The 57,671-nt window shown below is 59.5% G+C and carries 52 protein-coding genes and 1 tRNA gene (2 of these 53 cut by a window edge); 11 read left to right on the forward strand and 42 right to left on the reverse strand.

Annotated features, from left to right (window positions below):
* The 17 genes from C934_RS0110505 to C934_RS0110580 all read right to left on the reverse strand — a co-directional run.
* On the reverse strand, positions 1-161 hold the 5' portion of the coding sequence (locus tag C934_RS0110505) for a carbohydrate ABC transporter permease (RefSeq protein WP_018856678.1). The gene continues 667 nt to the left of window position 1, outside the view; the window shows 161 of its 828 coding nt (coding positions 1-161); the start codon lies at positions 159-161; the stop codon falls past the left edge of the window.
* On the reverse strand, positions 158-1,060 hold the full coding sequence (locus C934_RS0110510) for a carbohydrate ABC transporter permease (RefSeq protein WP_018856679.1): 903 nt from the start codon (positions 1,058-1,060) through the stop codon (positions 158-160). The genes C934_RS0110505 and C934_RS0110510 overlap by 4 nt, the downstream gene beginning before the upstream one ends.
* A gap of 111 nt (positions 1,061-1,171) precedes the next feature.
* Positions 1,172-2,404 (reverse strand): ABC transporter substrate-binding protein, encoded by a 1,233-nt coding sequence (locus C934_RS0110515; RefSeq protein WP_018856680.1) that lies wholly within the window; start codon positions 2,402-2,404, stop codon positions 1,172-1,174.
* Between the two features lie 65 nt (positions 2,405-2,469).
* Positions 2,470-3,372, reverse strand: a complete 903-nt coding sequence (locus C934_RS0110520; RefSeq protein ID WP_018856681.1) for a sugar phosphate isomerase/epimerase family protein — start codon at positions 3,370-3,372, stop codon at positions 2,470-2,472.
* 12 nt (positions 3,373-3,384) lie between these two features.
* Complete coding sequence (locus C934_RS0110525; RefSeq protein WP_083929848.1) at positions 3,385-4,464, reverse strand: Gfo/Idh/MocA family protein; 1,080 nt, start codon at positions 4,462-4,464, stop codon at positions 3,385-3,387.
* A gap of 53 nt (positions 4,465-4,517) precedes the next feature.
* A complete protein-coding gene (locus tag C934_RS36310; RefSeq protein WP_335326998.1) occupies positions 4,518-4,988 on the reverse strand; it encodes a DUF6538 domain-containing protein in 471 nt (156 codons plus the stop codon).
* Positions 4,956-5,031 (reverse strand) — tRNA-Val (locus C934_RS0110530). Before C934_RS0110530 ends, C934_RS36310 begins: the two co-directional genes overlap by 33 nt.
* Before the next feature lie 212 nt (positions 5,032-5,243).
* A complete protein-coding gene (locus C934_RS0110535) occupies positions 5,244-6,281 on the reverse strand; it encodes a LacI family DNA-binding transcriptional regulator (RefSeq protein WP_018856683.1) in 1,038 nt (345 codons plus the stop codon).
* 107 nt (positions 6,282-6,388) lie between these two features.
* On the reverse strand, positions 6,389-6,760 hold the full coding sequence (locus C934_RS0110540; protein ID WP_018856684.1) for a hypothetical protein: 372 nt from the start codon (positions 6,758-6,760) through the stop codon (positions 6,389-6,391).
* 322 nt (positions 6,761-7,082) lie between these two features.
* Positions 7,083-8,522, reverse strand: coding sequence for an exopolysaccharide biosynthesis polyprenyl glycosylphosphotransferase (locus tag C934_RS0110545; protein WP_018856685.1), 1,440 nt, complete (start codon positions 8,520-8,522; stop codon positions 7,083-7,085).
* 380 nt (positions 8,523-8,902) lie between these two features.
* The gene (locus tag C934_RS0110550) at positions 8,903-9,274 is read right to left on the reverse strand and encodes a hypothetical protein (protein ID WP_018856686.1); all 372 of its coding nucleotides are present in this window, start codon (positions 9,272-9,274) and stop codon (positions 8,903-8,905) included.
* A 104-nt stretch (positions 9,275-9,378) separates the two neighbouring features.
* Positions 9,379-10,200, reverse strand: coding sequence for a carbohydrate ABC transporter permease (locus C934_RS0110555; protein ID WP_018856687.1), 822 nt, complete (start codon positions 10,198-10,200; stop codon positions 9,379-9,381).
* Between the two features lie 2 nt (positions 10,201-10,202).
* Positions 10,203-11,069 carry a carbohydrate ABC transporter permease gene (locus C934_RS0110560; RefSeq protein ID WP_018856688.1) on the reverse strand — a complete coding sequence of 289 codons (867 nt, stop codon included), beginning with the start codon at positions 11,067-11,069 and terminating at the stop codon, positions 10,203-10,205.
* Positions 11,070-11,121: 52 nt separating this feature from the next.
* Complete coding sequence (locus tag C934_RS0110565) at positions 11,122-12,453, reverse strand: extracellular solute-binding protein (protein WP_018856689.1); 1,332 nt, start codon at positions 12,451-12,453, stop codon at positions 11,122-11,124.
* Positions 12,454-12,498: 45 nt separating this feature from the next.
* The gene (locus C934_RS0110570) at positions 12,499-14,016 is read right to left on the reverse strand and encodes a putative N-acetylmannosamine-6-phosphate 2-epimerase (RefSeq protein ID WP_026371727.1); all 1,518 of its coding nucleotides are present in this window, start codon (positions 14,014-14,016) and stop codon (positions 12,499-12,501) included.
* A 68-nt stretch (positions 14,017-14,084) separates the two neighbouring features.
* Positions 14,085-14,834: a GntR family transcriptional regulator gene (locus C934_RS0110575; protein WP_018856691.1), complete on the reverse strand. Its 750-nt coding sequence runs from the start codon at positions 14,832-14,834 to the stop codon at positions 14,085-14,087.
* 280 nt (positions 14,835-15,114) lie between these two features.
* Positions 15,115-16,017: a DMT family transporter gene (locus C934_RS0110580; protein WP_018856692.1), complete on the reverse strand. Its 903-nt coding sequence runs from the start codon at positions 16,015-16,017 to the stop codon at positions 15,115-15,117.
* Positions 16,018-16,222: 205 nt separating this feature from the next.
* On the opposite strand from C934_RS0110580, the gene C934_RS0110585 reads away from it, so the two are divergent.
* On the forward strand, positions 16,223-17,176 hold the full coding sequence (locus tag C934_RS0110585) for a sterol desaturase family protein (protein WP_018856693.1): 954 nt from the start codon (positions 16,223-16,225) through the stop codon (positions 17,174-17,176).
* A 172-nt stretch (positions 17,177-17,348) separates the two neighbouring features.
* On the opposite strand, the gene C934_RS0110590 is transcribed toward C934_RS0110585, so the two are convergent.
* Positions 17,349-18,131, reverse strand: coding sequence for a response regulator transcription factor (locus tag C934_RS0110590; protein WP_018856694.1), 783 nt, complete (start codon positions 18,129-18,131; stop codon positions 17,349-17,351).
* 696 nt (positions 18,132-18,827) lie between these two features.
* On the opposite strand from C934_RS0110590, the gene C934_RS0110595 reads away from it, so the two are divergent.
* Positions 18,828-19,640 carry a TIM barrel protein gene (locus C934_RS0110595; RefSeq protein ID WP_018856695.1) on the forward strand — a complete coding sequence of 271 codons (813 nt, stop codon included), beginning with the start codon at positions 18,828-18,830 and terminating at the stop codon, positions 19,638-19,640.
* 18 nt (positions 19,641-19,658) lie between these two features.
* On the opposite strand, the gene cobM is transcribed toward C934_RS0110595, so the two are convergent.
* Together cobM and C934_RS0110605 are read right to left on the reverse strand one after the other, a co-directional pair.
* Positions 19,659-20,420: a precorrin-4 C(11)-methyltransferase gene (gene cobM, locus C934_RS0110600; RefSeq protein ID WP_018856696.1), complete on the reverse strand. Its 762-nt coding sequence runs from the start codon at positions 20,418-20,420 to the stop codon at positions 19,659-19,661.
* 10 nt (positions 20,421-20,430) lie between these two features.
* Positions 20,431-21,663 carry a bifunctional cobalt-precorrin-7 (C(5))-methyltransferase/cobalt-precorrin-6B (C(15))-methyltransferase gene (locus tag C934_RS0110605; protein WP_018856697.1) on the reverse strand — a complete coding sequence of 411 codons (1,233 nt, stop codon included), beginning with the start codon at positions 21,661-21,663 and terminating at the stop codon, positions 20,431-20,433.
* Between C934_RS0110605 and C934_RS0110610 the strand changes: the two genes are divergently transcribed.
* A complete protein-coding gene (locus tag C934_RS0110610; RefSeq protein ID WP_018856698.1) occupies positions 21,662-22,432 on the forward strand; it encodes a cobalt-precorrin-6A reductase in 771 nt (256 codons plus the stop codon). The two genes, C934_RS0110605 and C934_RS0110610, sit on opposite strands and share 2 nt — an antisense overlap.
* Here C934_RS0110610 and C934_RS0110615 read toward each other — a convergent pair.
* The 5 genes from C934_RS0110615 to cobF all read right to left on the reverse strand — a co-directional run bounded on the left by C934_RS0110615 (position 22,396) and on the right by cobF (position 26,717).
* The gene (locus C934_RS0110615; protein ID WP_018856699.1) at positions 22,396-23,160 is read right to left on the reverse strand and encodes a precorrin-3B C(17)-methyltransferase; all 765 of its coding nucleotides are present in this window, start codon (positions 23,158-23,160) and stop codon (positions 22,396-22,398) included. The two genes, C934_RS0110610 and C934_RS0110615, sit on opposite strands and share 37 nt — an antisense overlap.
* The gene (locus C934_RS0110620) at positions 23,157-23,888 is read right to left on the reverse strand and encodes a precorrin-2 C(20)-methyltransferase (RefSeq protein WP_018856700.1); all 732 of its coding nucleotides are present in this window, start codon (positions 23,886-23,888) and stop codon (positions 23,157-23,159) included. The genes C934_RS0110615 and C934_RS0110620 overlap by 4 nt, the downstream gene beginning before the upstream one ends.
* A complete protein-coding gene (locus tag C934_RS0110625) occupies positions 23,885-24,517 on the reverse strand; it encodes a precorrin-8X methylmutase (RefSeq protein ID WP_018856701.1) in 633 nt (210 codons plus the stop codon). Before C934_RS0110625 ends, C934_RS0110620 begins: the two co-directional genes overlap by 4 nt.
* A 2-nt stretch (positions 24,518-24,519) precedes the next feature.
* A complete protein-coding gene (gene cobG / locus C934_RS0110630) occupies positions 24,520-25,884 on the reverse strand; it encodes a precorrin-3B synthase (protein ID WP_018856702.1) in 1,365 nt (454 codons plus the stop codon).
* A 65-nt stretch (positions 25,885-25,949) separates the two neighbouring features.
* Complete coding sequence (gene cobF, locus C934_RS0110635) at positions 25,950-26,717, reverse strand: precorrin-6A synthase (deacetylating) (protein ID WP_018856703.1); 768 nt, start codon at positions 26,715-26,717, stop codon at positions 25,950-25,952.
* A gap of 196 nt (positions 26,718-26,913) precedes the next feature.
* On the opposite strand from cobF, the gene repA reads away from it, so the two are divergent.
* From repA to C934_RS0110650, 3 genes are all read left to right on the forward strand, one after another.
* Positions 26,914-28,110, forward strand: coding sequence for a plasmid partitioning protein RepA (gene repA / locus C934_RS0110640; protein WP_018856704.1), 1,197 nt, complete (start codon positions 26,914-26,916; stop codon positions 28,108-28,110).
* Entirely contained in the window at positions 28,107-29,090 is a 984-nt protein-coding gene (gene repB / locus C934_RS0110645) for a plasmid partitioning protein RepB (protein WP_026371728.1), read from the forward strand. Before repA ends, repB begins: the two co-directional genes overlap by 4 nt.
* Positions 29,091-29,258: 168 nt before the next feature.
* A complete protein-coding gene (locus C934_RS0110650) occupies positions 29,259-30,395 on the forward strand; it encodes an RHE_PE00001 family protein (RefSeq protein WP_018856706.1) in 1,137 nt (378 codons plus the stop codon).
* Between the two features lie 132 nt (positions 30,396-30,527).
* Here C934_RS0110650 and C934_RS0110655 read toward each other — a convergent pair whose 3' ends face one another.
* From C934_RS0110655 to C934_RS0110690, 7 genes are all read right to left on the reverse strand, one after another.
* A complete protein-coding gene (locus tag C934_RS0110655) occupies positions 30,528-31,244 on the reverse strand; it encodes a Bax inhibitor-1/YccA family protein (protein WP_018856707.1) in 717 nt (238 codons plus the stop codon).
* Positions 31,245-31,267: 23 nt separating this feature from the next.
* On the reverse strand, positions 31,268-32,035 hold the full coding sequence (locus C934_RS0110660; protein WP_018856708.1) for an anti-sigma factor family protein: 768 nt from the start codon (positions 32,033-32,035) through the stop codon (positions 31,268-31,270).
* Positions 32,022-32,561, reverse strand: a complete 540-nt coding sequence (locus C934_RS0110665) for a sigma-70 family RNA polymerase sigma factor (protein WP_018856709.1) — start codon at positions 32,559-32,561, stop codon at positions 32,022-32,024. The genes C934_RS0110660 and C934_RS0110665 overlap by 14 nt, the downstream gene beginning before the upstream one ends.
* Positions 32,562-32,704: 143 nt before the next feature.
* Complete coding sequence (cueR, locus tag C934_RS0110670; RefSeq protein WP_018856710.1) at positions 32,705-33,100, reverse strand: Cu(I)-responsive transcriptional regulator; 396 nt, start codon at positions 33,098-33,100, stop codon at positions 32,705-32,707.
* Positions 33,101-33,109: 9 nt separating this feature from the next.
* The gene (locus tag C934_RS0110675) at positions 33,110-35,620 is read right to left on the reverse strand and encodes a heavy metal translocating P-type ATPase (protein ID WP_018856711.1); all 2,511 of its coding nucleotides are present in this window, start codon (positions 35,618-35,620) and stop codon (positions 33,110-33,112) included.
* A gap of 446 nt (positions 35,621-36,066) precedes the next feature.
* Positions 36,067-36,459 carry a hypothetical protein gene (locus tag C934_RS0110685; protein WP_018856712.1) on the reverse strand — a complete coding sequence of 131 codons (393 nt, stop codon included), beginning with the start codon at positions 36,457-36,459 and terminating at the stop codon, positions 36,067-36,069.
* Between the two features lie 467 nt (positions 36,460-36,926).
* Positions 36,927-37,208, reverse strand: a complete 282-nt coding sequence (locus tag C934_RS0110690) for a hypothetical protein (protein WP_018856714.1) — start codon at positions 37,206-37,208, stop codon at positions 36,927-36,929.
* Positions 37,209-37,474: 266 nt separating this feature from the next.
* Between C934_RS0110690 and C934_RS0110695 the strand changes: the two genes are divergently transcribed.
* Positions 37,475-37,825 (forward strand): VanZ family protein, encoded by a 351-nt coding sequence (locus C934_RS0110695; protein WP_018856715.1) that lies wholly within the window; start codon positions 37,475-37,477, stop codon positions 37,823-37,825.
* Positions 37,826-37,938: 113 nt separating this feature from the next.
* Here the strand turns inward: C934_RS0110695 and pbpC are convergent, their stop codons facing one another.
* Both pbpC and C934_RS0110705 read right to left on the reverse strand, forming a co-directional pair.
* Complete coding sequence (pbpC, locus tag C934_RS0110700; protein ID WP_018856716.1) at positions 37,939-40,020, reverse strand: penicillin-binding protein 1C; 2,082 nt, start codon at positions 40,018-40,020, stop codon at positions 37,939-37,941.
* A complete protein-coding gene (locus tag C934_RS0110705; RefSeq protein WP_018856717.1) occupies positions 40,017-45,494 on the reverse strand; it encodes an alpha-2-macroglobulin family protein in 5,478 nt (1,825 codons plus the stop codon). The genes pbpC and C934_RS0110705 overlap by 4 nt, the downstream gene beginning before the upstream one ends.
* A 347-nt stretch (positions 45,495-45,841) precedes the next feature.
* Between C934_RS0110705 and C934_RS0110710 the strand changes: the two genes are divergently transcribed.
* Positions 45,842-46,246 carry a response regulator gene (locus tag C934_RS0110710; RefSeq protein ID WP_018856718.1) on the forward strand — a complete coding sequence of 135 codons (405 nt, stop codon included), beginning with the start codon at positions 45,842-45,844 and terminating at the stop codon, positions 46,244-46,246.
* A gap of 63 nt (positions 46,247-46,309) precedes the next feature.
* Here C934_RS0110710 and uxuA read toward each other — a convergent pair whose 3' ends face one another.
* Positions 46,310-47,497: a mannonate dehydratase gene (gene uxuA / locus C934_RS0110715; protein ID WP_018856719.1), complete on the reverse strand. Its 1,188-nt coding sequence runs from the start codon at positions 47,495-47,497 to the stop codon at positions 46,310-46,312.
* Positions 47,498-47,621: 124 nt separating this feature from the next.
* Between uxuA and C934_RS0110720 the strand changes: the two genes are divergently transcribed.
* Complete coding sequence (locus C934_RS0110720; RefSeq protein WP_018856720.1) at positions 47,622-48,299, forward strand: FadR/GntR family transcriptional regulator; 678 nt, start codon at positions 47,622-47,624, stop codon at positions 48,297-48,299.
* 25 nt (positions 48,300-48,324) lie between these two features.
* The gene (locus C934_RS0110725; RefSeq protein WP_018856721.1) at positions 48,325-49,110 is read left to right on the forward strand and encodes an SDR family NAD(P)-dependent oxidoreductase; all 786 of its coding nucleotides are present in this window, start codon (positions 48,325-48,327) and stop codon (positions 49,108-49,110) included.
* Positions 49,111-49,147: 37 nt separating this feature from the next.
* Here the strand turns inward: C934_RS0110725 and C934_RS0110730 are convergent, their stop codons facing one another.
* The 5 genes from C934_RS0110730 to C934_RS0110750 form a co-directional block, all read right to left on the reverse strand.
* Positions 49,148-49,750: a HupE/UreJ family protein gene (locus C934_RS0110730; protein WP_018856722.1), complete on the reverse strand. Its 603-nt coding sequence runs from the start codon at positions 49,748-49,750 to the stop codon at positions 49,148-49,150.
* A 109-nt stretch (positions 49,751-49,859) separates the two neighbouring features.
* A complete protein-coding gene (gene copD, locus C934_RS0110735; protein ID WP_018856723.1) occupies positions 49,860-50,738 on the reverse strand; it encodes a copper homeostasis membrane protein CopD in 879 nt (292 codons plus the stop codon).
* A complete protein-coding gene (gene copC, locus C934_RS0110740; protein ID WP_018856724.1) occupies positions 50,735-51,103 on the reverse strand; it encodes a copper homeostasis periplasmic binding protein CopC in 369 nt (122 codons plus the stop codon). The genes copD and copC overlap by 4 nt, the downstream gene beginning before the upstream one ends.
* 67 nt (positions 51,104-51,170) lie before the next feature.
* On the reverse strand, positions 51,171-51,689 hold the full coding sequence (locus C934_RS0110745; RefSeq protein ID WP_018856725.1) for a copper chaperone PCu(A)C: 519 nt from the start codon (positions 51,687-51,689) through the stop codon (positions 51,171-51,173).
* A 170-nt stretch (positions 51,690-51,859) separates the two neighbouring features.
* Complete coding sequence (locus C934_RS0110750) at positions 51,860-52,234, reverse strand: hypothetical protein (protein WP_245267941.1); 375 nt, start codon at positions 52,232-52,234, stop codon at positions 51,860-51,862.
* A 245-nt stretch (positions 52,235-52,479) separates the two neighbouring features.
* On the opposite strand from C934_RS0110750, the gene C934_RS0110755 reads away from it, so the two are divergent.
* Positions 52,480-56,109 (forward strand): hydantoinase B/oxoprolinase family protein, encoded by a 3,630-nt coding sequence (locus C934_RS0110755; protein WP_018856727.1) that lies wholly within the window; start codon positions 52,480-52,482, stop codon positions 56,107-56,109.
* A 17-nt stretch (positions 56,110-56,126) separates the two neighbouring features.
* Here the strand turns inward: C934_RS0110755 and C934_RS0110760 are convergent, their stop codons facing one another.
* Together C934_RS0110760 and C934_RS0110765 are read right to left on the reverse strand one after the other, a co-directional pair.
* Positions 56,127-56,996, reverse strand: coding sequence for a hypothetical protein (locus tag C934_RS0110760; RefSeq protein ID WP_018856728.1), 870 nt, complete (start codon positions 56,994-56,996; stop codon positions 56,127-56,129).
* 39 nt (positions 56,997-57,035) lie between these two features.
* On the reverse strand, positions 57,036-57,671 hold the 3' portion of the coding sequence (locus C934_RS0110765) for a glycosyltransferase (RefSeq protein WP_018856729.1). Its footprint extends 300 nt past the window's final position; 636 of the gene's 936 nt are visible here — the last part of the coding sequence; its start codon lies beyond the right edge, outside the window; its stop codon occupies positions 57,036-57,038.

The raw sequence follows: 57,671 nt of genomic DNA on the forward strand, positions 1-57,671 counted from the left end.
CCCCATTGCGGGTCGCCCGGCCAGAAGCTCGGGGGCGTTGCGAACATCTCGGACCCGCCCTTGAGGGCCGTGATGTACATCCAGTAGAGCGGGAACAGATAGATCGCCGCCATGAGGATGGCGATCACGAGCATAAGGCGGTTGCGTGTCGTATCGCTCATCCGCGCACCTCATGACGTGTGGAGCGGACATAGACGACCGAGGCGAACATGACGAAGATGATCATGATGACGGAGATGGTCGCGCCCTTGGCGAAATCATACTGGCGGAAGGACAGGTCCCAGGCCCAGTACTGTGTGACGTTGGATGAGTTGTTCGGGCCGCCCGAGGTGATGGCGGCAAAGAGATCGAACTGCTGCAGCGTGAAGATAAGCCCAAGTGCGATGATGGCGCCGATCGTGGAACGCATCATCGGCAGCGTGATCGTCCAGAAGCGTTGCCAGGCATTGGCACCGTCGAGTTCGGCGGCTTCATAGAGGTCACCGGGGATGCCGGACAGGCCGACCGACAGCAGGATCATGTTGAAGGCAGTCCCCAGCCAGACATTGGCGATGATGACCGCATAGAGCGAAAAATGCGGATCGGAGCGCCAGAAGATGTTGCTACTAATGATGCCGCTCTCCTTCAGGATGAAGTTGAGGACGCCGAAATCGCCCGAGAGAATCCAGTTCCAGATCGCTCCGACGACAAGGCCGGGCATGACCCAGGAGACGAGAAACAGGCCGCGCAGCCATGAGGCGCCGGGGAAATTGACCCAGAAGAACAGCGCCAGGCCAAATCCGATCAGAAACTGACCTGCGATCGAGCCGACGACGAAGATCACCGTGTTGCCGAGGATCGGCCAGGTTTCCGGCTGGGCAAAGAGATCGGTATAGTTCTTGAAGCCAACGAAGGGACGCGAGAAGGTTCCGAGGCTGAACATGTCAACCTCCTGGAAGCTCATCACCACATTGTAGATGAGCGGCAGTCCCGCCATCAGGAACAGGAAGGCCAGCGGAAAGGCGACCAGCGTGATATCGAAGCCGCGGCCGTCCCTGACGCTTGAAAGAATCCGTTTCATCGATCCTCCAATACTCCGAACGGGGCTGCCTGAAGCTTGCGCTGCAAGACAGCCCCTGCCGGGAGGAAATGGTAGGGATGGCCCGAAAGCCATCCGGTTATGCAGAGTGGATTAACCGAGCACGGCCTTGATCTTGTCGGCAGCCTGATCGAGCGCGTCCTTCGGGCTCATCTGGCCGGTCAGGGCAGCCTGGATCGCGTCCTGGATCGCCTTGGAGATCTTCGGCCATTGCGGATTCGGGCCGCGAGGCTTGGCGTACTTCAGCTGTTCGATGAAGACCTTCAGCGCCTCATCCTTGAGCTTCTCGCCGGTTTCCGGGATGGTGATGTCGGAACGGGCCGGAAGCTGGCCGTAGTTCTTGAACATCTTGTCGTCCTTTGAGGCAAAGAACTCCAGTGCCTTGAAGGCTTCGGCCGGATGCTTCGTGCTGGAGAAAATAGCCCAGTTGAAGTCGCCCATTGCCGAGGAACGCTCAGCGCCTTCCTTCGGAACCGGAAGCAGGGCAACGCCCCAGTCGAACTTCGCCTCCTTGGTCATTCGGTCGAGTTCCCAAGGACCGGAGATCGCCATCGCGGCATTGCCGGAGTTGAAGGTGCCGGTCGAATCCCACTGGCCGCGCGTCAACGTGTCCGGAGAAGCAAGCTTCTCGTCCATGATCGTCTTCCAGGTTTCAAGCGCCTTGACCGCGCCTTCGGCATTGATGTTCTGATAACCGCCGCCCGCCATCTGGGCCCAGGGAAGGAACTGGAAGGTGCCTTCCTCGTTTGCCTTGGCCGAGAAGGCGAGACCATAGACGTTCTTGGCAGGGTCGGTCAGCTTGCGGGCATCCTCGACAAGCTCGTCCCAGGTCTGCGGCGGCTTGTTCGGGTCGAGGCCCTTCGCCTTGAACATGTCCTTGTTGTAGTAGAGCGCGATCGTGTTGGTCGCCTTCGGCACGCCGTAGTACTTGCCGTCCCATTCGACCGACTTCAGCGGACCTGGGAAGTAGTTTTCCGGCTTGATGACCGACGATCCCTTGATCATGTCGGTAATGTCGAGGAAGGCCCCGCGCGAAGAGAACATCGCGTGCTCGGGGTTGTCGACGGCGATGATGTCAGGGGCCTGGCCCGTGGCATAGGCGCGCATGGCCTCGGTGACGACATCATCGAACTGGATCAGACGATATTCGATCTTGATGCCATTGTTCTGGGCGTTGAATTCCTTGACGAGGTTCGGCGCCGGCTGGATGTCCTTGTCCAGCGACCAGAGGGTCAAGGTGACGTCTTCGGCCTTGGCGGCCAGGCCGAAGAGAGAAACGCCTGCCAGCGCCAAGGCGCCGATCATTGCAAACTTGCGGATACCCATAGTTCTCCTCCTTTGTGGTTATCCTGTCGGAAGCCGGCGATTCCTCCTCGCCGGCCGCGATGTCATCAAACCGGATCGACGACGAAATCGGCGCCCCGGGCATGCTTGAGATGGTTGAGCGCATAGACCTGACCGGTCATTTCCAGCGCGTCGCGATAAACCGGGTCGTGCCAGCCTTCGATATCGATCGAACCGGACCAGCCGGCAAGCCGCAATTCGGAAATGATGTCCGTCCAGTTGCTGTCGCCGAAGCCCGGCGTACGCATGAAGACGAATTTCTCCTTGCCGAAAATGCCATGTTCCTTGATGACGTCCCAGCGGATCGTCGCGTCCTTGCCGTGCACGTGGAAGATCTTCTTGGCCCACTTGCGGATCTGCGGCAGCGGCTCGATCAGATAGACCATCTGATGGCAGGGCTCCCACTCAAGGCCGATATGATCGTCCGGCGTTTCGTTGAAGATCAGTTCCCAGGCATCCGGGTTGTGCGCGATGTTCCAGTCGCCGGTCGCCCAGTTGCCGTCCATGGCGCAGTTTTCGAACGCGATCTTGACGCCCTTGTCGGCGGCGCGCTTTGAAAGCTCGCTCCAGATTTCCTTATAGCGCGGCAGGCTGTCGGTCAGCGGCTTGTTGCGGATTCGACCGGTAAAGCCCGCAATGCAGTTTGCGCCGAAATGGTGCGCATTGTCGATGCAATCCTTCCAGCCCTGCAGCGTCTGCAGGTCGATGTCGGTCGTTTCCAGCGGATTGCCGAACATGCCGAGCGTCGAGATCGTGATGTCACGGTCACCGATGGCGTCGCGCGAGCGTTTGCCGAGTTCGGCCAGATCCTGGCCGTTGGTCGTCTGCCAGAAGAAGGGCTCGAAGCTTTCAAAGCCCATATCGGCAATCTGGCCGATGCGCTTGTCGGCGCCGCCCTTGGAGGCGCTGACCATGGTGCCGATACGAATGGACTTGGCGGGGTTGCTCACAATCGCTTTTCCTTATGCTGAAATTTCAATGCGCTTGCCGGTCTTGGCACTTTCGATCGCGCCGAAGACCATGGCGAGGCTTCGGATATTGTCGGAGCTTGCGGTTTCGGGCCGCTTGCCTGTCTTGATCGCCTCGACGAAGCTTGCAATGACGCTGGCATGGCCGTGCGTTTCTTCTTCGTGCGCGGGCTCGGGAACGTTTACGGGCGTAAAGCCGTGCAGGAGGCCGGGATCCTTGCCGGCGACAGCTGCATTGAATGTATCGCCGCCATCCCAGGTCAGCATGCCCTTCGAGCCGACGAGACGCCATTCGCTTTCCCAGCTCGTGCGCTCACCTTCAGCGCACCAGGAGCCGCGATAGGTGAAGACGACGTCGTCGGAAAATTCGAAGGTGGCATTGGCGGATGCGCCGTGCTTGTACCAGGATCCGGTCGGATTGCGTTCGACGCAATAGACGGCAAGTGGCTTCTTGTCAGCGACATAGCGTGCCGCGTCGAAGGTATGGATTGCCATGTCGAGCAGAAGCACATTGTCCATCTCCTCGCGAAAACCGCCGAAATGCGGCCCGAGGAAGAAGTCGCAATGGATGGCGGTCAGGTCACCAATTGCCCCGCTTTCGACGAAGCGGCGCATGCGGCGCACACCTGAGATGAAGCGGCGGTTCTGGATGATGGCGTGTATCTTGCCGGTCTCGGCGGCAAGATCGATCAGCGCGGCTCCTTCTGCAAGCGAGGTCGCCATCGGCTTTTCGCTGAGAACATGGCAACCTCCCTTCAGCGCCGTCGAGACGACATTGAAACGGGCTGTCGGTATGACGACGTCGAATACGATGTCGGCCTTGGTCCTGGCGATGACGTCGGCAAGATCGCTGCCGATGACAGCGCCCTCAAGACTGAACTCGGCGGCAAGTGCTTCAGCGGCTGCCGGATTGACATCGACGAGGCCCTTGACCTCGATCGCGGCTGCAAGAGCCGGGGTTTCCTTGATGGCGCGCAACCAGCCTTTGGACATGGCTCCGCACCCGCATAGAACGGCATTCAAAATCACGATTTCCTCCGGTGGATCGTTTCCGGTTTTCCTCCCGAAACGCATCCCGTAAACGTTTACGATACTAAGCGGAAACGTTTCTTGGTGTCAATAGTGGTTCAAACAGTGTGAAATGCTGCGGAAAACACCTGCAAACCTAGGGCTTTAGATAAATGCGTGCTGCACCGCAGCACGGAAAAAATCTGACTGATTTCGCCGCGGTAAATGAGGCCAGCCCCGCAAGGCCCACGATACCTTGAAGGCCGGCGGCTGTGGTCCTTCGCGTAGCGCCCTGAACTCTCTATCCTTCTGAACGTCCATTTCCCCCACAGGCGTTTGGCCTCTCTTGGGTCTTTAGTTCGGAGGGAAATCGAGTAGCGCTCTTTGCCAATCTTGGCGATCAGGTCTCTAGGAACTCGCTTGACGTAGTAGTAGGCGCCGTTCGGGCCTGTGGTCGGATTCGTGATCAAATGCACCATGTACGTCACCCGTGTACACGACTCGGGTGTCAGGTAGCCATTGATATCACTTAGGTTTTGAAACGTAAGGGAAAAGAATGGTGGGCGATGAGAGACTCGAACTCCCGACATCCTCGGTGTAAACGAGGCGCTCTACCAACTGAGCTAATCGCCCTCGCGAAATCGGTCCCGTTTGGTCCGCCGCGTCGGTGGCCGTGATTTATGCGGATCGTGGGAAAACCGCAAGAGCGTTTGTGAAGATTTTTTTATTTTTTCGGAAGGGCTTTGCAGGGCTCGAACCACTAGGGGCCAACCAAGCCGATACGCGGTGGCAAATACCGCCTGCACTGGAAAGCGATGAGCAGGGCCTTCCGACCACACTGGAGACTATGCCTCCAGCGAAAAGGCGTCGCTCTCGCCCGGGACGAGCTCAAGGGGCCAGATCGTGTTGCGGGCACCCCTGGGATAATGCTCGGCGTAAGCCGGCATCGTCGCGAGCAAGGTCTCGGCGAGCTCGACGCCGAGATCGCGCAGTGACATGCGGAAGCAGGTTAGCGATGGCTGCAGAAATTTTCCGCGAGGTTCCTCACGAAAGCCGATAACGGCCAGATCTCGACCAGGAACGATGCCCGCCTCGTTCATGCGCCGGTAGAGACCAATCGCCATCAACTCGTAGATCAGAATGATGGCCGTCGGCTTGCTGTCGAGCCGTAGCATCTCATGACCGGCCTGATAGCCGCCCTGCTCGCTCGATTTGACGCGGATCACCAGCGACGGATCATAGGCTATGCCGTGGCGCTCCAGTGATTGGCGATAGGCATCTACGAAAATATAGCCGAGATTGATGTCGTTGGATGGCGCCGCGATTGCGATACGGCGATGTCCCTTCGACACGAGACGATCGACAGCGCAGGCTGCAACGCCCTCGAAGTCCAGATCGATCCAGGGATGGCTTCCGCCGGACGTGCTGCGGCCAAGTGCGACGAAGGGGATCTTGGCCTTCACCAGAAGATCGATGCGCTTGTCGACCCGCTGCGTCGCCGAGATGATCATCGCATCGACGATGCGTCGCGCGACCATGCGCTTGAGGTATTCATGCGGATCCTCGTCGTTTGGGCACGGCAACATCAACAGATCAAGTTTGTGACGGGACAGCACACTCTGCAGGCCACCAGTAACGCCGAGGAAGAAGTTGTCGCTGTTTTCGACCGTTTCCTTGCTGGACTCGATCATCAGGCCGATGACATTGGTCGTGCCCTGTCGGAGGCTCCGGCCGGACTGGTTCGCCACATAACCCAGCTCCTCTGCCGCCGCGAGCACGCGCTTGCGGGTCTCCTCGTTGACGTCGGGCCTGTCGTTCAGCGCACGCGAAACGGTCCCGATCGAAATGTCGAGATGCTTGGCGAGTTGGCGAATTCCCTTCATTTGCGGCAATCTTCCTCCCGGATTGAACGCGTCAGGTCCCTATCTGCCATACAAAAACGTTTCCGGAAAGCGCGATTGCAACCCGCAGCCGTAGCGTCAATTCTTGCTCAGGCAGCGGTCGACAGCGTTACTATCGCTGCCAAAGCGCCGGCGGCGGCTCCGACGGATTTCGCCATGGCGTCTGGCAGTCGCGCGTGTCGTGACGGCGACAGCAGTTGAAGTAATTCCGAAAGGCCGGCGCCAACAATGCAACTGATCGTAATCAGCACCGGAGACTGCGAATAGCCAAGCACAAAAAAGAAGGCCATCGCCGCGAAAGCGAGGCTCCTGTCGACATTGACGTGAGTGATCGTTCGCGGACGCAGCCTTATGGGAGCGATCGTCACGAAGAGGATGAAGACAAGCAGTACCCATGCGATTGCTTGGGCAACGACGACGAAGGTCAGCCCAATGGCAATTTGGTCGGACACGTCGGACATCCTGTCGTCACCGGTTTGCGAGGAAGCGCAAACTACAACTATGTGAAGAAAGCGAAAGTCTCAATAACACCGTGCATCCGCAATCCTTCGGGATTTTGGGACAAAGACCGTCCTTTCGTTAAAAACCACGCATCACACCGATCGCCAGCAAATACTCAGCGAGGTGTCATTCAGATGACTGTATGACTGTACGCTCGTTCTCAGGCCAATAGACGTCCTTCATCTGTAGAGGAATTGCGCAGAATCGGAGTGTGCAGGAAAGCCGTGGGCGAAACGGACGTATCGCGTACGCACCTTGCAAACACTTGCAAACGATGACGAGCTAATAGGCGTTGTGGCGGCCAATCACGGTGCCCATCGTCATGAAGACTATTTTCAAATCGAGCCACAGCGACCAGTTATTGATGTACCAGATGTCGTGACGAACACGGTCAGCCATGCGATCCACGGTCGGGGTTTCGCCTCGGCATCCGTTGATCTGGGCCCAGCCTGTCAGGCCCGGCTTGACGTGGCGGCGGGATGCGTATTGGGCAATAAGCGATCCGTAAAGGTCATCGTGCGCCAACGCATGCGGACGCGGGCCAACCACCGACATGTCACCTTGAAGGACGTTCCAGAATTGAGGGAGTTCATCCAGGCTCGTTGATCGAATGAAGCCGCCAACGCGGGTCACGCGAGGATCATTGCGTGTCGCCTGACGCACGTCGGCGGCATTTTCCATGACAGACATGCTGCGAAACTTGAGGATGCGAAACGTCCGGCCATTATATCCTTTTCGGGACTGCACGAAGAAAATCGGTCCCGGACTGTCGAGCTTGATGGCGACGGCAACCGCAGCGCAGATCGGGAACATGACCACCAGCGCCGCGATCGAGAAGGCGATATCGAACGCTCTCTTCAGCCCGCGCTCGTAAAGCTCGAGCGGTGGGCGGTGTGTCTGAAATACGCGCCGTTCTCCGACAGTCTGCGCGAAGCCCTCGACGACATCACCGACCACTCCGCCGAACATGACGTTTACCGGCACACAGAACTGGCGCAGGGTGTTCAGACACTCCTCGAGTGCCCGCAAATTGCCGTAGTCGCTCCAGGCAACCAAGACCTCGTCGACTTCGCCTATGCCGCTCTTCACATAAGCGTCGCTCGTTGAAGCCAGCGAATGATCACCGTCGGAAATTCGCATCGTATGCTCTACGGAGAGACCGCTGAGGGCGGCACGTTGAACGACCGGTTCCGTCGACATCGTGCCTGGGCAAACAAGCAGGACCCGGCGGGTGCGGAACGCGGCGCGCGCGATCGCCCTGCTAAGGTGGCGATACCAGAGCAAGCGCAAAGCCACCAGTCCGCTGAAAGAGAGGGCCGCACTTGTGACGATTGAACCCAGCGATATCGCCAGGTCGATCTTGAGGAACAGGATGACGGCGAGAAGGAAGAATAGGGCGGCCGGGAGAAACGCGACGATCAGTAACAACTGGCGACGGAAGGAGAACATCTCGCTCGATCGATAGGCGTGGACGCTGAACATCGCCAGTACGAAAACCGTTGCCACAAGCAAACCGATCCCGATGTAGCGCAACGGGTCAGCCAGGGTGCCGTAGGTCATCTGCTCATAGAACAAATGCCCTGCGGCGCTTGCCGCAAGGAGGACGACAAAATCGAACGCTGCTGCGATGCAGGTAATCGCTATGCTGTGGAGGCCGAACCATTTCCGGTCGCTCTTGACGGAAAGATGCGGGCCCCAGTTCTGTTCGACTGGAATGGTCATGAAGCACACCCTCAACCCTGCCGTATAGTTAGCATGGGTTAAACGTGTCCAACAATTATCCTCAGATACGCCTTATTGCGTAACGTTGAGACAATTCCAGAATATATATCGAAGCACGGAAAGTATAGTTTCGTAATACGCAGCACAGATTGTATTTTTCGAATGGGTTTCTATTAATTTGTATTTGTGCCAGTCGGCTAATCCAGATCTGTTGTTTTCAATCGGCTCACTTTCGCCTGTGGTTATGTGAGATCGGCTTTAGGTGCGCCTAATTCGTCGCCGACCTGCGCCATGTTTGCGAGCGGAAGGCAAGTCTTTAATGCCGGGATCGCCGCCCAACCTGAGAATATTGAGTCTGCCGGGCAAACCGCCGGCCCCGCCTATCTCGGCACGTCCAGCTTGTTGACAGCGAACTGATAGTTGCTGCCGGTGCCCGCGCGGGTGACCACCAACTTGCGTGTCCTTGTTGTGATACGCGCAAAATTCCCGTCTGTCGTGATCGACCGCGCGATCGAAATCTTGGCGGAGTCTATTCCCGGGAATTTTTCCGGGCATGCCTTGCCACCGATGCCATACATGCGCGTGCCGCCTTTTTCGTAACGTTGCAAAATGGGCCGGCCGCCCGGGTCGGCAAGAACGTTGCAGCCTGGCGCATTTGGTACCGGAACCATCCGATACCAGGGGCTGTCACCGAAAGCGCTGAGCACGGATAATGACAGCAGGGCGGAGGCGACAAGAGATAGTCTCAGCATGGCCCGGCTCCTTCGTTGCCAACCCTGCAAAGTTATATTAGCAAACGCTGATCGACAAGATTCATCCGGGTTTCGGAAGAGATCTTGGGGGCTTGCAGGTGTCCCTACCCCTTCACGGCGCCAGCGGTCATTGAGCCGGAAATCTGCCTGTACATGACGAGACCGAGCACCGCAGGCGGCAGCGCGCCGAGCATCATGACGGCCGATGCGGTTCCCCACTGCACCCCGCCTCCGCTGGCGGCAAAGAAGAAGGAGGCGCCGACGGTCATTGGAACGGCCTGGCTGGTCGTCAGCATGAGGCCAAACAGGAACTCGTTCCAGGCGGTGATGAAGCCGAAGATGAAGGTGGTCACCAATGCCGGCCTGACGACGGGCCTGATGATCATTACCATTACTTGCCAGGAGCTGGCACCGTCCACCTTCGCTGCCTCGTCAAGTTCCAGGGGTACGTCGGAAATGGTGTTGACCATGATGACCAGCGCAAGTGGCGTATTGACAATCGTCAAGATCAGGCCCAGCCCAAGCCGAGTATCCAGGAGGCCAAGCCATTGATACATCATATAAAGCGGGATCGCGAAAATGATCAGTGGCACGGCTCGCAGGTTGATGATTACAGGCAACAGGGTGCGCTTGCCCGCCTCGCTTCGAGCAATGGCATAGGCAGCCGGGAAGGCCAGAAGGATCGCAAGGCTCGTTCCGATGAGCGAGGCAATCGTACTGTTGAAGAGATACGAGTAAATGTTGAACCGATCCGTGTGTGTCAGAACCCGAAGGTAGTTCTCAAGTGTCGGCTGGCTTATCCAGAGACCGGGATTGATTGACAGTTCACTCGCGCTCTTCAACGAGGTGACGAGTGTAACGATGACCGGAAAGTTCATTGCGAGCGTAGCAATCGCAAAGACGAGCCAACGAGCAGTGTTCAGCATCGCTATCTCCTCCTGCGACCGGCAAGCCAGTTGAGACCATAGAGCACCGCAAGCGAGGCGACGAACAGCATGACGGATGCCGCAACCGCTTTGCCGATGGCGCCCTCCTTGAAAAAGGCCTGGTAGATGTAGATCGAAAGCGATGTTGTTGATCCCCCGGCACCACTGCCGGTCAGCGCATAAACGTTGTCGAACACGCGAAAGCCATCGATGAAGCGGATGAAGAAGGCGATGACGAGTGTGGGAAGCATCAGCGGCAGTTCGATCCACCACAGGATCTTGAACCACGGGGCGCCGTCGAGCTCAGCAGCCTCCCTCACATCGAGCGGTATCGCCACGTAAGCCATGTAGAAGAGCAAAAAGGCGAACGGCGTCCACTGCAGCGTTTCGACGACGATCAGCGTGCGAAAGGCATTATTGATGTCGAGGAAGGCCGGGCTGTCACCGAACCACAGGAAAAGGTAATAGGGCACCGGTCCGGCAAACTCGTGCAGCACAAGCCGATACATCAGGCCGATCATGGCGGGAGCGACCATCAATGGCAGCATCAACGGCGCCATCAGAAACGATCGCTTCGCAAGCAGTGGCGCAAGGAAGATCGCAAGAAAGAGGCCGATCAGGCATTCGGCAAGCGCTGTCAGGATGCCGAAGCGCATCGAGAAAGATACAGCCTGCCAGAACTCTCGGTCTGCCAGCACTGACGCGTAGTTGCCAAGCCCGCTGAGGCTCGGACTGCGCAGGTTCTCGAAGCTGACAGTAGAGACCGAGTAGATGAGGTTGACGAGCGCAGGAAAGCCCAGAAAGAGAAGCAGGAATGCCACAAGCGGTGCGAGATAAGCTCTGCCTTCGGCACGTTTTACAATAGCCATTATGGTCCGCCGGGTGTGCCGGCGCCAGGCGAAACCTGACGCCGGGTTCGTCCTACTTCTTCAGTAGATCCTGCATGCCCGTCTTCACATGGGCAAGCGCGTCGTCGAGGCCCTGTTGGCCCGCCCAGTAGCCCGTGAATTCCTTTGCCTGAAGTTCATAGACCGACAAGGCATTGGCGGAGGTGGCGCCGTTCATCACATAGCCATACTTGCTCGCGAATTCGCCGAGTTTGACGAGATCAGGACGCTCGCTGGCGACCTTGGCGACGACTTCGGGCGAAAGGGCCGGAGAACCACCGCTTTTGGCATAGAGAAGTGCGGCGTCCTCGCTTGCCAGCCATTTCAGGAACTTGGTCGCACCTTCCTTGTTCTTGGCATTCTTGTTTAGGCCAAGCCCGAGGCCGTGGATGTGATCCGCGCGGCCGTCGGGGCCAGCGGGCGGCGCGACGATGCCGGTCACTCCGGCAACGGCCGGCGACTTTTCAGCGTTGGTCAGATCGGCCGCTGCTGCATTCCATTGCAGCGCAGTTGCAGCCTGGCCCGAGCCATAGGCGGCATTGGTCTCGGCGTACTCGTAGCTCAGCGAATCCTTCGGGGAAGCGCCTGCATCATAGAGCTTCTTGTAGAGCTCGAGACCGGTTTTGTACGCATCGGAATCGACCGTGATCTTGCCGTCCTTGTCCATCCAGTCGCCGCCATAGGAGCGTGGCAGGGATTGGAAGACCATCATGTTGAAAAGCAGGTTCTTCATCTGCAGGACAGTGCCGTAGCGCACGCGACTTGCCGAATTCGCCTGCTTGCTGAAATAGAGCGCGGTTGCTGCCCAATCGTCCCAGGTCCAGCTGTCGGGATCCTTCGGCTGGAGTTCCTTGCCGAGGTACTTCTGGGCGATTTCCCCGTAGGTCTTCTTTGCCGCCTCGTCCTTCATCAGGGCGTCGATGAGATCCTTGCGGTAGTACATGAAGTGCAGGGAGAGGTCTGTCGGCACGCCATACTGCTTGCCATCGAACTGCATCGTCTTGAGGACGGATGGACCAAACACCTTTGCGGCGTCCGAACCCAGTTCGACAGGCTCCATATAAGGCGCGTAACGGCCGATCGAGTAAGTGGCAACCAGATTGACGTCGAAAGCATCCGAGCCGGCGGCCATATCGGCCTGCAGCTTGTCGAAGAAGCCATCGCGATTGAAGAACAGCAGCTGCACCTTGTCGGCGTCGCTGATGCCGGCCTTAGCATTGTAGGCTTCAACCGTAGCTCTAAGTGCGGTTTCCTCCGAGCCGCCTGGCCAGCCGAGCACCGTTACAGTCGCGTTTGCCATACCCGGCAGTGCAACGCTCGCAAGGAGCGCAGCCAGTGCCGGAAGAGACCTGGTTTTGAATTTCATCGTCGTTCCCTTTCTTTTATCAGGTTTCATGCCAGTCGCTCGCCGCTACTTGCCCTCACCAGCAAGATCTGCAGCGCCAATGATACCGGCGCGGCGGCCGAGCTTTGCAGCCACCAGACGCGGAGTGAGCCGAGGCGACATGCCAGACAGATGGCTGCGCATCAGATCGAGATAGCCTTCAGCCAGGCCGATGCCGCCGCCGATCACGATCACATCGGGATCAAACATCAGCTGGATATCCCGGCAGAGCGTTGCGGCGCGATGGGCCGAAAGGGACATGATATCGGCTGCCCACGTTTCACCCTTGCGCGCGCGCTCAAAAACCTCGACGGCGTCGATCGGGTGGCCGGCCTTCAGGGCCTCGCTCGCAATCCATCTGCCGGACGTCTGATCTTCGAAAGGCGCCTGCCCCTGCGATGGCGAGCGGATCAGGCCAAAGTGGCCGGCAAGCCCTGACAGCGGCTTGCCGTTGACGACAACCCCTCCTCCGATACCGGTCGAGATCGTCAGAAAGACCAGATCATCACCGGACCCCGCCCCGAACCTGTACTCGCCCCAGGCTGCGGCCTGTGCATCGTTGACGGCAAAAGCTGGCTTGCCAAACAGAGCGGCGACGCGATCGACAAGAGGGTAGCGATCGGGAATGGCAAGGGTCGCCGGATTGAGCGCCGACCAGTTACCGCCTTCGATGAAGCCGGTCACTGCAACCCCGATCCGTTCGTATCGGTTCCGCCAATTTGCGGTGCTTTCGGCCACCTTTAAAAGCCAGGCGTCCGGTCCAGCGTCGCGCGCGGTCGGAACGACGATCTCTTCCAGAACGTTACTGCCGCTGACGAGTGCTGCCATCGTCTTGGTGCCGCCAATGTCGATGGAGAGGACGGTTTCGCGGTTTGCGCTATTGTAGGCCTTGGCGATCGCCTCATTGAACCATGAGGTCACATGCTCGGTGCGGGTAATGGCAGAACCAACGACGACCGCAAACGCCCCCGCTTGCGCGGCCGCCAGAGCCTGCTCCGGCGAACGGATGCGACCTTCGGCGATGACATAGGGCGTGAGCTGTCGCATTGCCGTGATGAGCTCAATGTCCGGGTCCACGGGTTCCGGTCCGCCAACATAGCCCGAGAGTGTCGTGCCAACGAAATCGACGCCCGCGTCAAGAGCCCGCCTGGCGTCGTCGAGAGAGGAGCAGTCCGCCATCGTCAGCTTGCCCCTCGCCTTGATGATGCGGACAAGTTCTTCTATCGAAGCCGGGCGAGGCCGATCCGTCGCGTCAAAGGCGATGACGTCGGCACCGGCATCGGCAAGCGCCTCGGCGTCGGAAACGAAAGGTGTAATGCGGACCGGACTGGATGGAAGATCCCTCTTCACGATGCCGACTATCGGAGCGGAAACGACGGGGCGAACAGCTTTCACATAGGCAACCGACTCGATCCTCAGTGCCTTGGCGCCGGCGTTCACTGCCGCTTTTGCAAAGCCAGCGACGAAATCGGCACGATCCATCGGTCCGCCGGGAACCGGCTGGCAGGATACGATAAGGCTATTCCTGATGTCTTCCCGTTGCACTCGTGACACTCCATTTCGGCATCACGATAAAAGGAAAATACCAGATTACAACCAGTTTGTATCTGGTCTTATCGCTGAAGCTCGAAGACGAAGTCGTAGACGTCACCTTTGTAGCGTGTCTCGCAGTATTCCACGATCTGCTCGTCAGGCAGGAAGCACCGTCTTTCGGTCATCAAGAGTGGTGCACCCACCTCGCAATGAAGATGGCGCGCATCTTCGCTGGTTGCTGCTCTCGAACGCATGCGCTGGATTGCCCGTTGCGGCATGAAACCACGCGCCGCAAGCGCTTCGTAAAGTGAATCCCAGACCAGATCGGGCGAGGGAAGAAAGCGCGTCGGCACGGTTGACGTTTCGACCGCGATCGGTGCGCCATCCGCTGTGCGAACGCGTTTCATGCGGATCACATTTGCATTGGCTGACAGCCCGAGCGCCATCATCTCCGTTGGCGAAGGTCGGCTTATGTGTTTGGAAATCCACACACATCCGGCCACCATGCCGCGAGCGCGAATGTCTTCCGAAAAACTCGTCAAGGTCGACATCGACTTCTCGACGCGCGATCCGACCTCCGTCTTGAAGCCGTGTCGGCGATTGAGAAGGCCCTCTTCTTCAAGCAATGCCAAGGCTTTGCGAACCGTCACGCGCGAGAGGGACAGGCTCTCGGCAAGAACCCGCTCTCCCGGCAGAACGGCGCCGGCCTTCACAGCATTGGAGCGAATGGCAGCTTCAATGGCCGATTTGAGCCGCTTGTAAAGCGGCACATCGGGCGCCGTCAGGCCCAGTTCCTTGGCTACAAGTTCGATCAAGCTGATACCTGGCATGCCTGTCCCCGTAACAGATCGATTGCCAAAAGATTCTTGGAAATCGCCGTCTGGAGCTATACTGGTATTATGCCGGTCATGCAATTGCTCTCGAATTGCGTTGATCGCGCCGCACCTGCAAGGTCTCCGAAAGCCAGCCTGACGGCACAAAGATGATTGCGACCGGCGATTGACCGTGCTGATGCAGAGGGTCGAAAGTAGCCTGAGGTCTGTTTGTCCAGACACGCGCATGGCCAGAGGCAGGCGCGCAGATCCTTCCGACTGACAGCGTGGCTATGATCTATGCCGTCAGGCGGCGGGCCGATAGCACCTGTCGGCGCTCCCACCATACAAGCATGAGGCTGGAGGCGACGATCAGGACTGCGCCTGCTACGACATTGACCGTCGGGACTTCCGACCAGATCAGATAACCGTACAGAAAGGCCCAGACGAGGCCGCTATATTCCATCGGCGCAAGCGTTGATGCGGGGGCATGGCGGAAGCCCTCATAGAGCAGATACTGGCCGGCTGCAGCGACAATGCCGAGACCGACCATCAATGCCCAACCGAAAAGATCCGGCGTCTTCCACAGCCATGGCAGCATCGCGCCGCAGGCGACAACGAACAGGAAGCTTGTTGCCATCATCTGGTTCAGCGTGCTTTCAGTGCGGCTGACAAGACGAACCAGGACGGTGCTCCACGCCCAGCAGAAGCCTGCGAAGATGACCATCCCCGCCGGCACAAGGCTTGGCGCTTCTGCAGGATTGGCGGCAAGCAGCACGCCGGCGAACCCGCCGACGCAGGCGAGCCAGCGCATCGGCCCGACATTTTCCTTGAGAATGAAGATCGACAGCACCACGACCATGATGGGCGCTGAGAAATACATTGTCGTGATCTCGGCGAGACCAAGATGGCGTGCAGCTGAATAATAGGCCATCCACGCCGAAAGCATGAGCCCCGCCCGCAACAGCAGAGAATTCCGGTGTGGGCTCTTGAGTATTGACGGATGCCGCAGCCGGCGGACCATGATGCCGGCGATAACAACGATCATGATGCTGCGCATGAAGAGGATCTGCGGAACAGCGTAGTCCGCCACCAGCCACTTCACGACTGCGTCCTGGATGGCAAAAAGTGAATAGCCCGAACATGCGAGCGCAATTCCGACGAGCGGGCTCGGGGCGTGGTCAGGGGATCGTTGGAGCATTGGCCTGCGGCGGGAGTTACGTCTTGTGGATGACGCCTATCAAGAAGCTCGCCTCGTGACAATCGCAAGAAATCATAATGCAAAGCTGCCTCGACCTATCCGGTCGTCATTGCCTGATGTGGCAAGAACGTCGCATCGGGCCTTGCTTCGCGGGCGCAACTGCGGTGTATCATGCCGTCTGACGCAAGGCAGAAGGGTGCGTGTGATGAATGAAGGCAAGTCGGCGCTTTATATGGCGGCGTCGTGGGCACTGTGGCCTGCGCTTTTTGCGGCTGGATTGATCGGGGCGGATTGGGCTTTTCACACTGAGGCACCGCTGTTGTGGTTCAACGTCGTCTATCTGTCGATCGTGGCGGCGATCGCAGGCTTCGAGCGGCTGATGCCCTATGAACAGCAATGGCTGAAGCATGATCGCGAAACATTCAACGACATCGCACATACGCTCCTGACAAAGGGTGGCGTGCAACTTGCCGCGGCGATCGGCGCTTCCGCCCCAATGGCGATTGCCACCGTCGTACAGCCGGCAGTCACATCGGCAACGTCTATATGGCCGGATCACTGGCCTGTCTTCTTTCAAGCTGTATTGGGATTGATCATCGCTGAGTTCGGTCTCTACGTTGCGCATCGTGCCGCGCACGAGTTTCTTTCGCTGTGGCGGTTTCATGCCCTGCATCACAGCGTCGAGCGCCTGTGGGTCGTCAACACCGGCCGCTTTCACGTTGTCGATTCGCTGTTCAAGATCGCGCTTAGCCAGATCCCCCTCTATCTCTTGGGCGCGCCTTTGCCGGTCTTTCTCTGGACCAGTGCCGTCACGGCCTTCATCGGTCTTCTCACCCACTGCAACATCGATGTCAGGACGGGTCCGCTCGACCGGATTTTCAGCACACCCCGATTGCATCGATGGCATCATTCCAAGGTGTTGGCTGAGGGCAACACCAACTACGGCGAAAACCTTGTACTGTGGGATCAGATATTCGGCACTTATTTCAATCCCGCGCGCAGGCCGCCTGCAGAGATTGGAATCAGTGGAAGGGTCGCCGAGGGTTTCCTGGCTCAGCTTGTGCAGCCGTTTTCGGCAAAGGGGTTCAGGCAAATTCTGGGACGTCGTGTAGAGCCACAGATGAGCGCCACGCCTGAAAAGGAACGGGCTGAAGCCTGATATCCACCGGCAAGTGCCGGCATTTCCGGCTTTTGCTATGAATGAGGTGGAACAAGGTATTTGCAGAGGCGCTCAGCCATTTGCTGAGCGCCATCTGTCGAGACGTAGAGTCTATATACTGGGAGATACGAGCGGCAAGAATTGCTCGGTCGAGGTCGCCCAGCCTCTATCGCTACTGAAACATATCATTCAGCTTATAAGCAACTTCCGTGCGGTTAGTGGCCTTCAGCTTCTTCATGATGTTGCGGATGTGAACCTTGACCGTGCTTTCGCGCAGATTGAGTTCATAGGCGATGATCTTGTTCGCCTTTCCCTTGCGAAGTGCCTGCACGACCTCGGTCTGCCTCAGCGTGAAGATGCGCGTGAGCTCCTTTGGCTGATGCTGCTTCTGGCTCATGTCGATCGAAGCAGTTTCTCCTGTCGACGGGGAAAAGCTGTTGCCCGCCAGGATGAAGGTGCCGCCTGCAACCGCAAGAGCAAGTGCCTCGACGCATACTTCAATTCCGACGGATGTCGGTATGAAACCGCGCGCGCCGCATTGGAGCATCTTCAAGGTTTGGTTGAGGTCATCGCCATCGCCCAGAATGACGACCGGCGCCGGCGCAAGCTCTGAGGTGATCGCCGCGATTTCTTCGGACAGGGCCGCATCGTCAGCCTTTCGCCCGGCAATGTTGAGGAGGACCGCGCCAACGGGTCGGTTGGTATCCTTCTTTCGCTGCCATTCTGCTATCGAGCCGACGGCAGTAGCCGTCATGCTAAGGCCGTTCGTTTTCAAGGTCGTCGCAAGGCATTCGCGTTCGAGCGTTCTGGCGTCGATAATCAGCAGGCACTGATCATCTCCTTGCTCCCTTTCAATATCCTCGAACTCCGTGCTTGCCTTGGAGAGTGTCGGTACAGGCCGGAGCCTGTTCAATGCGATTCTGCCATTTTCAAATTCCGAAGGTACGTAATTCATACTAGCCCTCATACCCTTTAGTGCTGGGGGGACAGTCCGCATCAAGTATACGCAATACTTTGCGACGGTCCCCTGAACGCTGTGATGATCCCCTTAGTATGCAAACAAAGTAGATATCCAACTTATGCCCAACAACTATTTTGTGGTTGCCGATTTCTACTTTATTAAGAAACTACATACATAGATGCTAATACGCAATACAAAAATATTTCCAAAGGTTAATGTAGGAAATGCAGAAATACAAAATTGTACCTGTCTTTTGTAAATCTTGAAATGTAGTTTCGTTAAAATAAAAACGCAGTATTAAACGACCAGCCCTACTGAGTGGTGTTGGAATAAAAATCCTGAATTATGTTACAGACGGGCGCCCTCGGGAGCAAAAATACGCCCGAAAAGGGCATTATTAATAGGGTTAACGCCGTAAGTTGCGATGAAGTAACTGTTTAGTTTTCCAACAATTAGCGGAATATGTCGAGCCCTACTATTCTTTTGTGACGTCCGCTGCGTGCTCCCGACCCACATTATTCCGGTGCTGCCGCGGGTGCCTCGCATGAGGCGCATCCCTCATGGCCGGGCTATTTTCTGTCACGAATGATAGAGCCTCGCTGCTCGGAGTGGATGGATCGGGCAGCCGATTGGGGTAGAGAATTGCTTTAACGCCTTCCGTGAATACCAGGCTTTAGGAGGAGACCAAGAATGCCGTTCGTTCGTTTTGCCCTCAACCATATGGCAGCGCCGTCATTGCCGATTGGAGATTTCTTTGCGTTGGCCACGTCGCTTGGCATTAATGCGGTTGAGGTCCGCAACGATCTTGCGGGCAATGCGATCCTCGATGGAACCTCGCCCGAGACCGTTGCCCAGGCCGCAGAGCGTCACGGGCTGACTATCCTCTCGATCAATGCGCTGCAGCGCTTCAACGAATGGAACGCCACCCGTGCGGACGAAGCCCGAGAACTGATCGACTACGCCAAGGCATGCGGCGCGCGCGCACTTGTTCTTGTCCCGAAAAACGATGGCACTGGTCGTGCAGATGGCGAGCGGCAGGAAAATCTCCGCCAGTCGCTGGCTGCATTGAAGGCGATGCTCGATGCCGCGGGGATCGTAGGCCTTGTCGAACCCCTGGGCTTTGCGATCTGTTCGCTCCGGTCAAAGGCGGAGGCGGTTGAGGCAATCGACGCTGTGGCTGGACGATCGACGTTCAAGCTCGTGCATGACACCTTCCATCACCACCTTGCCGGCGAAGAACAACTCTTTGCTGACTTAACCGGGCTGGTTCATATCTCAGGTGTCAGCGATCCTGCCGTCTCGATTGCGGATATGCGCGATCGAGACCGTGTTCTGGTGGCGGCAGATGATCGCCTGGACAATGCCGGGCAGATGCGTGCCCTTATGGAGGCGGGCTACGCTGGACCGTTTTCGTTCGAACCCTTCGCGGCTACGGTCCATGACCTCAACGATCCGGCAATGGCGCTGCGGGCGAGCATGGATTACCTATCGGCCGAGGTCTGAGGCGCGCAGTCCCCTCCCCTACTCCCGGCCGCGAAAGCGTCGCTGGTAGGACGCATCATAGAGCGAGCTCTCGCGAAAGCCGCTGGCAGCAAGCGTCTGGCCGACGAAGATGATCGCCGTCCGCTCGATGGGCGCGGCGGCAAGCTTTTCCTCGATGTCACCGAGCGTCCCCCGGATGATCCGCTCATCCGGGCAGGACGCCTTGGCGACGATCGCAACCGGGCACTCGGCGCCGTAGAGCGGCGTCAGTTCCGCAACAACCTGTTCCAGGGCATGAATGGCAAGGTGGATAGCCAGCGTCGAGCCTGTCGCCGCGAATCTCGCCAGGGTTTCCTCGTTCGGCATTGGGGATGCACGGCCGGAAACACGCGTGAGCACGAGGCTTTGCGCTACTGCTGGAATGGTCAGTTCCCTGCCAAGGCTCGCCGCTGCCGCTGCAAAGGCAGGCACGCCAGGCGTCATCGTATAGCCAATGTCGTGCTTTTCCAGCCGGCGGATCTGTTCGGCAACGGCACTCCAGACGGAAAGGTCGCCCGAATGCAATCGTGCAACGTCCTCCCCGGCTGCGGCGGCCCGCAGGTACTCGGCCTCGATTTCATCAAGCGACATCGGTGCCGTATCGATGATGCGTGCGCCGGGCGGGCAATATTGCAATAGTTCCGGCGAGACGATCGAACCGGCGTAGAGACAAACGGGGCATTTGGCGATGAGGTCACGGCCGCGCACCGTAATCAGGTCCGCTGCCCCCGGCCCGGCGCCGATGAAATGCACAGTCGTCATCTGCTTTCTCTCACTTCTTTAGATAGCGCCATTGCGTGACGGGCATCGCCGGACGCCAACCGGTCATACCGCCAAGGGGCGCCGCGCGCGCTATTTCGATACGTGTCAATGTGCCGCCATGCTGCCGCTCCAACGAAAACAGCAGGGATTCCATTTCAAGGGTAACGGCATTGGCAACGAGACGCCCTCCCCTCTTCAAGGCGTGAAGTGCTGCCTCGAGTACACCTTCCTCGGTGCCGCCGCCGCCAACGAAGACCGCGTCGGGCTCGGGCAGGTGCGCAAGCGCCCCGGGGGCGGTTCCCTCCACGATCGCAAGCCCCGGAACGCCAAAGGCAACCGCATTTCTTGCGATGCGCGCGGCCCGCTCACTCGATTGCTCGATGGCGACTGTGCGCAATGACGGGTCGGCGAGCATCCATTCGATGCCGATCGAGCCGGATCCGGCGCCGATATCCCAAAGCAGTTCACCATGGCGCGGACCCAAGGCTGCGAGCGTGATTGCACGGATCTCTTGTTTGGTGATCTGGCCATCGTGTTCAAAAAGCGCGTCGTCCAGCCCCGGTGTATAGGCGATCGTTCGCGCCCCCTCCCCTGCCACGATCTCGATTGCGCAAACGTTGAGCGGGTCAATCTCTCCCAGGTCGAAGCGATCGGCACGTCCACCGCGCTGCCGCTCGCGATCACCGCCAAGTGCCTCGAGGACGAGCAGGCGGGATTCGCCGAAGCCTGTGACGCGAAGGAGCTCCGCAAGTTGCGCCGGCGTCTCGCCGTTGGAGGTCAGTGCGATGATCCGCCTGCCGTGGTGCAGGTGCGGCCGTATCAAATCCAGCGGTCGGCCATGCAGCGAAACGGTCGCCGTCTCCTGCAGTGGCCAGCCAAGACGCGCTGCAGCCAGACTGAACGAGGAAGGCGCCGGGATGACGTGCATTTCCTCAGTGCCTATGCGGCGCGACAGCGTCGCGCCAATACCATATAGAAATGGATCGCCTGAACCGAGGACGACGACCGGTGAGTGCCGAAGTGCCACGACCGCTTCAATGGACGTCTCGAAAGGGCTTTCCCAGGCGAGCCTCTTGCCGCTGATGAGCCCGGCCGCCAATTCGTGATGCCGCTTGCCACCGAAGACGACGGGCGCGGCAGCGATCAGTCGCTTCGCCTCGTCACCCAATCCGGCTGGACCATCTTCGCCGATGCCGATAATAGTCAGCCAGCGTTGGCCGGAAGCGGAAGGCATATCAGACATGGGCAAAATCCGTATCCTGATGCTCGGAGGCACTGGCGAAGCGCGAGCTCTCGCTGAAGCGCTTGATCGCACGGGCCGGTACGATATTTTGCTCTCGCTTGCTGGCCGAACGGAGAAACCCTCCAGTCAGCCGGTTCCGCTGCGCATAGGCGGCTTTGGTGGCGCCGAAGGACTGGCTGCTTTTCTGTGTGAGGGAGGCTTCGCCCTTCTGATCGATGCAACGCATCCGTTCGCGGCTCGCATCTCCAGAAGCGCCAGTGAGGCCGCAGCTGCCACAGGCATACCCGCATTCGCCTTGCGCAGGCCAGAATGGATGGCTGAGCCTGGTGATCGGTGGACGCCTGTTGCGACCATCGCGGAAGCGATAGAGCGGCTTGCCCCTTCCCCTCGCCGGGTCTTCCTGGCAATCGGGCGCCAGGAAGCCCATCGCGCGGAAGCCGCGCCCCAGCACTTTTACCTTGTGCGAAGCGTCGATCCTGTCGAGCCGCCGCTTGTTCTTCCCGACGTCCAGATCGTTCTCGATCGCGGCCCCTACTGCGTCGAAAGCGAAGTTTCGCTGCTCCGTGCCCATCGCATCGATGCCCTTGTGACCAAGAACAGCGGCGGTTCGGCGACTTATGCGAAGATCCAGGCTGCACGCCAGCTCGGCATTGAAGTATTCATGGTCGCACGGGCGCCAGCCGCCACTATGCAGACGGTTGCCACCGTTGAAGCGATGCTGGCGGCGATCGATCACCTGTTTCCCCCTGCGATGAACCGCGGAGTGTAGACGAGGTCCGGCTTTCCGTCTCGAGTGATCACCTTTGTCTCGGGCGAACCGATGATGACACAGGTTGCCATATCAGCGGTCGCCGCGTCGGCTTCTGCAAGCGACTGAACCGTGATGCGTTCGTCGGGGCGTCCTGCGGCCCTACCGAAAATCACTGGCGTCGTTGGCGGCAGGTCCGAGCGCAGCAAGTCGAACGCCTTGCTCAGTTGCCAGGGCCGTGCCTTGCTGATCGGATTGTAAAGCGCAATGACGAAGCCTGCCTTCGCAGCCATTGAAAGACGGTTTGCTATTATATTCCAAGGCTTTAGGTTGTCCGATAGCGAAATGGCGCAGAAGTCGTGGCCAAGCGGAGCACCAATTCGAGCGGCAACCGCAAGCATGGCGGTAATCCCCGGCAGCACCATGAGGTCGATCGCGCGCCATTCTTTCGGGCCGTTGTCTATGGCCTCGCATACTGCGGCCGCCATCGCAAAGACTCCTGGGTCTCCGCCGGACACGACACAGACGGTTGCGCCGGTTGCCGCCGCCCGCAACGCGGCCGATGCCCGATCCAGCTCTTCCCGGTTATCGGAGGCCTGTCGCCGTTGATCGGATCTGAGGTTCAGCCGGTCGAGATAGGGTCCGTATCCATAGAACTCCGTTGCCTTGGAAACTGCCGCGGCCGCCTCCGGTGTCATTTGATCCGGATTCCCGGGCCCGGTTCCGATCACGAAGAGCCTGCCGGTCATCGGCGAGACTCCCAGCCGGGCACGAGCACCAGTGAAAAGTAGGGTGCGTCGCCGTCGGGCCGGTCGGCGAGTTTCGTCATCGCCGCGTTGACCATGGTGCCTCGCTCGACATAGACGGCCTGGGCAAGGCGTCCGGATGCCTCCAGCGCGCGGCGGATCTTCGGAAGGTTGCGTCCGACCTTCATGATCACCGCGGCCTGTGTGTCTGACAGTCGGCGCTGCAGCTCGGCTTCAGCCATCGTACCCGGCAGTATGGAAAGGACGTCATCACCCTGGACGATCGGGAGTCCGGCGAGCGACCAGCATCCGGACATCGCGCTGATCCCCGGGATCACCTCGGTTGGATAACGGTTCGCCAGGCGTACATGCAGATGCATGTAGGAGCCATAGAACAGCGGGTCACCCTCACTCAACACGGCAACGGTGCAGCCTTCCTCCAGGTGAGCCGCCACGGCGGCGGCCGATTGATCGTAGAAGGCGGTAATCTGGTTTCGATAGGCCTCGTCCGTCTTTTCGACCTCGGTCGTCACCGGATAATAGAGCGGCAGCAGCGTCTTTTCCGCGGTCAGGAGATGCTCGACGATCGCCTTGCCGTTGCCGCCCCTGCCCCGCTTGGCAAAATACGCAACGACATGTGCGGCCCCGATCGCCTTGACGGCCTTGACCGTCAGGAGTTCCGGGTCGCCGGGACCGGTGCCGACGCCAATAAGACGGCCAGGATTCGTCATAGCCCGGCCCTCGCAAGGGCATTCAGGGCGGCGGCCGTCATGGCGCTGCCGCCGAGACGGCCACGCACGATCGCGAACGGTACGCCGTAGGAGTTTTCAGCCAGCGCATCCTTCGATTCGGCCGCGCCAACGAAGCCGACCGGCATGCCGATGATCGCAGCCGGTTTCGGTGCGCCATCTCGAAGCAATTCAAGCAGATGGAAGAGGGCTGTCGGGGCGTTGCCGATCGCAACGACGCTGCCTTCCAGCCGGTCCAGCCAAAGATGGAGCGCCGCAGCCGAGCGGGTATTGCCGTTCTGTTTCGCAAGCTCCGCGGTGCGCGGATCGCGCAGGGTGCAGAGCACGTCGTTTTGGGCGGGCAAGCGTGTCCGGGTGACACCGTGCGCCACCATTTCCGCATCGCAGAAGATAGGTGCGCCATCATGCAAGGCTGCGCGTGCGGCGCTGACGAAGCCTGGCGAGAACACAAATTGCTCTGCCGCCTCAACGAGCCCGCATGCGTGAATCATGCGCACGGCAATATCGGCTTCCTCGACAGAAAACCGTGAAAGGTCGGCCTCGCTGCGGATGATCGCAAAGGACCGCTCGTAGATGGCGTCCCCGCTGTGAATGTAGTCGTAGTCAGGCATTCCTATTCCTGTCGCAGCGCCTTTATGGCGTCGTGTTTGCCGATCCGTCTAAGGCAGGCGGCAGCCGATTCGCCAGCTTGTCTCTCGTTTTTGATGAGGCGAGCGAGTTTCTCTATAGCGGAATCGATATCGCCGCCAGCAATCTGTGCATCGGGAATGTCCGATGCGACGCCGCCCAGCATGAGATGATAACCATCGTCCGCGCCGACAACGCAAAGAGCGGGTCGCGGATGGGCGCAGCCCTTGGCGCAGCCGGAGAGGTGAACAGTCATCGAGCCGTCCAACAGTTCCGGTGCTTTGGCGACCAATCTCTCGGCGCAGGCCTTGGTCTGAAAGCGGCCGGAAGCACAGGCGCCGGCGCCGGCACACGTGGCGATATGCATCGACGGATCGTCGCCGTCGACTGACAGTCCGTATCCGGGCGCCATCTCCGCAACGGTTGCGGCCGACTGGCCGTCGAGCCCCACCAGGAAGAAAATGCGCCCAGGGCCAGGCCGGACTTGTGTTGCGCCCAGCGCTTCGGCTTGTTCAAGAAATGAAATAAGCTCGCTGGCATGCATCTGGCCGAAGCGCGGCCTGAGGCCAAGGATTGCCGAACTGTCGGGCAGGGCGATCGTGCCGATCAGAGGATCTTTGCGTATGGGCGCTCTTGCGAGCGTCATCGCCTCCATCGAAGGAAAGGCCAACAGCAGCCACTCACGCTCGATATCCCGGCACCGTTTGTGCCGGCCGAGCAAAACAAGCTGGCGAAGAAGCTCACCGACCGCCCGAACTGCTTCATCGGCAGTCCCCGTCAGCAACGGCAGCGCCGTTCGTTCGTCGCCGTTGATGGCAACCCGCCAGACACCAACAGAAACCGCGCTCACGCGAATGTCGCCGGTAACAGCAGCAAGGCCACCGATGCCGCCGCCATCGATCACAATCGACAGCTTCGGGGCCAGTAGCGGCGAGAGCAGTTCGACACCGAGTTCCTCGCGAAGCGGTGCCTCGATCTCGCCTGGATTTCCGATCTCGTCGGGCGCGATTCCATGCAGCGGCGAGAGCTCGATGACCGGGCCGGCGGGAACCGAGATACCTGATGCCGCGAGATCGGCTGCGAGTGGCTGGACCGAGCCTGATCGAAGGCCGCGGATCTGCAGGCTGCCGCGTGCCGTGATCTCGACGATCCCGTTTCCGTGACTTTTTGCGGCCTCAGCCAACTGGATGAATTGCCGGGCAGTCAGAATGCCGCCGGTGGGGCGCAGCCGCGCCAGGAGGCCGTCGCCGGTTTGCATCGGTTCCAGCAGCGTCGGGCAGGCACCACGGCGCTGCCAGGTCGAGAGTGCCTCTTCCCTGCCGTTATGCGCCGTCTGTTCGCCCAATGTCATCACTGCCAGTTCCTTGGATCATGACCTTATATAGCGGGCGTGATCATCGCAAAACCTGATCCGTGTCAAAGATCGTCGAAATCATGTCCCTTGCGAAGCAGATAGATATCCATGATCCAGCCGTGACGCGCCCGTGCTTCAGCCCGGAGCCGGACGATCTCCTCTGCAACATCAGCCAATCGGCCGGCCCGGGTAATCTCGTCCGACGTTCCGAGGTAGGCGCCCCAGAAGATTTCCGCGTCGGGGTCATCGATTTTCGAGAAGGCGGTTTCGCCATCGAGCATCACGACTGTGCTCTCGGCCTGATTGCCTTGTTCGAGGAGACGCCTGCCCGTGGTGATTTCAAGCGGTTTTCCAACAAGGTTGATCGGTATGCGGTGGCTTGCGGCGAGTGCCTGGACGCTCGTAATGCCCGGAATGACACTGAACTCGAAGGCGAGGGTGCTCGCTTGTCGGGCGCGCTCGAGGATGCGGATGGTGCTGTCATAGAGGCTGGGGTCGCCCCAGACGAGGAATGCACCCTCGCCGGCTTCCGGTAGCTCTCTGATGAGGCGCACATAGGTCTCGGCAATGGCGGCATGCCACTCGTCCACACTCTCAAGATATGTCCGGTCGGTGGTGGCGCGTTTCGGTACGGCAAATTCAATGATGGCGGTGCGGCTGTTTGTAACGTATCGGCTGCAGATCTCCCTGCGCACGGCCGCAAGCCCTTCCTTTTCAGCGCCCTTCGTCGGAATGAAGATCGCATCGACGGCATTCATAGCGTTGATCGCCTGGACGGTCAGATGCTCGGGATTGCCCGTCCCGATGCCGATGATGTGGATATGACGCACGCCTTTTCCTCTTCCGTTCTGTCCGTTTCTGGCGCAGCCAGCCTGTCTCCGCAAGGGGCAGGGCATGGAGTTGGCCGCGGCCAACTTTGCAAAGCCCAGCATGGCTGTTGTTGTCGCGATTCGCGAATCATGGCATCCTCGATACGCTTTTTAGCGCGATGTTGATAGAAAAGCGCATTGATAGGGATCGGGTGTTTTGGACAACATTAGCGTATCGACGACGGACGTCCGCATCGAGCGGCACGCCAATCAGCTTTCTCGTCAGCTGAAGCTCCTCCGCGAAAAGCTCTTCCCGCCATTGTCGCAAAAGACGTTGCGGACGTTCACTTCAGGGGAAGCAGCGCAGATGATCGGCGTATCGGACGGATACCTGCGGCAGCTCTCACTCGACGGCAAGGGGCCGCAGCCGGAGCTATCCGGAAACGGTCGGCGTTCCTATACGCTCGGCCAGATCAGCGAGTTGCGACAGCATATGGCCAGGATCAAGCCGAAGGACGCGCTGTCCTATCTGCCGTGGCGTCGGCCGGGTGAAAAGCTTCAGACGGTCGCGGTTACGAATTTCAAGGGCGGTTCGGCGAAAACCACCACAACACTTTACCTCGCCCAGTATCTGGCGCTGAACGGCTATCGCGTGCTGGCAATCGACCTCGATCCGCAGGCATCGCTGTCGTCGATGCTCGGCGTCCAGCCGGAATTCGATCTTGCCGATGGCGATACGCTATACGGTGCGATCCGTTATGACGGGAGCCGCCGCTCGCTAAAGGACGTGGTGCGCAAGACCTATTTCGACGGTCTGGATCTGGTGCCCGGAAATCTCGAATTGATGGAGTTCGAGCACGAGACGCCGCGCGCGCTCGGTGATCGCCAGCGGACCGGCGAGGTGTTCTTCCGGCGCGTCGGCGTTGCCATTTCAGAGGTTGAGGCGAACTACGATGTCGTCGTCATTGATTGCCCGCCACAGCTCGGCTATCTGACGCTCGGCGCCGTCTGTGCGGCAACGTCGCTTCTCATCACCATCCATCCGCAGATGGTCGACGTGGCTTCGATGTCGCAATTCCTGCTGATGACCTCCGATTTGCTGTCGGTCGTGCGCAAGGCAGGCGGTGACCTGCAGCATGACTTCATCAAGTACGTGGTCACGCGCCATGAGCCCTTCGATGCGCCGCAATCACAGATCGTTGCGCTACTGCGCAACCTGTTTGGTGACGATGTCCTGACGGCGACGGTCCTCAAGTCCACGGCGATCGCCGATGCCGGGCTGACGAAGCAGTCGCTCTATGAAATCGAGAGGGGTCAGGTCCGGCGTTCTACCTACGACAGAGCGCTGGAGTCGGTGAACGCCGCCAATGGTGAGGTGCTTGCCGGAATTCACAAGGCATGGGGCCGAACATGAGCAGACGAGATCGACTGAAGGGGCTGTTCGACGATACCGCACAGGAGTTGGCCGCGGCCAACCCGGAAGACGAAGCGCCCATGCGCGGTCCGGCCGGTCCGGTTCGCTCGATGGCGCTGACGCTCGGACGCATGGAAGAAGAGAGCAGGGCGATGCAGGAGGCGCTGCTGTCAGGTGAGCGCGTCGTCGAACTCGATCCTGAACTCGTGGACACGTCCTTCGTCAGGGATCGTCTTGCCGACCTGCCGCAGGATCTCGCCGATGAGCTGGTGCGCTCGATCGAGGAAAATGGGCAGGAGGTCCCTATTCTTGTTCGCCGTCATCCTGACGACGATGCGCGTTATCAGGTGGTCTACGGCCATCGGCGCCTCCAGGCGCTGCGACTGCTCGGGCGCAAGGTACAGGCGATCATCAGGACGCTCGATGATGTTGATGTCGTCATTGCGCAAGGTATCGAGAACTCTGCGAGGCGCAACCTGTCCTATGTCGAGCGGGCCGTCTTTGCCTTTAATCTCGAGAGCAAGGGCTTCGAGCGATCCGTCATCATGAAGGCGCTTTCAACCGACAAGACGGAATTGTCGAAACTGATCTCGGTCGCCAGGACGATCCCGATGGACGTGATCAGAGCGATCGGTGCGGCGCCGGCTGCCGGACGGCGCAAATGGATTGCCCTTGCGCAATGTTGGACGAATGCGACGACCTCGCGCCTGCACGAGCTCCTTGGCTCCACTGAGTTCGCCGATCAGGACAGCGATCGACGCTTCGAGCTCGTTGTCGCCGAACTGGCAAGGAAGCCGGATCGGCAAGCGGTGAGCGAGTATGAATGGGCTCCGAAGCAGCCAGGCAAGATCAAGGGCCGCATCAGGAGCGCCGGTGATTCGTTCACCATCACGCTGAAGACGGGCGAGGCAGCAGACTTTGGCGAGTACATTTCGCGTCACCTCGACGATCTCTACGACGCGTTCAGGGGCGGAAAATAACCTTCCGAGGCCGGCGACAGCACTGAACCTGCCAATAAGATCTGGATGTTCAGTGTCAGGCGAGAATTTAGTCGTCCGGCAATTTGAATGCGCGCTCCAATCATGTCATACATGACGGAAGTTAATGGTGATTTGGGTTCCGTTGCGGGGAAATCGAAATAGCTAACAATGCGCTATGAAATCGACAGTCCTTTGCTGGTCAGTCTGTTGCCGACGATTGTCGAGGCCGAGGATGGCCTGGCGAGGCTGGATGAGCGTGCGGCACGCGCAGCCATCGCTGAAGGCTTTGCCGAGCGCCGGCATTTTTTTGATGCGGTCGGTGCTCTGTGGGTCGCAGGCGAGCTGGTTCACGTCGAGGACCTTGTCCTGCATGACGCACATATGGACACACGAGCGCCAAGCCACGAGTTGACGATTGCCCATTCGATCCTGCGCGCACGACGGCGCATCTGGACGGCAGCGCCGGACTGGGCCTTGAGCGGTTCAGGATTGTCGATCCTCGCCGGCGACACTCAAGGGGAGGGGGCTGCTCCAGAGACCAGGAGCGCAAAGGCGTTGGTTGAAGACGATGATGCCGAAAATGAAGCAGATGCGCTTCTCTCCGCTGAACTGGCCGAGATAGATGCGATCCTGGAGAGATCGCAGCGCCTGTTGGACAGCCATGGCAGTCCCGGTGCGCCGGAGCTGCATGAGGCGCCTGACCGCGTTCGCGAGAAGCGGAGCGACGACCCTCTCGGTCTCTTCGACGATGAAGAATGGGATGAGGCGGCGCGCCTTCGCGCGTGGCGCAAGACCATTTCGATTGCCGACAGCCTGCCCCCAGCGCTTGGTGCGGCCTTACTGTTTGATGCGTGGGAACGGATGGAGCCACTTCGTCGTCAGCATTGGCTTGGTGGGCTTCTGGTTGCGAGCTATCTGCGCGCCCGCGGCAAAGTCACATCGCACCTTTTCGCCTTTAATGCCGGCCTCAAGACGATACGCTATGAGCGACGACGTTCGCGTGATCGCCTGACGCGACTACAGGCCTTCCTTGAAGCGATGGCGGAAAGCGCGGCTGCGGGCTTGAAGGAAATGGACCGGCTTTCGCTGGCGCGCACACAGATGGAAATCCGATTCAGGGATCGTCGCTCGAACAGCAGCCTGCCGCAGCTTGCGGATTTTGTCCTGTCGCGGCCGATGGTTTCCTCGGCAATGGTGGCCCGCGAGTTGCGGATAACGAGCCGTGGCGCGCTCAATCTGCTGAATGATATCGGCATCCGGGAAATCACCGGGCGAGGGCGCTACCGCGCCTGGGGCATCATCTGATCTCAGAAGAAACGAGAGCGGCCGGGCGTGGAGACCCGGCCGCTGTCGTTAGTGAGCACCCGATCCGCGCATCCTGTCACAGAGTGCGAACCGGGTGCCTAGCGCTTCCATTGCCCCCAGAAGCGCTTAGCCCTATTCCCGCTCGCCCGTGAAATTGAGCAGCAGCTGGAAGATGTTGACGAAGTTCAGGTAGAGCGACAGCGCACCGAAGACGGCAAGCTTCTGGTTCGATTCCTGATCATGATTCTCGGAATACTGTTCCTTGATGTTCTGCGTGTCGTAGGCGGTCAGGCCGACGAAGACGAGGATACCGATCACCGAGATTGCGAACTGCAGGGCACTCGAGCCAAGGAAGATGTTGACGATGCTCGCGATGACGACGCCGATCAGGCCCATCATCAGGAACGAGCCGAAGCGTGAGAGATCCTGCTTGGTCGCATAGCCGTAAAGGCTGGTCGCGCCGAACATGGTCGCGGCGATGAAGAAGGTGCGTGCGATGCTCGTGCCTGTAAACACCAGGAAGACAGATGCGAGCGACAGGCCCATGACTGCGCAGAAGGCCCAGAAGGTCATCTGGGCCGCACTGGCCGACATCGTCTGAAGCTTGAACGAGAAGAAGAAGACGAAGGCAAGCGGCGCAAACATCACGACCCACTTCAGCGGGGACTGGAAGATCGGCACGTAAAGCGCCGGTGTGCTGCCGACGATGAATGCGACGATGCCCGTGATGACGAGGCCGAGGCCCATGTAGTTGTAGACGCGCAGCATATGCCGGCGCAGGCCCTCGTCGAACAGCGCCTGAGAGCCGGCGGCCGAGCCGTAGCCAAAACGCGGATTGGTGGGGTTCATGCTGATCTCCTCGGTTGAACGAACTAGTAGAGGGTGCGGGCAAGCCGCTCGGCTTCCGCATCGAGATTTATGTCGCGATCGCCGGTCACGAGCGCATAAGCCACTTCGCCGATCTGCCAGTAGGCTGCTTCGGCCTTGTCGAGGGCGACATGCGTTACGGACTGCACGGCAAATGCACCCGGCCGGACGGCAAAAAGCGAGATCTGCTTGTCCTCAGGCGTCTTGATCGCCATTTCGACGCTCGGACCGAATTCGGACGGGAAGATCTGTACGTCGGAGATCTTCCAGTTCTCGGGCAATTGCGGCATGACGATCGCAGTTGCTGCGCGAATGTCCTCGGCCTTGTAGCTCGCGACGGGCTGAGACGGCACGGACTGGCGAAGGAGCGCCGTCTGATAGGCGCGCACTGCATCTTCGACATAGGCCGGCGCTGGCACAGAGGCGGCTACTTCGGTTGCCGTAAACGCGCCGAAAGAAGTGTGGGCGACCCAGCCTGCGGCGATGAGAACGGCGACAGCCGCGATCCGCTGCATCGAATGGAAGATCCGGCCATAGGTGAGGCCGCGTTCCAGGCGTCGAGCAGCGTCGCGTGTTTCCGGGCGGCCGAAGGCGTTTTCGCTGGCAAGCGCAAGGCGCAACTCACCCCTCATACTGAGGTCAGCCATGACCTTGGCGGCAATTGCCGGGTTCTCTGACAGGAAGGATTCCACCTGAATGCGGCGCGCCACATCGAGTTCGCCGTCGACATAAGCATCGAGATCAGCGTCGACGATAGGATCAATTGCCTTCATTGCCGTTCCCTCCGATTAGTCTCAGGTGTACCGCGCGCGGCGTCTTCTCCTCGAACTCGCGAAGCTGGGCACGGGCGCGTGATATGCGCGACATCAATGTGCCGATCGGGATGCCGAGCGCCGCTGCCGCTTCCTGGTAGGAAAGGTCCTCGATCGCAACGAGATGCAGTGCCTCTCGCTGCTCTTCCGGAAGATGGAAGAACGCGTCCCGCACCTGCTGGAGGCGAACGGCGTGTTCCTGGCCGGCCTGCAGCGACTGTTCGGTCTCCAACGCTGCCTCGTCGTGCCGGCGTGCCAGGGAGCGGTCCTGGCGGATGCGGTCGATATGAGCATTGTGCATGATCGACAGCAGCCACGTACGCAGGTTGCCGCCACGACGGAAACTCTGCTTTTTCTCGTAGGCGCGCATCAGCGCGTCGTGAACGAGGTCTTCCGCATCATCCGAATTGCGCACGAGCGAGCGCGCATAGCGCCGAAGCGCCGCAAGCTGGCTGATGACATCGAATGGGCGTTCTTTCCGTTCCATGACTGAGTATACGGATGCGAGCGAAGAGTTATTCCAGCCGCCGCAAAAAAAATTAGCCCCGGTGTTTTCGTGGATCGGTGGGAAGCCGGAGGAATGGCGTCGCGATGACGCCGAGGTAAAGACACACAGGAGGCTGCGAGGCGCTATTCAGGCCGAGCGTCCGACAGCTCCTCAAGGATGGGGCAATCGGGCCGGTCATTGCCGTGGCATGCGTGGACCAGATGCTCCAATGTCCGGCGCAGTTCGGTAAGTTCCCTGATCTTCCGATCGATCTCCGTCAGCTTCGCCTGCGTCAGTTCCTTTACATCCGAACTCGCCCGGCTCTTGTCTTCGTAGAGTGCCAGCAACTGGCGACATTCCTCGACGGAAAAACCAAGGCCGCGCGACCTTTGAAGGAAGCGCAGCTTGTGAACATCGGCCTCGGCATAGTCGCGATAGCCATTTCCGCCCCGGTCGGGGCGGATCAGGCCAATGTCCTCGTAGTAGCGGATCGTTTTCGGAGCCAGTCCGGAGTGTTCCGATGCTTGCCCAATGTTCATGGCAATCTCCTATAGTTTGACGAGCCGCAGTCTAAGTGCGTTGGTGATGACCGAGACGGACGACAGGCTCATGGCGGCCGCGGCAATCATCGGCGATAGCAGCACGCCAAACACCGGATAGAGCACGCCAGCGGCGAGCGGCACGCCGAGTGCGTTGTAACCGAAGGCAAAGCCGAGGTTCTGGCGAATGTTGCGCATGGTGGCCATGGCAAGCCGTCTGGCGCGCACGATCCCCGTCAGATCGCCCTTGACCAGCGTCAGGCCGGCGCTTTCCATGGCCACATCGGCACCGGTGCCCATCGCGATACCCACATCGGCTGCCGCAAGCGCAGGTGCATCGTTGACGCCATCGCCTGCCATTGCGACCACGGCACCCTTGCCGCGCAATTCGTCGACCAGAGCCTTCTTGCCTTCGGGCAGGATATCGGCGCGCACCTCGTCGATGCCGAGGCTCTTTCCAACGGCGCGCGCAGTGCGCTCGTTGTCGCCGGTGGCCATGATGATTTTCAGGCCGTGCTCGTGCAACGCCCTTATCGCAGCCGCCGTGGTTGGCTTGATCCTGTCGGCAACCGCCACAAAACCGGCGAGACCTTGATCGATGACGACGAACATCACCGTCTTGCCCTCGTCGCGCAGTGACCGAACCTGCTCGGCGAGCGGCGTGACGTCCATATCGAGATCATCCATCATTGCGGCGTTGCCGAGCGCAACGACTGTCCCGCCTGCCTTGCCCACGACACCCTTGCCCGTTCGTGCTTCAAAGTCGGTGACATCGCTGAGCTCAATGCCACGCTCCTCGGCACCCGATACGATCGCCTCGGCCAGCGGATGTTCGGATCCACGCTCCAGGCTGGCGGCCAGCTGCAGCAGGCGAGCCTCTTCGATACCGCCAAGCGCGACGACATCCGTAAGCCTCGGCTTTCCCTCTGTCAGCGTGCCTGTCTTGTCGACGATCAGCGTGTCGACTCGCGCGAAGCGCTCAAGCGCTTCTGCATCCTTGATGAGAACGCCTTCCTGAGCGCCGCGCCCGGTCGCGATCATGATCGACATGGGGGTCGCAAGACCGAGCGCACATGGGCAAGCGATAATGAGCACGGCAACGGCGGCGAGCAGCGCATGCGCCATGCGCGGCTCGGGGCCAACAAGGCTCCAGACAACGAAGGCAGCGACAGCCGCGGCAACGACGGCGGGCACGAAGACGGCAGAAACGCGGTCCACCGCGCCCTGGATCGGGGCGCGCGAACGCTGTGCCTTTGCGACAAGGTCGACGATGCGCGACAGGGTCGTGTCGGCGCCAACTTTTTCTGCCACCATCACCAGGGCGCCATTCTTGTTGATGGTACCGCCGGTAACTGCGTCGCCTTTCTGTTTTTCGACCGGGATGGGTTCTCCGGTTATCATCGACTCGTCGACCGTCGACTGCCCTTCACTGACGGATCCGTCGATCGGGATGCGCTCGCCCGGGCGAACTCGCACATGATCGCCAACCCGGACATCATCGACCGGTACATCGGTTTCAGAACCGTCCTCGTTGACCCGGCGCGCGGTCTTCGGCGCAAGATCAAGCAATGCACGGATGGCCGAACCGGTTTTCTCGCGGGCTTTCAGTTCCAGAACCTGACCCACGAATACCAGAGCGACGATGACGGCGGCGGCCTCGAAATAGACAGGAACCGTCTCGCCATGGCCGCGGAAGGTATGAGGGAAGATGCCAGGCAGGATTGCCGCTACGACACTATAAAGATACGCCGTCCCGACGCCGAGGCCGATCAGGGTCCACATGTTCGGGCTGCGGTTGACAAGCGAAGCCCAGGCGCGGCGGAAGAAGGGCAGGGCGGCCCACAGGACGACAGGTGTCGCAAGAACGAGTTCGATCCACGTCGCCTGCGGCTCTCCAATCCAGTCACGCAGCGGCAGGCCGATCATCGGCCCCATGCTGATTGCAAGCAGCGGGATCGAGAGCACACCGCTCACCCAGAGCCGGCGGGTGAAATCCACGAGTTCCGGGTTGGGACCTTCATCGACAGGTGGAATACCCATCGGTTCCAGGGCCATGCCGCACTTCGGGCAGTCGCCCGGATGATCGCTGACGACCTCGGGGTGCATCGGGCAGGTATAGAGCGTCCCTTTCGGCATCGGCTTTGGGGCGGGCCGGTTTCCATCGCGGTAGGCGGCGGGATCGGCTTCGAACTTCGCCTTGCAGCCGGCCGAGCAGAAATAGAACTTTTCACCCTCTTGCTTCAGGAAATGCCGGGCGTTCGCCCGATTGACGGTCATGCCACAGACCGGATCCTTCGCTGTCAGGTAGTCTTGTGGCGCAGCCTCGAATTTTCGCCGGCAGCCTTCCGAGCAGAAATGATAGGCATGCCCGTCATACCGGAGCGAGGGCTTGCCTGCCTCGGGATCGACCGTCATGCCGCACACAGGATCGCGCACCACGTCGTCCGCAGAGGGCGCTCCGTACTCATGGTGGTCATGGCCATGATGCCCGTGGTTATGATGGTCGTGCGTGCTATCCATGCGATTCTCCTTTGCCCTGATACGGCATTGGTCATCCTTATGAACCTTCCAGCAACTGGAAGGTCAAGGGGAAAGTTGCGCAGCGACGAATGTGGATAGAATAGCGCAATCGGACCTGCGGCCGCCCGTCGAAGTGCTTCTGACCCGCCTGTCGTCAGGGGGCCCGGGCGAAACGGAAAACATGACCCGGGTAGCGGACCGCCTCACGGCAAAGACAGCGGTCGCGACAGTTGAGGCTGCGGTCGGCGCGCCCCTGATCATCGCCTCAACAAACGGCGTCGTGAAACAAAAAGGCCTGCCGCGAGGCAGGCCTTGCATGAGATAATGGCCGATTTTGAAATATGACTAGTAACAAATTCCGCATCCTGCGAGATATAACACCACACCCGGCTAAGGGTCGCATCGCAGGAAAAAGTAGTATCGAGGCCCGTCATTTGGCTAGGAGGTCAGTTCTTGCGATTGTGCTCTTGATCATCCGTGGGGCCTTCGTCAGCCTGAAGGATCAGAAGGGCTCCGAGCGCTCTGGCAGACTCTCGCGGCAGGGCGTAGTGCAGCCATCCATAGCGAGGATCGCGAATGTGCAGAAGCGGTTCGCCCAGCAATGCGTCGGCTTCCGAGTACCAGCGTGGATCAAGCACGGCGTCGACCATGTGACCACCTTCCCAGGTCTCGTCGTGAGGCGGCGGCATCTCCGCCCTGATCTGGCCGGCGCCTTCTATGAGCTCTGATACGGACTCGGTATCAAGCACGAACGCGACGGGCGGATCTGTCGGAAACGTAATCGTCAACGTCTTGAACTCGTCGTCTAGCTCCCACTGAGGTGCTCCGCTGGTATTCATGTTCACGTCCCTGTTGATCGCACTGCGGGATGCAGGTTTGGCTTGCCGATGACGCAAACAAGGAAAAGCCGACGAAGAGTGATGAGGTATCCAATACAACCGATCGTTCTGGAATGGTCCAATAGTGTCGCAACTTCCCTTTGATGGCACGTACTCCCTTGGGTGTAGCCACAGGCAAGCGCATTCCGTGGCCCTGCGCGATCGTATCGCCGCGCTCAGCGCCAACCAGCATCTGCCGATCAAAAACAGGTGGGCGAAGTCGCATGTCCAGGCCGCCGTGGCGGTCAGGAGAGCCTGAGCGGGAAGAGAACCTCAACGCCGCATATCCTGGTTCATTTTGCGACTGTTGCATTGCCTACGGAAACGGCAGCTTGGTCATTTGACGAGACATCAGCAGTTCAGTCGATTGGTTCACCGACTTCATCTCGTGCTCGTCCGCATATCTGCTTGCAACTGCCGCAGCGCGCTCAGTCGCCTCTGAAGGGTCTCAGCATTCCAAAATCTGCGTTGATTTGAGGACTTGCCGCGGTTTGGCCCGTATTGGCGCGTTTCTTGTTCGCGGATGATGCCGCTCTTTTTGAAGCTGTCCGCACGCGATCAATGCCTCTGAGAATCGCCAACATGTGCTTGGCTTCCTCGGCATCCATCGCGGACAGCGGGATGCCGTCCAGGCGCGCTGGCTCGTGCGTCGCCCGATCGATGATAGACCAGCCTGAGTCTTCGGTACGGAGACTATATTCCTCAGCCATCGACAATCCCCATTTCTAGACACCTGCAATTCTGAACGTGTGGGGTGGAACGCGCTACCTCCCAAATTGGCCGATTTTATCGCTCAAAAGTTGTACATTCAGATGTAGTAATATTGCATTAAAGAGCACATCTCCTGTGGTGCCGCCATGTTCGAAGCCGGAATTCTCCATCCAGTTGGCAAAAAGACCTATTGGTGCAATGAAATGCATGGTTTAGCCGACCAACCCGTCTGGATACAGCCGGAGCACTTCGCTATCCTGAGTGCATGCTTTTCGACCGACTCCTGAAGATCGCCGCTTGGTTGTCGCTTGCCGCCATCCTGTTCGTGACCGTTTCGCCGATCGGTATGAGACCGCACGACGTCATGTCCGTGCGCGATGACCGGGCACTCGCTTTCACAGCTATGGCTCTCCTGTTCGTGGTGGCATATCCCCGCCGCTTTTGGACTTGCGCTGTCCTGGTCATATTCGGAGCGGCCGCAATAGAGTTCCTGCAGTATCTTTCACCAACCCGGCATGCGCGGCTTGAGGACGCTGCTGTAAAGGCTGTCGGTGCAGCGATTGGCGTCGGCCTGGGGTTTGCGGCAAACTGGATCCTCCGGCCGCGCGCGGACTAGTCTCACGAACCGCGATGGTCGGCCAGATTGTTCGGCGAACCACGCTGGAGCCGGTCAACGCGTTTTGGATTCGGCATACCTGGAGAAAATATGACGGATCTCTCTGCAGATGATCAGTCGATGAAGACGCCGACGCTTGCGGCCCGGCCCACGGCATCAATCACCGTGAGCTTTGAGTAGCCACCGCCGTCCGGCATCCACTGATTGGTGCGCCGCCGGGAAATATCGGGCAAAGGCTTGCCGTTGGCGAGCCAGCGGAAGGGCGCGCGTCCGCCCTGCAGCTTCAGCGTCAACGGCGAGAGATCGCCGCTCTTCGCCCCAAGGTCGACATGTGCGCCCTCCGGTGGATAGACGATCTGCGGCGCCGGTTCACGGCCTGTGGTCGCCAGCAGGCCGCTTGGATTGATGGCAAAGCGACGCTGGCTGATCGGCAGTTCTGGTTGGGCGATCCGTATTGCTCCCAAGGGCGGGCGCGGGAGGGGCGTCGTCGCAATCCCTGACTTTGCGAAACCTTCAAAGAGGATCGGCGCGGCAGTGCCGTAACCCGTCAATCCCGGGACAGCGCCATTGTCAGGGCGCCCGACCCAGACGCCGAGGACATAGCGCCCATCGTAGCCGACGGACCAGGCATCGCGATAGCCGTAGCTTGTGCCGGTCTTGTAGGCGATCCCGCGTTTCGGAGCGCCGGCCGGTGGAATGACGCCCGAGAGGATATCAGTGACATTCCAGACGGCCACCGGATCAAGCATTCCCTCGCCATCGATCTTGCCGGGGCGGTCGTTGACGCCATCGCCGATGCGGACCGGCTGGCCGCGATTGGCAAGCGCCGTGTAGAGCTGGACCAGATCCTTCAACGTGATGCCGAGGCCGCCGAGACCGATTGCCAGGCCGGGCGTTTCGTTCGGGGGCAGGAGGGGACGCACCTCGGCGCGGCGAAAACGGATCAGCAGCTTGGCCGGATTGACGGCATCAAGCAATTTGACTGCCGGGACGTTCAGCGACAATTGCAGCGCCTCGCGCACCGTAACGTCGCCCTGATAGCTCATATCGAAATTCCGCGGCCTGTAGCCGAAGAAATCGGCGGGGCGGTCCTCGATGATCGTCTCCTGGCTGACAAGGCCTTCTTCGAATGCGAGGCCATAGATGAATGGCTTCAGCGTGGAGCCTGGCGAACGGCTGGCGCGCGTCATGTCGATCCAGCCTGAACGGCTGGTATCGAAGTAGTCGGCCGAGCCGACCTCGCCGACAATGTCGCCCGTTTGTGCATCGGCCATGACCATGGCAATTGAAAGCTTCGGACCCAGTTTCGATATGGAGGCGCGCGCAACTGCCTCCAATCCTGCCTGCACCTGTTTCTTCAGGGTCGTGTCGTATTGCCGTGCTTTCGGATCCTTGCGTCGTGCTGCCTCGCCAACATGGGCTGCAAGGGCCGGAAGCTGCATGCGTTGAGACGGCACCGGCACGATTTCAGCACGCGCTGCCTCACCCTCACCGACAGCCTCGGCGACAGCGACACGCTCTAGCACCCGTTTGCGCGCCATCTCGGCTGTCGCGAGGTTGCGGTCCGGGCGACGCTTTTCAGGCAGCTGTGGCAGAGCGACTAGGAGAGCGGCTTCCGCGACGGTCAGCCGCCGCGGCTCCTTGCCGAAATAGGCGAGGCTCGCAGCCCGCACACCCTCGAGATTGCCGCCATAAGGCGCATGCGTCAGGTAGAGATCGAGGATCTGCTCCTTTGATAGCCGCCGCTCGATCTGGATGGCGCGTGCCATCTGCAGGATCTTCGCCGAAAGCGAGCGGCCCTGTCGCGGCTCGATCAGCCGAGCGACCTGCATCGATAGCGTCGATGCACCGGAGACGATGCGACCATTTGTAACGAGCTGCAGGGCGGCACGTGCCAATGCCTGCAGATCGACACCGGCATGGCTGTAAAAACGCCGGTCCTCGTAGGCGACCAGCATCTTGAGGAATTCTGGATCGACATCGGCGGCTGTGGTTTTCAGACGCCAGAGGCCTTCAGGCGTTGCAAAAGCACGCAGCAGCTGACCATCGGCATCGACCGTTTCCGCAGAGACCGTTTCCGCCTTGTCGAGCGGCGGCGGAAAGGCCCGGTCGGCGATGTCAAGCAAGACCAACCCGGTGCCGGCAAGGATGATCCCGGCAGCACCTCCGATCGCGAGTTTCCTTGCAAGTTTCATTTCGACGCTGCGGTGACCTCCATCCTGCCGGTCGCGGTGCGTGCGGAAAGCTGTGGTCTGTACATGTCCTCGACGACGGCGGCCGGATGATCGTAGGTGCCTGGGGTCACGGCGCGCACGACATAAGCGACATTGATTTCGCGATTGTCGTCTCCCGACCGATTGAACGCGGCCACAAAGCGGTCATTGCGGAATTCGGTGTGGGCCGCCGTCACCTCGCCGATCCAGTCGAAGTTCGTCAGTTGCGCGCTGTCGACCAGGTTCGGATTGTCGATCTGGAAGCCGGCCGGAAGCAGGTCCGTCACGACGATCCGCGACGGCCAGTTGTTGCTTTCCGTGACGTGCAGCACAACGACATAGCGCTCGTTCTGCTTGGCTTCGGTCACATTCGCCTGCTCGCCATCCATCGTGTAGTAGGTGCGCTCGATGGCAAAGCCGTCACCGCCGGCGGGCGGCGGCACGACAGGGGCAGCAAATGTCGTCACCACCGCCGAGACAGGCTCGCCGGTCTGGTTGGTGAGCGTGAGCGCATTGCCCATCAAGGCATCCCCGGTCATCTTCGCCATGTAGGCGCCATTGTGCAGCGCGCCGTTGACGTCGATCTTGATAGAGTCATCACCGCCCTGAATTGCGCGCGCGGCAAGCAGCATCCAGGCCTGTTCCTGGGTGCTTGTGTATTTGCTGCGGTTCCATTCCTTGGCGACAGCTTTGGCCAATTCCGGAACCACCGGCGGGACCGGACGGCTTTCGGCCGCAAGAGCAAGGATTGCGGCACCATCGCGCAGGATCGAGCCATAGTCCGTTCTCGAAAGATTGACGCGTGTGACCATGGACTGTTCCGACATCTGCAACGCGCCGACGAAGATGTTTTTCGATCGCGTCGCATCGCCATAAAGCGCCAGTGCCGCTGCGATATGCGCCGTTGCAAGCGGCGTCGGAAAGTCATTGATCATCGTATCGGCATAATAGCGAAGGTCGCTGATCGCTGCCTTCTTGTTGCGGGCGAGAACATAGAGCGCATAGGCAATCTGGTCGCCCTGATCCTTGACATTGACGTCATAGCTCAGCGCGTTCTGAAGGTTCTCCAGAGCTTGTGCGAATGCACGATCCGGGACGTCGTATTTCTGCTCGCGTGCTCTGGTCAGGAAATCGGTGACATAGGAATCGAGCCAGAGGTCGCCGCTGTCAGGTCCCCAGAGACCGAAGCTTCCGGCGGAAGCCTGATAGGAAAGCACGCGGTAGATTGCGTCCTGAACGCGCTTCTTGACGTCGGCGTCATCCTCCAGACCGGCCTCATGCGCAAGCTCGCTCAGATAGAGCAGCGGCAGGGCACGGCTCGTCGTCTGCTCGGCGCAGCCGAATGGGTAGCGGTCGAGCGACATCAGCAGAGCTGGAATGTCGAAGGCGGCCGAACGCGTGACGCTGACGCTGACGGAGGCGCCTTGTAGAACGCTGTCTGCCAGCAATGCCTTGTCGACGGTCAGCCTGGTGGCTGGATTGAGCGCCAGGACGCGGCGTTCGGTCTTCGGCAGAACTGCTGGTCGAACAGGAACGTCAACCGTCTGATCCAGCGACAGGCCGGCCGCGTCAGCGAGATTGATCGAAACGCTGCCATGGCCCGGTTGCCTGCCGGTAACAGCGAGCGTCACGGCTGATCTGGCGCCGGCCTCGAGATGAACAGTCTGTGACGCCTCGCCAATGCGCACGGCATCGTTGCCGGCAACGGTCAGCTTGAAGTCCCCTGCCGGCGCGTCCGTATTGGCGATATCGAGCCGAAGCTCGGAGGTATCTCCGGGGGCGAGGAAGCCCGGCAAGCTCGCCGTCACCACGACAGGGTCACGAATGATGACGTCCTTCGTCGCATGGCCAAGGCCGGCTTTCGACCAGGCGACTGCCATCACGCGGGCAGTGCCGTTAAACTGGGGAATGTCGAAGCTGACATTCGCCTTGCCCTCGGCATCCAACTTCACCGGACCAGAGAAGAAGGCAACCAGCTTTTGCGTCGGCGGGCTTCCCTGAAGTGCCACAGCGCCTCCGTCGCCGCCGGTTCTCAGCTTGCCGGTCGCGCCGAGCGAACCGTCGATCAGCCGTCCGTAAAGGTCCCGAATTTCGAGACCGAGCTGGCGCTGGCCGAAATACCAGTCTTCAGGGTTTGGTGGTTCGTAGCGGGTCAGATTGAGAATGCCGACATCAACCGCCGCAACCGTCACATAGGCGTCCTCGTTGGCGCCCGCGCCGGCAACGGCAAGGGTGATCGGCAGCGGTGCACGCGGCAGCATCTTCTCAGGCGCACCGATCGCTACCTGCAATGCCCGCTCCGCCGGATCGACCTTCAGCCATTTCACGCCGATCGCACGCATCGGCATGTGGCTGTCCTGAGCATCGCCGGGGCGGAACAATGTCGCGGTGACATAGGCGCCCGCCCCCCAATTTGAAGTTACGGGAATATCGACTTCACCGCCGTTCTCGCCAATGGATGCGTTCTGGATGGCCACGAGGTTTTCCGTTCCGGCCGCGATCATCAATTCGCCTGCGTAGCGCGATGAGACCTTCAGCCTGGCCGTCTCGCCGATCTTGTAGCTCTCCTTGTCGAGCGCGATCTCAAGCCCGTCAGGCGTCTCCGTCGACGTTGCCTGGACGAACCATCCCGCATCGAACTCCACGCTTGAAGCAGGGCCGTCGGTCTGCGTGCTTTCAACCTCGAGGCGGTAGCGCCCCCAGGCGACGGGAGACGATATCTTCGCTCCGTCCAGGGACGCATCGAGATTGCCGTTGGCGACCTGCTCGGCGGTGTAGATCGGCTCGTATTTCCAGGCCGTGCCATCGCGATACCACTGATAGTCGCGGTTCAGCTTGTAGAGTTTCCAGCGCAGGCCCCTCATCGCCTGCTTCGCCCCGTCTGCATCAACGCCGATAATGGTGAAGTTCGCGATCGAATTCTCGCCAAGGTCGCCGGAGAATTCCGGCTTGATGCCGATCATCGGGCTTTGGTTCTTGACGGGAAGCACGAGCGAACGCTCGATGGCGCGGCCACCGGCTTCCTGCATGCGGATATAGACCGTGGCGTTCAGAAGCTGCGTCGTCGCCGGCAGATCGCCGACAGTCAGGTCGGTGATACCTTCGCCATCTTCGTCGAGGTCGGGCAGGCCTTCTATCGTCTGGCGCGTCTCTTCGCTGGCTTCCTCGTCGGCAAGCCCAAAGAAATAGCCCGGGAAGGCGTCCGCCTGGCGGGTCGGCTTGATCACGACATCGCCTTCGAGCGACAGCCCTGCTGCCGGTGCGCCATAGAGATACTTGCCTGATATATTGATTGTCGCTGACGTCTCCGGACCGATAACCTTCGCCTCTGTCTTGATCTCCATGTCGGTGCGATCCGGCACGAAGTCATCGACCAGGAAGGTTTTTGTCGCGATCGGCGAGCCTTTTGGGTCGGTGTGAATGTTCATCGTCCAGGTGCCGCGCATGGCATTTTCCTGAACGGGCAGGTCGATGGCATAACCGCCGACATTGCTGGTCTGGCTGACGATCCGCCGGTCCTCGACACCATCGGGGCGCAGAAAAATGAAGGTCAGCGGCAGGCTCTCGATGGCCTTGCCATCGGTATCGCGGGCAAGGGCAGCCGCGTGCACTGTCTCGCCAGCGCGGTAGATGCCGCGCTCCGTCCAGCTCAAGACATCGATGGCGCCGGGAGACGCACGCCCGGTGACGCCGCGATCTGAGAGATCAAAGCCCGCGCGCGTCATGTCGAGGAAGACATAGTCGGCGCCGCCTTTCCGGGCAGTGATGACAGCGGGTGTAAGGGCAGCCGTCGCACGCATCAGACCTGCGGTGAACGTCGCCCGACCGTTCTCATCGGTCGTTGCCGTGCCGAGTACTTCATTGTTCTTCGCCAGGAGCTGGAGCTCAACGCCAGCGATCGGCTTTGCCGAGGCGAGCGAGCGGGTAAAGACGTTGAGGCCATCGGTACCCGCGTATGTCGTGATGCCGATATCGGAAACCACGAACCATTGTGTCGCCTGGGCATTCCAATCCTGATCCGGGGCATTCGGCGCCGTTGCCGTCAGCACATAGACACCAGGCTTGCGCTCGGGCAGCGCCTCATCCACCGGAAAGCTGGTGACGACATCCTTGTTGAGATCGTTGGCAACCTCAATCGAGCCTTGCCAGACCAGTTCGCCGCTCTCGTCTTCGATGCGCTGTGCGCTGTAGCCGTCGAGTTGGGTGAGGAACTGAGAGCTGGTCAAAAGCGGTGCGATGCCGCGATCACCGATGCGATAGAGCTTGAGATTGGTCGACGTCATGTTGACGGAAACGATCGGTATCCCCCGACGTGCCGTCGACGGCAGGACGAAGCTGTCGCCAGTGAAGCGTACGCTGGCTGTGCGGTCCTTGACGTAGATATCGAGGCTGACAGGCGCCTCGAGCACTTCGTCGACCGAAGAGGGCAGACCGGTGCGGAACGTGATCTTGTAGTTTTCACCGTGGGTCAGCCCCTCGATGCAGACCTGCTTGTCCTTGGTCTCGAGCGCCTTGGGGGCTGCACCGTTCAGCGTCACGAAGGGCGTATAGTCCTGCGTCTTGACCAGGGTTTCGGAGAATGTCGCGCAGATACGGGGATTTGCACTATCGGCATCGACAGTATGCTCGGTAATGCGAAATCCTTGCGTCGATTTCAGCTGCAGGAAGGCTGCCTGGACGTCCTTCGAATTCACCAGCGCCAGGCTTGCCTTGTAGGCATTGAGTGCGGCGCGATAGTTGGTGTTCTTGTCGAGTGCTGCGGCAAGCACGGAGAGTGCCTCGGCACGGGCCGAGGCTGTTCGTGTCAACTCATAGCCATTGACCGCGTCCAGCACAGCCTGTCCGTAGATCTCGCTGCCATCGTTGTCGTCGGTCTTGGTAAAGCTGTCACCGGCGCGCGCCGTTTCCAGCCAAAGATCGGCATTGTCGGGGGAAAGTGCGAGCGCACTTCGGAAGGATTTCACGGCATCAATGACATTGCCTGCCGTCAGGTCGAGACGGCCGTTGGCGATCAGGCTGTCGGCGCTCTGGCCCTGCTGGTCGTCGGCCACTTCAAGATTGGCCTTGTTATCGCGCGCCTGCTCTCTCACATCTCCGGAGAGAAAGCCGAGCCGGGGCGCGGCCCCGATATCCGGCTCCGGCTTTGCGGCGGCAGTTTCGACTATCTTGCCGGCGATAGCGCCCGGGAAGGCGTTCATCGTCTTGAAGTCGGACTTCAGGAAGCACCACTTCACCTTCGGATTATAGGTGAAGGCCTTGCAGGACTTGTCGCCGATGCAGGATGTTTTGCATTGATCCAGCGTAAGGTTCTGTTCGGTCCGCAGATCGAAGCCGAAGTAATCGGCGTCCTGGATTGTCTGGATTTCACGTTTTGCGTCTGCCGCAAATGCCGGAAGGCTTGGAGTGATTGAGGCGAGAGCAACTGCGGCTATGGCGAAAAACGCGCGTACAGACATAGGTCCCCCCAAGGTGACTGGCGCTGGTCCAGAGTGCACTCTCCGCACTCCACAACCCATTGTCAACTTGGCCAGAGCGTTGTTTCGGAAGGAACCAAGAGTGGGCGAGGACAGATGGGGGACGCTGCTATACACGGTCTATATCCGAGTGGCCCATGAATTCCCAATCGGCCACCTCTGATTGCTCCTCACATTTGTCCTTAACGGTTTGTTAGCGTTAACAGCGATCTATTGGCGAACGAATCCGCCTCAGCGCGGAACATATTGTCCTGAATGCCGTTATCCGCTCGCCAACATGCAGTTGTGCGTAATCAGTGTTGCAAAATAAGCAGAAACAAGGGGCAATCATGGGCAGCGATGTCGGAACACAACGCCGGACAGGCGGCACCCCGCGTGAAAGCGTCTTGATCGTTGAAGATGACTATCTCGTCGCGCTGGATCTTGAAACAACAGTCAGGGACATGGGGCTCGATGTCGTCGGTGTCGCAACCGACAGAAGGCAGGCTTTCTCACTAGCCGCGCAGACCGACATCGCCTTTGTCGACGTCAACTTGGCTGACGGCGCGACTGGCCCAGAGATTGGTCAACGGCTCGTCGATGAATTTGGCGTAACGGTCGTCTTCCTGACCAGCAACCCCGCGGCGGTCGTTGGCCGTGTTCACGGAGCACTGGGGGTCGTCAGCAAGCCGGCAACGCCATCGATCGTGCGGAACTCTTTGCGCCATGCGCTCGATGCGCGCCGCAGTGCGTGAGGACGCTGTAAGTCGAAAGATGCGCGATATCCGCCAGCTATCCGTGTCGCCATGCGGCCAGAGCTATGCAGTCTGAACGTCCAACTGATCCACCGCTGCAATCACGCCTCGGAGTTCCGCCAGGCCCTTCAGCCGGCCGATGCAGGAATAGCCCGGGTTGACCATCTTTGTCTGGTCGTCAATCAGAAGATGGCCATGGTCGGGGCGCATCGGAATGACGCTGTCTGCCCTTCCGGACGCGGCCCGTCGGCGCTCCTCCCGACGTAGCACCGAGATCAGCGAGACCATGTTGACGTCGCCGCCGAGGTGCTCGGACTCGATGAAGGAGCCGTCCGCTTCCTTGCTGACATTTCGCAGGTGCGCGAAGTGGATGCGCTCGCCAAAGCGGCTCGCCATGCCGACGACGTCGTTGCCGTGGCGCGAGCCGTAGGATCCGGCACAGAGGGTTATGCCGTTGGCAGTATGATCGACCGCTGCAAGGATGGTCTCGATATCTTCCGACTTCGAGACGACACGCGGCAACCCGAACAGCGAGAAGGGCGGGTCGTCCGGGTGAATTGCGAGACGTACGTTGTTTTCGACGGCTACCGGCACGACCTCTTTTAGAAACTCGACCAGATTGCCGCGCATGTCGTCGTCCGAGAGCTCGCCGAATGACGCGATATGCCCGCGGATGGTTTCCCGCGTGTGGCTGTCCTCGCCGCCTGGAAGGCCGGCAATAATATTCCTCTCGAGGGTATCCACATCCTCCTCGCTCATGCCTGCCAATCGCTGGCGCGCCGCTTCAACGAGCGGAGCGTTGTAGCTCTCTTCGGCCGCAGTACGCTTCAAGACAAAGACGTCGTAGGCGATGAAATCGATCATGTCGAAGCGAAGCGCCAGGCCGCCAACAGGCGTCGGGTAGAGCAGGTTGGTGCGCGTCCAGTCCACGACGGGCATGAAATTGTAGCAGACCACAGGCACGCCGCCTTTGCCGAGATTGGCAAGACTCTGCTTCCAGGCATCGACATAACGGCGCCAGTTTTCGTTTCGCAGTTTGATCGCCGAATTGACAGGGATCGACTCGCACACCGACCAGACCATGCCGGCATTTCTTACCAGGGCCATGCGTTCGGCAATGTCATCCGGCGTCCAGACCCGGCCGTCATAGATATGATGGAGCGCGGTTACGATGCCGTGCGCGCCGGCCTGACGGGCATGGGACAATGTGACAGGATCCTGCGGTCCGAACCAGCGCCAACTTTCCAGCATGACAGACTACCTCCGTAATATGTTGGACAATTAAGCGCACTTTAGTTGATCGTAGCAAGCTTAAAGCGACGATTGCCAAAATAAGGCCAACATATTAGGTTTCCGGGAAACGGAGCTTTTCACTGTGCAATTCAGCAATCGCGCCTCGGCGGTAGATGATGTCGTCCGACAAATCCGCAGCCTCATCCGCGAGCGGGGGCTCGGGGTGGGCGACGTCCTGCCGAGCGAAGTCGAGCTGGCCGCGATGTTCGATTCCAGCCGAAATACGGTGCGCGAAGCCTTCCGCACCTTGAAGGCCTATGGGGTCGCCGAATCCAGGCAGAAGGTCGGCGCCGTGCTGACTGACCAGCATCAGAACGCCATGCGCGATCTCTTTTCCTTTGCCATGGAGATTTCCGTCGACGCCTTCCGCGATATCCAGGGCTATCGGCGACTGACGGAAATGAACCTGTTCGATCTGCTTGCTGACCGTCTGACGGGAGGGGCACTTGCCGAGATGGAAGCAGTCAATGCAGCCATCCTGACAGCGGAAGACGCCGAGCGAGCCTCCGAGCTCGATTTCGAGTTCCACCGCCTACTTGTGGAAGCTGCCGGCAATCGCACATTGTCGGAAACCTATGGAATGCTGAAGCCTGTCATCCAGCGATTGATGCTCGCCGGAAAATCGCAGCGACTGACTTTGGAGGCGGTTGTAGCCGAGCACGGCGATATTCTGCAGGCTCTGCGCTGTCGCGACCGGATTGCCTTTGTCTATCACATGGATCGGCATCTCAGCGCCGGTCTTGAGTTCATTGTTGAATGAGCATGCCGAACAGCGGGAGAGGCTGATGGGAGAATATGCCGGAAAGATCGCAATCGTTACTGGGACAACCGGAATCGGACGCGCGATCGCATTGCATCTGGCGCGCGAGGGCGCGGCCGTTGCCTGCCTTGGCATCGATGAAAAGGCGAACACCAAGCTTGCCGAGATCGGTGTGGAGGACGGTCTGGCCCTGCGCGTTATCCGAACGGATGTTTCCGCCCCGGCAAGCGTGGCTGATGCCTTTGCCGAATCTGTCGCAGCGTTTGGTGGCGTGGATATCATCGTCAATTCGGCGGCGGTGCACCCCTACGGCAACGCCACCGATACACCCTTCGAGACGTTCATGCGCTGCATGGCGGTGAATGTCGGCTCGATCCATCTGACAGCCGAGCATGGCGTGCCCGAGATGCGCAAGCGCGGAGGTGGGGTGATCATCAATATTTCAAGTGTTCAAGGGTTTGCGTGCCAGCCTGGCGTTTCTGCCTACGTCGCGTCGAAAGGGGCGATACACGCATTGACGCGGGCGATGGCGATCGACTTTGCGGCAGACAATATACGCGTCGTGTCGATCAGCCCCGGTTCCGTGCGCACGCCGATCCTGGAGCTGGCAGCGCGCACATTCGAAGGAGAGGATGCCGATATCGATGCGGTATTTCGGCGTTTCGGAAAGGCGCATCCGCTTGGCCGCATTGCGGAACCCGAAGAGGTGGCCGCACTTGCGGCCTTCCTGGCCTCGGACAAGGCTGCGTTCATTACCGGATCGGATCACCGTATCGATGGAGGTCTGACGGCCGGTATCGGGGTGCGCTGAGGGCCGTGCCCGGCCTTTTGGCCGGGCAGCCGATTTGTTAGATGAGACCGGTAAGCAGCCCGATGCCCGCGAGTGCGGCAATGCCGCCAGCCGAGCGCATGACGATGGTTCCTTGCTGCTCGCTGATCTTGCCGATCAGGTAGCCGAGCGTGACGCCGGTAATGTGAAGCACTGAGGTTGCCATCATGAAGCCTGCCGCATAGGCAATGCCGCCTGCAGCCGCGGGCATTTCGGAGCCGTGCGCATGTCCGTGAAAGATAGCAAAAAGGCCGACGACACCGGCTGCGATGGCGAAGGGAGCGCGGATACCCAGCGCGATGACGGCACCAAGGACGATCACGGAAAAAGCAATTCCGGCTTCGACAAATGGAACGGAAATTCCCATCATCCCGAGTGCGCCGCCGATCGCCATCACCGAGACAAAGGTGGTCGGCACGAGCCACAGCGCACGGCCGCCGAGCTGCCAGGCAAGAACGCCGACCAGGATCATCGCCAGCACGTGATCGAGCCCGGAGACGGGATGCGTGAAGCCATGGGCGAAGCCAACTGTCTGGCCAACGCCGGTGTGGGCGAAGGCGAGCGATGGAGCAAGGACGCAAACCACGAGCGCGGCGTTAAATCTGGAAATCTTTGAAAACATGGGAGGCCCCTACTTTGTGCAAGTTGTCCGGAAAATGGCACGCGGGATCAGGGGGATAAAGCAAAAAGATCAGCGACACCGTCATTTGACGTAGTTCAGCATCGACCGCTCAAGTCGGCTGCAGCATGCCAAACACGGCGACAAGCCCAAGCACGGCCAACCCCAGGACGATTTCGGCACAAGTCGCCCACGTGAGTGGCTGCAGCGACGGGTTGCGAGCAAGCCTTGGAACAAGAAGGTAGCGATTGCCTATCGCAAGCGCAATCAGGGCGAACACGATCAGGATCTTGATGCTGAGCAGAAGCTGATACTCGAGCTGCCAGTCCAGCGGAACGGATCCGACGATCAAGGCCGTATTGATGATGCCGGTCGTGATGACGAGTGACACGGCAACGTGACCCGCGGTTGAAAACCTCATCAACGCCGTCCGTGCGTCCTGCTGCCATCGGGTATCTCTCAATAACGGCAAGGTGACGACGATGGGGACCAAGGCGCCGAGCCAGGCGCCTCCCGACAGGAGATGAATCCCATCGTTGAGACGATGCATCATGCGTAACCAGCCGCTGTGCATTGCGGCATGGCCGCTGAGCGTGAGACTGACGAGCAGGAACGCGGCGCTAGCCGCACGGGCACCGTATCTGAAACGGCCCGTTGCCATGCAAGACACGATCAAAAGTCCGGCGGCACCAGCCTGGGTAATCCAGGCCTGCCCGACATTGGTCCCTGTAAGGACGGAGGATAGCATTTGCGGCGCGAGCGCGTCGGCCCAGCCCTCGCCGATCGCAGCCGCTCGCAGCGGGAGCAGGGACGCGGTCGTGCCGATGATCAGAAGCGTTGAGAGGCCATAGCAATGACGGATCCGTCGGCCCACCTGTGCCGCCAGATCTGCTGGCGCAATCCAGCAGATGTAGGCTGATGCGCCCCACAAAAATATGGCGGAACCATAGAACAGGAAGCGGCAAAGGACGAGCGCGGCGTCGGGTGTCACGGCTTGACCGTGAAGCCGTATGCGCCCGTGGTCTTATGGCCGTCTGTGGAAAGAACGTGCCATTCCACTTCATAGGCGCCGGGGTCGAGCTTTTCCGAAAGAGGAACCATCAAGGTCTTTCCTTCATCCATCAGCATGGCGTCGCCGGTCTTCACTGAAGCCTTGTCCGGGCCGATGACTTTCACGCCGGAGAATTTAAGATCCAGTTCTTCGGAAAAGTGCAGATCGAGTTCGGCTGGGGCGGTTGCCACGGTTGCCTTGTCGGCAGGTACGCTCTCGGTCAGATGAGCGTGTGCAAGAGCTTGCCCGGCAAATATGACGAGGGCAAGGGCCGACAATGCGGCAAAGCGTTTGTGTTTGGACATGTTCCTATCTCGTAGTCTGATCATGGTTCTGATGCGGTAGAGCACGCGAGCCTGCCGGTCGCGGCCCCTATTGCGGCTTTGACATGTCCATGCCACCCATATCCGAGTGGCCGTCTTTTGCGGATGCATTCGCTCCGCCGGCGCTACCGACTGTAAACTCGACATCCACCGATCCAGCCTTCTCGAAGGTCAGGGTCGCCTTGATCGTCTCCCCTTGCTTGAATGGCTGCGCGACGTCCATGAACATGATGTGGAAGCCGCCCGGCTTCAGCTCGACGGTCTGACCAGCGGGAATGACGAGGCCGCCAGCGACGGGGCGCATCGTCATGACGCCGTTGTTGACGCTCATTTGATGAACTTCGGTTTTTGCCGCCCGGTCGGATGTGATGCTGACGAGCCTGTCATCGGCCGAACCGGTGTTGGTCAGGTTCAGGTAGCCACCCCCGACCTTGGCACCCGGCACCATGGCTCGAGTGCGGGGGTGGCCGATGTCGATGGCGCCCACCTTGATGTCATTGGCGGACGCGATTGCGGCAAACAGGCCGGCAAAGATCAGGCCTGTGATCAGTATGATCAGTTTCTTCATAGGTGCTCCTGACAGGATCATCTCTCGCGACGATGCACGACGGCAGAGAGAAAAAGGTCATTGCGAAATGGATAATTGGATACGGGTGCGATCTGCTTCCGGCCAACTGCACCTAAGCGCAGGTCAGTGGCCACTGTAACAAGCATCGCGGCATGAGCCGAAATGCTTGTTCAAGCAAAGGCAGAAATGGCCGGAGGTGCCCTCGGACCGGTGTTCGGCGGCAGGATCCGCCGGAAAGAAACGTCCACGTCGTAGGGCCGCATGGCAGCGGTCGTGATACGAGGACGTTTATCCCGATAATTGTCAGGGACTGGCAACAGGACCGACGCAGCGATCCGGCAAGCCTCACAACCCTGCGCTTGCTGCGCCGTATCATGCTTGCTCATCCCGTCTGCCTTGCCCGCGATGCAGATAACGGGAAGCGTGCCGTCTGGCAGAACATACTCTGCAAACTCGGAGGGAACGAAGGCGCCTTTGGCAAAAGACGGCGTTTGATGGGCGAAGCCGACAAACAGCAGCGCGATGGCGCAGGTCATGCGCAACATCCACCGCATGATCATCGCGTATCTCGCCTGCAACCGTTTCTCCTTCGCTGACGCGAACGTCTCTACGGAGCACAGCAATAGATCCCAATGCGGCAATTTGAAAGAGGCCCAAAGCGATATAGCTTGAGTTATCGCAAACACGGATGCCTGCACATTGAATGCGCAAGGCAAATTGTACATTGTCTGGGTGAGCGAGCGCGGCACCGACTGCGATTTTTTTGGCGTCCGGCACGGGAGCGTGGAACATGTCTGATGGGGCCTGGGATTTCTGGATCGATCGAGGAGGCACTTTCACGGATATTATTGGCCGTGCACCCGATGGCAGTTTGCATCCGCGAAAGCTGCTCTCCGAAAATCCGGAATCTTATCGCGATGCTGCGATCCACGGGATTCGAGGCCTGCTTGGTCTCGGGCCGACGGACAAGATACTGTCCGATCGCATTGGCGACATTCGCATGGGCACGACCGTGGCGACCAACGCGCTTCTGGAACGCAAGGGGGACAGGGTCATCTTGTTGATTACCAAGGGCTTTCGCGACGCGCTTCGGATTGCCTACCAGGCACGCCCCGACATTTTCGCCAAGGAGATCATTCTGCCGGAACAGCTCTACGAGCAGGTCGTGGAAGTCCACGAACGCATTCGCGTGGATGGTTCGATCGAGGTGCCGCTCGAGACGAGCGCTGTAGAGCAGGCAATTGCCAGAGCAAGGATTGATGGGATTGATGCGGTCGCCATCGTGTTCATGCACTCCTACAAATATCCGCAGCACGAGAAAGTGGTCGCCGATCTCTGCCGGGCAGCGGGATTCAAACAGATTTCGGTGAGCCATGAGGTCTCGCCGTTGCTCAAGCTCGTCGGCCGGGGCGATACGACGGTCGTCGACGCCTATCTCTCGCCCATTCTATCTCGGTATGTTCAACAGGTGGCAAGCGAACTCGGAGTAGAACAGGCCGGGAAAACGTCGCCGCGACTGAATTTCATGATGTCCTCGGGAGGCCTGACCGCCGCCCATATGTTTCAGGGTAAGGATGCACTCCTTTCGGGGCCCGCTGGCGGTGTGGTTGGTATGGTGGAGACCGCGAAACTTGCGGGGTTCCATAAGGTTATCGGCTTTGACATGGGGGGCACCTCAACCGATGTGGCCCATTATGATGGCGAGTACGAACGCGTCTTCGATACCGAAGTTGCAGGCGTTCGAGTGCGCGCGCCGATGATGCGCATTCATACCGTCGCTGCCGGCGGCGGCTCCATCCTTCATTTTGAAACAGGTCGCTTTCGCGTCGGTCCCGATTCGGCGGGCGCCAATCCCGGACCCGCCTGCTATCGTCGTGGCGGAGAGTTGGCGGTAACGGACGCCAACGTCATGCTCGGAAAACTGCAGCCGGATCTGTTTCCCGCAATCTTCGGGCCGGCCCAGAACGAACCACTCGATACCGAGGCCGTGCGCGAGAAGTTCGAGGCAATGTCCGCGCAAGCCGCCAGCGGACACAGCCCGGAGAGCGTCGCGGAAGGCTTCATAAAGATCGCGGTTGAGAATATGGCCAATGCCATCAAGAAAATCTCGGTGCAGCGTGGCTACGACGTGACAGGATACCTTCTGAACTGCTTCGGTGGTGCGGGTGGGCAGCACGCCTGCCTTGTTGCCGATGCCCTCGGCATGTCGATGGTGTTGGTTCACCCCTTTTCCGGTCTGCTGTCTGCTTACGGCATGGGCTTGTCATCGATCTTCGCATCCCGTCAACAAGCGTTCATTGAGCCTCTTTCGGAAGCGTCGCTCCCAGAACTTGACCGCTTGATCAAAACCCTGAGGATCGGTGTTCGTGACGAATTGCAGGCGCAAGGCATTTCGCCCGATGCAATGGAGTTCAGGCCCGTCCTCGCCTTGCGATACGAGGGTACGGATACTGCGCTCCCGGTCGATTTTGGCCTTGGTTCGATATCCGATGCCAGGACCGACTTCGAGCGGGCGCACAAGGCGCAGTTCGGCTTCGTCTATGACGGTAAAACGGTCGTCGTTGAATCCGTGAGCGTCGAGGGAACCGACCGATCCGAGGGCCGCAATCAGGAGACAAGTCACGAGGCGGCGGCAAGTCCTGCCCGTGCCTCAGAAACTCGGCCAGTCTTCTTCGAAGGCTCCTGGCGTGATACCGGCGTCTTCAGGCGAGAGGATCTCTTTCCGGGTTGCCAGGCACTCGGCCCGGCACTTGTCATCGAAGCCAATCAAACAATCGTCGTCGAGCCGGGATGGCGGGCGGAGATCACCGCGAATAACCACGTGCTGCTCCGCCGTGTTGAAGCGAAGAAGAACGTAGCCGCCCTTGGGACCGATGCCGATCCGATCATGCTGGAGATATTCAACAATCTCTTCATGTCCATCGCCGAACAGATGGGTGTCACACTTCAAAACACCGCCTATTCCGTCAACATCAAGGAACGATTGGATTTTTCGTGTGCTGTCTTCGACCGAACCGGCGCGCTCGTAGCCAATGCACCGCATATGCCGGTTCACCTGGGATCCATGGACCGGTCAGTAGAGACAATAATCAAGTTGAACGCAGGGCACATCCACCCGGGCGATGTGTTTGCTCTTAACGCCCCGTACAACGGCGGAACACATCTCCCCGACATAACAGTCGTCACGCCTGTGTTTGATGACGCAGGATCCACGATCCTGTTTTATGTTGCTTCGCGCGGGCATCACGCCGATGTTGGCGGAACAGCGCCGGGCTCAATGACCCCGCTTGCAACGACCGTCGAGGAAGAAGGTGTTCTCTTCGATAACTTTCAACTCGTCGAACGCGGTCGCTTCCGTGAATCCGAACTGCTCGAGCTCCTGACAAATCATCCTTATCCGGCGCGCAATCCGCAACAGAACATCGCCGATCTAAAGGCTCAAATTGCTTCAAACGAAAAGGGCGTGGCGGAACTGCGCAAAATGGTTGCTCATTTCGGCCTGTCGGTGGTCGAAGCCTATATGGGACACGTCCAGGACAATGCGGCTGAAAGCGTGCGCCGCGTCATCGAGCGGTTGCCGGACACCGCCCAGTACGACTATCCAACCGACACCGGTCAGCTGATCAGGGTCAAGATTACAGTCGATCGCCAGAGCCGTGAATCGACCGTGGATTTCACTGGAACCTCGGCGGTTCAGGCCAACAATTTCAATGCGCCCGAGCCGGTCACCCGCGCTGCCGTTCTTTATGCTTTCCGCGTGATGGTCGAAGCCAATATTCCGATGAACGCCGGCTGCCTGAGGCCGATCAAGATTATAATCCCCGACGGCTGCATGCTAAAACCGGCTTATCCGGCAGCGGTTGTCGCCGGAAATGTCGAGACATCGCAGCATGTCACCAACGCGCTCTTCGCCGCCATGGGGGCGATGGCCAATGCGCAGGGAACGATGAACAATCTGACCTTCGGAAATGCGAAATACCAATACTACGAGACAATATGCTCGGGCTCTCCGGCAGGACAGATGAATGATGGCCGGGGCTTTGCCGGAACCGCTGGTGTTCACACGCACATGACGAATTCGCGGCTCACCGATCCGGAGGTCCTGGAGCTTCGATTCCCGGTTCTTCTGGAAGATTTCCACATCAGGCCGAATTCAGGCGGCAAAGGCACCTGGAACTCGGGCGACGGAACGGAACGAACCATTCGCTTTCTCGAGCGGATGGAATGCGCTATCTTGTCCTCCCATCGCAACCAGCCGCCTCGCGGCATAAGCGGGGGCGGTGACGGTCGTCTGGGCGCAACGAGAGTGCTTCGCCTGGATGGCAGCGTGGAGACGCTGAAGGCAAGCGATCAAACGGTCTTGGAAGCCGGCGAGGCCATTACGGTCACGACGCCAACGGGCGGCGGCTTCGGAGCCTGATTGTCATTCGCCGGCGGTTATCGAGCCTCCAGCGGGGTCCCATCATCCCAGACATTGCCCCGCCATATGTTGCCCTCTCCCCCATCGTAAAAAGAGGTGGTTGGTCCATAGACGGCGCAGTTGCCATTTGGTCCTCGTTCCCACACGTTGTCGACAACCACAATATAGGTGGGATTGTCGCCAAATGGTTTGCCATGGTTCAGTCCGAACGATGTACAAAAACCACCCGGTGTTGCCAGAAAGAGATTATGCTCGAAGGTGAATCTCGATAGTGACGCAAAATCACCATAGATCTGAGCGCTCCCGGAGCATCCACCTCCAACATCATTATCCGGCACGTCGCATCCTATCGTGTTGTGACGAAGCGTGACATCACCCCAACCAAAGGCCGCATAGCCGCCGAGGTGTTGCGGCTGTTCAGGCTGCATGTATTGGCCATGCAACCAAGAATCCTCAATGAGGCAGTTCGGCGAACAATGGATGCTTGCCCCCCCACCCTTTACTTCGACACGTCTCACGGTCATGTTCGAATAACCAAGGGCAGCGCTCTGCCAGCTTCCGGCATTGACGACACTGTCCTCGATCGTAAGGGAGGCGCCAGGGGTATCGACGTCGATCCGATTTGTCGTGCTTCGCGTTATTCGAACGCCGGGCGCCTTGATGTACAAGTCGCAGGTCACGCGTTTGGAATCAATCACTGTATTCGGTTCCGTTATGCCGCACGGACCGGTATAGGGCGCAAGCTCGGTGCCCTTGGGCACGCCCGTATTGTTCGGGCCAGGGAACGAGTTGCGATCGATTGCCAGCGCGCTGCGGGCAACCGGCACAAACACGACTAGAACCGACAGACCAAGCAGGGCAATCTTTTCTTTGAGTAGCCTCTGCATGGCCCCTTACCTTTCGACGGGCATTAACTTGATCGGTGCTTACGTATTCTTCGAAGGAGTTCCAGACACGGACCGCGGGTTCCAACGTTGGCTCAGCGTCGTCGCATTGGTCGCGCCACAGGAAAGCGAAAGCATGATTGCGGCTCTGTAGCTACGGATAAGAACGAGACCGACGAAGGCAAGGCCGCGCGCCCTCCAACCGTTCAATCGGTCTGAAACGCAGATTCGCCTTAATTCTGCAACGGGAGAAAGAGCAACGGCGACGGCTCGCAATATCCAGCGCAACCTCCAGCCCTGCTGTCCCTTTGCACGGGCGAAGTCGTGGGCAGTGTGTCGTTGCCACTTCAGGCCCAATTCAGAAAAACTCTTGCGAGCCGGATGGTAGGCAATCATTCTCTCGCAATAATGTGTCCGATAGCCTTTCCCCAACGCCCGTTGTCCCCAATCACGATCCTCAGCAATATCGATGCCACCAAAATTGCCAATCGAGGCAAAAATCTCCGTGCGTACTGCCAGATTGCCCGTTCCCGTAAACCCTTGCTTTTCGATGTATTCTTTCATGCGATACGCGAATACGCTTTCGTAGGCTTCGAGAAGCGTCGGATGCTTTGGATCGTCACACCCGATCCGTACGTCTCCGCCAAGGATGGACTTGCTTCTATCAGCGGAGAACTG

This window comes from Rhizobium sp. 42MFCr.1, assembly GCF_000377185.1.
Lineage (GTDB): Bacteria > Pseudomonadota > Alphaproteobacteria > Rhizobiales > Rhizobiaceae > Rhizobium > Rhizobium altiplani.

Bases quoted from the DNA above. Each gene is read 5' to 3' on its own strand.
- C934_RS0110510 (WP_018856679.1), bottom strand. From the start codon at position 1,060: ATGAAACGGATTCTTTCAAGCGTCAGGGACGGCCGCGGCTTCGATATC.
- C934_RS0110515 (WP_018856680.1), bottom strand. From the start codon at position 2,404: ATGGGTATCCGCAAGTTTGCAATGATCGGCGCCTTGGCGCTGGCAGGC.
- C934_RS0110525 (WP_083929848.1), bottom strand. From the start codon at position 4,464: ATGCGTTTCGGGAGGAAAACCGGAAACGATCCACCGGAGGAAATCGTG.
- C934_RS36310 (WP_335326998.1), bottom strand. From the start codon at position 4,988: ATGTCGGGAGTTCGAGTCTCTCATCGCCCACCATTCTTTTCCCTTACG.
- C934_RS0110535 (WP_018856683.1), bottom strand. From the start codon at position 6,281: ATGAAGGGAATTCGCCAACTCGCCAAGCATCTCGACATTTCGATCGGG.
- C934_RS0110540 (WP_018856684.1), bottom strand. From the start codon at position 6,760: ATGTCCGACGTGTCCGACCAAATTGCCATTGGGCTGACCTTCGTCGTC.
- C934_RS0110545 (WP_018856685.1), bottom strand. From the start codon at position 8,522: ATGACCATTCCAGTCGAACAGAACTGGGGCCCGCATCTTTCCGTCAAG.
- C934_RS0110550 (WP_018856686.1), bottom strand. From the start codon at position 9,274: ATGCTGAGACTATCTCTTGTCGCCTCCGCCCTGCTGTCATTATCCGTG.
- C934_RS0110555 (WP_018856687.1), bottom strand. From the start codon at position 10,200: ATGCTGAACACTGCTCGTTGGCTCGTCTTTGCGATTGCTACGCTCGCA.
- C934_RS0110560 (WP_018856688.1), bottom strand. From the start codon at position 11,069: ATGGCTATTGTAAAACGTGCCGAAGGCAGAGCTTATCTCGCACCGCTT.
- C934_RS0110565 (WP_018856689.1), bottom strand. From the start codon at position 12,453: ATGAAATTCAAAACCAGGTCTCTTCCGGCACTGGCTGCGCTCCTTGCG.
- C934_RS0110575 (WP_018856691.1), bottom strand. From the start codon at position 14,834: ATGCCAGGTATCAGCTTGATCGAACTTGTAGCCAAGGAACTGGGCCTG.
- C934_RS0110580 (WP_018856692.1), bottom strand. From the start codon at position 16,017: ATGCTCCAACGATCCCCTGACCACGCCCCGAGCCCGCTCGTCGGAATT.
- C934_RS0110585 (WP_018856693.1), top strand. From the start codon at position 16,223: ATGAATGAAGGCAAGTCGGCGCTTTATATGGCGGCGTCGTGGGCACTG.
- C934_RS0110590 (WP_018856694.1), bottom strand. From the start codon at position 18,131: ATGAATTACGTACCTTCGGAATTTGAAAATGGCAGAATCGCATTGAAC.
- C934_RS0110595 (WP_018856695.1), top strand. From the start codon at position 18,828: ATGCCGTTCGTTCGTTTTGCCCTCAACCATATGGCAGCGCCGTCATTG.
- cobM (WP_018856696.1), bottom strand. From the start codon at position 20,420: ATGACGACTGTGCATTTCATCGGCGCCGGGCCGGGGGCAGCGGACCTG.
- C934_RS0110610 (WP_018856698.1), top strand. From the start codon at position 21,662: ATGGGCAAAATCCGTATCCTGATGCTCGGAGGCACTGGCGAAGCGCGA.
- C934_RS0110605 (WP_018856697.1), bottom strand. From the start codon at position 21,663: ATGTCTGATATGCCTTCCGCTTCCGGCCAACGCTGGCTGACTATTATC.
- C934_RS0110615 (WP_018856699.1), bottom strand. From the start codon at position 23,160: ATGACCGGCAGGCTCTTCGTGATCGGAACCGGGCCCGGGAATCCGGAT.
- C934_RS0110620 (WP_018856700.1), bottom strand. From the start codon at position 23,888: ATGACGAATCCTGGCCGTCTTATTGGCGTCGGCACCGGTCCCGGCGAC.
- C934_RS0110625 (WP_018856701.1), bottom strand. From the start codon at position 24,517: ATGCCTGACTACGACTACATTCACAGCGGGGACGCCATCTACGAGCGG.
- cobG (WP_018856702.1), bottom strand. From the start codon at position 25,884: ATGACATTGGGCGAACAGACGGCGCATAACGGCAGGGAAGAGGCACTC.
- repB (WP_026371728.1), top strand. From the start codon at position 28,107: ATGAGCAGACGAGATCGACTGAAGGGGCTGTTCGACGATACCGCACAG.
- C934_RS0110650 (WP_018856706.1), top strand. From the start codon at position 29,259: ATGCGCTATGAAATCGACAGTCCTTTGCTGGTCAGTCTGTTGCCGACG.
- C934_RS0110655 (WP_018856707.1), bottom strand. From the start codon at position 31,244: ATGAACCCCACCAATCCGCGTTTTGGCTACGGCTCGGCCGCCGGCTCT.
- C934_RS0110660 (WP_018856708.1), bottom strand. From the start codon at position 32,035: ATGAAGGCAATTGATCCTATCGTCGACGCTGATCTCGATGCTTATGTC.
- C934_RS0110665 (WP_018856709.1), bottom strand. From the start codon at position 32,561: ATGGAACGGAAAGAACGCCCATTCGATGTCATCAGCCAGCTTGCGGCG.
- cueR (WP_018856710.1), bottom strand. From the start codon at position 33,100: ATGAACATTGGGCAAGCATCGGAACACTCCGGACTGGCTCCGAAAACG.
- C934_RS0110675 (WP_018856711.1), bottom strand. From the start codon at position 35,620: ATGGATAGCACGCACGACCATCATAACCACGGGCATCATGGCCATGAC.
- C934_RS0110685 (WP_018856712.1), bottom strand. From the start codon at position 36,459: ATGAATACCAGCGGAGCACCTCAGTGGGAGCTAGACGACGAGTTCAAG.
- C934_RS0110690 (WP_018856714.1), bottom strand. From the start codon at position 37,208: ATGGCTGAGGAATATAGTCTCCGTACCGAAGACTCAGGCTGGTCTATC.
- C934_RS0110695 (WP_018856715.1), top strand. From the start codon at position 37,475: ATGCTTTTCGACCGACTCCTGAAGATCGCCGCTTGGTTGTCGCTTGCC.
- pbpC (WP_018856716.1), bottom strand. From the start codon at position 40,020: ATGAAACTTGCAAGGAAACTCGCGATCGGAGGTGCTGCCGGGATCATC.
- C934_RS0110705 (WP_018856717.1), bottom strand. From the start codon at position 45,494: ATGTCTGTACGCGCGTTTTTCGCCATAGCCGCAGTTGCTCTCGCCTCA.
- C934_RS0110710 (WP_018856718.1), top strand. From the start codon at position 45,842: ATGGGCAGCGATGTCGGAACACAACGCCGGACAGGCGGCACCCCGCGT.
- uxuA (WP_018856719.1), bottom strand. From the start codon at position 47,497: ATGCTGGAAAGTTGGCGCTGGTTCGGACCGCAGGATCCTGTCACATTG.
- C934_RS0110725 (WP_018856721.1), top strand. From the start codon at position 48,325: ATGGGAGAATATGCCGGAAAGATCGCAATCGTTACTGGGACAACCGGA.
- C934_RS0110730 (WP_018856722.1), bottom strand. From the start codon at position 49,750: ATGTTTTCAAAGATTTCCAGATTTAACGCCGCGCTCGTGGTTTGCGTC.
- copC (WP_018856724.1), bottom strand. From the start codon at position 51,103: ATGTCCAAACACAAACGCTTTGCCGCATTGTCGGCCCTTGCCCTCGTC.
- C934_RS0110745 (WP_018856725.1), bottom strand. From the start codon at position 51,689: ATGAAGAAACTGATCATACTGATCACAGGCCTGATCTTTGCCGGCCTG.
- C934_RS0110750 (WP_245267941.1), bottom strand. From the start codon at position 52,234: ATGTTGCGCATGACCTGCGCCATCGCGCTGCTGTTTGTCGGCTTCGCC.
- C934_RS0110755 (WP_018856727.1), top strand. From the start codon at position 52,480: ATGTCTGATGGGGCCTGGGATTTCTGGATCGATCGAGGAGGCACTTTC.
- C934_RS0110760 (WP_018856728.1), bottom strand. From the start codon at position 56,996: ATGCAGAGGCTACTCAAAGAAAAGATTGCCCTGCTTGGTCTGTCGGTT.